Source organism: Thalassobacillus cyri (genome assembly GCF_900107755.1).
Taxonomy (GTDB): Bacteria; Bacillota; Bacilli; order Bacillales; family Halobacillaceae; genus Thalassobacillus; species Thalassobacillus cyri.
This window is the reverse complement of the sequence record NZ_FNQR01000003.1, coordinates 115,344-172,665: the sequence shown is the minus strand read 5'-3', so window position 1 is coordinate 172,665 and position 57,322 is coordinate 115,344. Positions and strand designations below refer to the sequence as shown.

60 protein-coding genes, 1 pseudogene and 2 riboswitches (2 of these 63 only partly in view) are annotated in these 57,322 nt (G+C 43.8%); of the genes and pseudogenes, 46 read left to right on the top strand and 15 right to left on the bottom strand.

The window, feature by feature from the left end:
* Positions 1–982, top strand: the 3' portion of a protein-coding gene (locus tag BLV00_RS05005; RefSeq protein ID WP_093043049.1) for a homoserine dehydrogenase. The gene continues 68 nt to the left of window position 1, outside the view; the window shows 982 of its 1,050 coding nt (coding positions 69–1,050); its start codon lies beyond the left edge, outside the window; the stop codon is at positions 980–982.
* Between the two features lie 16 nt (positions 983–998).
* Entirely contained in the window at positions 999–2,447 is a 1,449-nt protein-coding gene (locus BLV00_RS05000; protein ID WP_093043047.1) for an aldehyde dehydrogenase family protein, read from the top strand.
* A 62-nt stretch (positions 2,448–2,509) separates the two neighbouring features.
* Here the strand turns inward: BLV00_RS05000 and BLV00_RS04995 are convergent, their stop codons facing one another.
* Positions 2,510–2,764 (bottom strand): hypothetical protein, encoded by a 255-nt coding sequence (locus BLV00_RS04995; protein ID WP_093043045.1) that lies wholly within the window; start codon positions 2,762–2,764, stop codon positions 2,510–2,512.
* Positions 2,765–3,059: 295 nt separating this feature from the next.
* Between BLV00_RS04995 and BLV00_RS04990 the strand changes: the two genes are divergently transcribed.
* From BLV00_RS04990 to lhgO, 5 genes are all read left to right on the top strand, one after another.
* Positions 3,060–3,839, top strand: coding sequence for a glutamine ABC transporter substrate-binding protein (locus tag BLV00_RS04990; protein ID WP_093043043.1), 780 nt, complete (start codon positions 3,060–3,062; stop codon positions 3,837–3,839).
* 134 nt (positions 3,840–3,973) lie between these two features.
* Positions 3,974–4,630, top strand: a complete 657-nt coding sequence (locus BLV00_RS04985; RefSeq protein ID WP_093043041.1) for an amino acid ABC transporter permease — start codon at positions 3,974–3,976, stop codon at positions 4,628–4,630.
* Positions 4,630–5,352 carry an amino acid ABC transporter ATP-binding protein gene (locus BLV00_RS04980; RefSeq protein ID WP_093043410.1) on the top strand — a complete coding sequence of 241 codons (723 nt, stop codon included), beginning with the start codon at positions 4,630–4,632 and terminating at the stop codon, positions 5,350–5,352. Before BLV00_RS04985 ends, BLV00_RS04980 begins: the two co-directional genes overlap by 1 nt.
* Before the next feature lie 611 nt (positions 5,353–5,963).
* Positions 5,964–6,899: a glutarate dioxygenase GlaH gene (glaH, locus tag BLV00_RS04975; protein WP_093043039.1), complete on the top strand. Its 936-nt coding sequence runs from the start codon at positions 5,964–5,966 to the stop codon at positions 6,897–6,899.
* Positions 6,900–6,926: 27 nt separating this feature from the next.
* Positions 6,927–8,162, top strand: coding sequence for an L-2-hydroxyglutarate oxidase (lhgO, locus tag BLV00_RS04970; protein WP_093043037.1), 1,236 nt, complete (start codon positions 6,927–6,929; stop codon positions 8,160–8,162).
* Positions 8,163–8,320: 158 nt separating this feature from the next.
* Here lhgO and BLV00_RS21875 read toward each other — a convergent pair whose 3' ends face one another.
* The 3 genes from BLV00_RS21875 to BLV00_RS04960 form a co-directional block, all read right to left on the bottom strand.
* Positions 8,321–8,491: a hypothetical protein gene (locus tag BLV00_RS21875; protein WP_176791327.1), complete on the bottom strand. Its 171-nt coding sequence runs from the start codon at positions 8,489–8,491 to the stop codon at positions 8,321–8,323.
* Between the two features lie 249 nt (positions 8,492–8,740).
* Complete coding sequence (locus BLV00_RS04965; RefSeq protein WP_028784830.1) at positions 8,741–9,046, bottom strand: DUF3870 domain-containing protein; 306 nt, start codon at positions 9,044–9,046, stop codon at positions 8,741–8,743.
* A gap of 22 nt (positions 9,047–9,068) precedes the next feature.
* A complete protein-coding gene (locus tag BLV00_RS04960) occupies positions 9,069–10,157 on the bottom strand; it encodes a DctP family TRAP transporter solute-binding subunit (protein ID WP_245728830.1) in 1,089 nt (362 codons plus the stop codon).
* 64 nt (positions 10,158–10,221) lie between these two features.
* On the opposite strand from BLV00_RS04960, the gene BLV00_RS04955 reads away from it, so the two are divergent.
* From BLV00_RS04955 to BLV00_RS04910, 12 genes are all read left to right on the top strand, one after another.
* Entirely contained in the window at positions 10,222–11,823 is a 1,602-nt protein-coding gene (locus tag BLV00_RS04955) for an ATP-binding protein (RefSeq protein WP_093043035.1), read from the top strand.
* Positions 11,820–12,509, top strand: coding sequence for a response regulator (locus BLV00_RS04950; protein ID WP_093043033.1), 690 nt, complete (start codon positions 11,820–11,822; stop codon positions 12,507–12,509). The genes BLV00_RS04955 and BLV00_RS04950 overlap by 4 nt, the downstream gene beginning before the upstream one ends.
* A gap of 174 nt (positions 12,510–12,683) precedes the next feature.
* Entirely contained in the window at positions 12,684–13,685 is a 1,002-nt protein-coding gene (locus BLV00_RS04945; RefSeq protein ID WP_093043031.1) for a TAXI family TRAP transporter solute-binding subunit, read from the top strand.
* A gap of 44 nt (positions 13,686–13,729) precedes the next feature.
* Positions 13,730–14,215, top strand: a complete 486-nt coding sequence (locus tag BLV00_RS04940; protein WP_093043029.1) for a DUF1850 domain-containing protein — start codon at positions 13,730–13,732, stop codon at positions 14,213–14,215.
* Positions 14,216–14,219: 4 nt separating this feature from the next.
* Complete coding sequence (locus tag BLV00_RS04935; RefSeq protein WP_093043026.1) at positions 14,220–16,391, top strand: TRAP transporter permease; 2,172 nt, start codon at positions 14,220–14,222, stop codon at positions 16,389–16,391.
* Between the two features lie 13 nt (positions 16,392–16,404).
* Positions 16,405–16,560, top strand: a complete 156-nt coding sequence (locus BLV00_RS22645) for a hypothetical protein (protein WP_342722034.1) — start codon at positions 16,405–16,407, stop codon at positions 16,558–16,560.
* Positions 16,561–16,587: 27 nt separating this feature from the next.
* Entirely contained in the window at positions 16,588–16,713 is a 126-nt protein-coding gene (locus BLV00_RS22640; RefSeq protein WP_342722032.1) for a hypothetical protein, read from the top strand.
* Entirely contained in the window at positions 16,710–17,282 is a 573-nt protein-coding gene (locus tag BLV00_RS04930) for a fumarylacetoacetate hydrolase family protein (RefSeq protein WP_342722030.1), read from the top strand. The genes BLV00_RS22640 and BLV00_RS04930 overlap by 4 nt, the downstream gene beginning before the upstream one ends.
* Positions 17,283–17,296: 14 nt before the next feature.
* The gene (locus BLV00_RS04925; RefSeq protein WP_093043024.1) at positions 17,297–18,088 is read left to right on the top strand and encodes an SDR family oxidoreductase; all 792 of its coding nucleotides are present in this window, start codon (positions 17,297–17,299) and stop codon (positions 18,086–18,088) included.
* A 184-nt stretch (positions 18,089–18,272) separates the two neighbouring features.
* Entirely contained in the window at positions 18,273–19,769 is a 1,497-nt protein-coding gene (locus BLV00_RS04920) for an MMPL family transporter (protein ID WP_093043022.1), read from the top strand.
* Positions 19,759–21,159, top strand: coding sequence for an efflux RND transporter permease subunit (locus BLV00_RS04915; protein WP_093043020.1), 1,401 nt, complete (start codon positions 19,759–19,761; stop codon positions 21,157–21,159). The genes BLV00_RS04920 and BLV00_RS04915 overlap by 11 nt, the downstream gene beginning before the upstream one ends.
* Positions 21,156–21,719, top strand: coding sequence for a TetR/AcrR family transcriptional regulator (locus BLV00_RS04910; RefSeq protein WP_093043019.1), 564 nt, complete (start codon positions 21,156–21,158; stop codon positions 21,717–21,719). Before BLV00_RS04915 ends, BLV00_RS04910 begins: the two co-directional genes overlap by 4 nt.
* 106 nt (positions 21,720–21,825) lie before the next feature.
* On the opposite strand, the gene BLV00_RS04905 is transcribed toward BLV00_RS04910, so the two are convergent.
* The 5 genes and pseudogenes from BLV00_RS04905 to ectA all read right to left on the bottom strand — a co-directional run bounded on the left by BLV00_RS04905 (position 21,826) and on the right by ectA (position 26,059).
* Positions 21,826–22,656 carry an STAS domain-containing protein gene (locus BLV00_RS04905; RefSeq protein WP_245728828.1) on the bottom strand — a complete coding sequence of 277 codons (831 nt, stop codon included), beginning with the start codon at positions 22,654–22,656 and terminating at the stop codon, positions 21,826–21,828.
* A gap of 79 nt (positions 22,657–22,735) precedes the next feature.
* Positions 22,736–23,661: pseudogene (gene pepT / locus BLV00_RS04900) on the bottom strand (peptidase T).
* A 136-nt stretch (positions 23,662–23,797) separates the two neighbouring features.
* Entirely contained in the window at positions 23,798–24,184 is a 387-nt protein-coding gene (locus tag BLV00_RS04895; RefSeq protein WP_093043017.1) for an ectoine synthase, read from the bottom strand.
* Between the two features lie 28 nt (positions 24,185–24,212).
* Positions 24,213–25,490 carry a diaminobutyrate--2-oxoglutarate transaminase gene (gene ectB, locus BLV00_RS04890; RefSeq protein WP_093043015.1) on the bottom strand — a complete coding sequence of 426 codons (1,278 nt, stop codon included), beginning with the start codon at positions 25,488–25,490 and terminating at the stop codon, positions 24,213–24,215.
* A 50-nt stretch (positions 25,491–25,540) separates the two neighbouring features.
* Positions 25,541–26,059: a diaminobutyrate acetyltransferase gene (gene ectA, locus BLV00_RS04885; RefSeq protein ID WP_281242980.1), complete on the bottom strand. Its 519-nt coding sequence runs from the start codon at positions 26,057–26,059 to the stop codon at positions 25,541–25,543.
* Between the two features lie 440 nt (positions 26,060–26,499).
* Here ectA and BLV00_RS04880 point away from each other — a divergent pair, with 440 nt between their 5' ends.
* The 5 genes from BLV00_RS04880 (at position 26,500) to BLV00_RS04860 (ending at position 30,472) form a co-directional block, all read left to right on the top strand.
* Positions 26,500–27,840, top strand: a complete 1,341-nt coding sequence (locus BLV00_RS04880) for an MATE family efflux transporter (protein ID WP_093043011.1) — start codon at positions 26,500–26,502, stop codon at positions 27,838–27,840.
* Between the two features lie 213 nt (positions 27,841–28,053).
* Positions 28,054–28,455, top strand: coding sequence for a DsrE/DsrF/DrsH-like family protein (locus tag BLV00_RS04875; RefSeq protein WP_176791324.1), 402 nt, complete (start codon positions 28,054–28,056; stop codon positions 28,453–28,455).
* Between the two features lie 15 nt (positions 28,456–28,470).
* Entirely contained in the window at positions 28,471–28,710 is a 240-nt protein-coding gene (locus BLV00_RS04870; RefSeq protein ID WP_093043007.1) for a sulfurtransferase TusA family protein, read from the top strand.
* A gap of 49 nt (positions 28,711–28,759) precedes the next feature.
* Positions 28,760–29,899 (top strand): NAD(P)/FAD-dependent oxidoreductase, encoded by a 1,140-nt coding sequence (locus BLV00_RS04865; protein WP_093043005.1) that lies wholly within the window; start codon positions 28,760–28,762, stop codon positions 29,897–29,899.
* Positions 29,900–29,911: 12 nt separating this feature from the next.
* On the top strand, positions 29,912–30,472 hold the full coding sequence (locus BLV00_RS04860; protein WP_093043003.1) for a helical membrane plugin domain-containing protein: 561 nt from the start codon (positions 29,912–29,914) through the stop codon (positions 30,470–30,472).
* A 330-nt stretch (positions 30,473–30,802) separates the two neighbouring features.
* On the opposite strand, the gene BLV00_RS04855 is transcribed toward BLV00_RS04860, so the two are convergent.
* Positions 30,803–31,861, bottom strand: a complete 1,059-nt coding sequence (locus BLV00_RS04855; protein WP_093043001.1) for a sulfite oxidase — start codon at positions 31,859–31,861, stop codon at positions 30,803–30,805.
* 135 nt (positions 31,862–31,996) lie between these two features.
* Between BLV00_RS04855 and BLV00_RS04850 the strand changes: the two genes are divergently transcribed.
* Complete coding sequence (locus BLV00_RS04850) at positions 31,997–32,734, top strand: Cof-type HAD-IIB family hydrolase (protein ID WP_093042999.1); 738 nt, start codon at positions 31,997–31,999, stop codon at positions 32,732–32,734.
* Positions 32,735–32,804: 70 nt separating this feature from the next.
* Positions 32,805–33,230, top strand: coding sequence for a universal stress protein (locus BLV00_RS04845; protein WP_093042997.1), 426 nt, complete (start codon positions 32,805–32,807; stop codon positions 33,228–33,230).
* An 80-nt stretch (positions 33,231–33,310) separates the two neighbouring features.
* Here BLV00_RS04845 and BLV00_RS04840 read toward each other — a convergent pair whose 3' ends face one another.
* On the bottom strand, positions 33,311–33,793 hold the full coding sequence (locus tag BLV00_RS04840) for a DinB family protein (protein ID WP_093042995.1): 483 nt from the start codon (positions 33,791–33,793) through the stop codon (positions 33,311–33,313).
* Between the two features lie 128 nt (positions 33,794–33,921).
* Here BLV00_RS04840 and BLV00_RS04835 point away from each other — a divergent pair, with 128 nt between their 5' ends.
* Positions 33,922–34,980 carry a C45 family autoproteolytic acyltransferase/hydrolase gene (locus BLV00_RS04835; protein WP_093042993.1) on the top strand — a complete coding sequence of 353 codons (1,059 nt, stop codon included), beginning with the start codon at positions 33,922–33,924 and terminating at the stop codon, positions 34,978–34,980.
* A gap of 146 nt (positions 34,981–35,126) precedes the next feature.
* Complete coding sequence (locus tag BLV00_RS04830) at positions 35,127–36,461, top strand: lysine N(6)-hydroxylase/L-ornithine N(5)-oxygenase family protein (RefSeq protein ID WP_093042991.1); 1,335 nt, start codon at positions 35,127–35,129, stop codon at positions 36,459–36,461.
* 123 nt (positions 36,462–36,584) lie between these two features.
* Here the strand turns inward: BLV00_RS04830 and BLV00_RS04825 are convergent, their stop codons facing one another.
* Positions 36,585–37,994 carry a Na+/H+ antiporter NhaC family protein gene (locus tag BLV00_RS04825; protein ID WP_093042989.1) on the bottom strand — a complete coding sequence of 470 codons (1,410 nt, stop codon included), beginning with the start codon at positions 37,992–37,994 and terminating at the stop codon, positions 36,585–36,587.
* 144 nt (positions 37,995–38,138) lie between these two features.
* A riboswitch (SAM riboswitch) is annotated at positions 38,139–38,253 on the top strand.
* Between the two features lie 215 nt (positions 38,254–38,468).
* Here BLV00_RS04825 and msrA point away from each other — a divergent pair.
* From msrA to BLV00_RS04805, 4 genes are all read left to right on the top strand, one after another.
* Positions 38,469–38,942, top strand: a complete 474-nt coding sequence (gene msrA / locus BLV00_RS04820) for a peptide-methionine (S)-S-oxide reductase MsrA (protein ID WP_093042987.1) — start codon at positions 38,469–38,471, stop codon at positions 38,940–38,942.
* 190 nt (positions 38,943–39,132) lie between these two features.
* Positions 39,133–39,561, top strand: a complete 429-nt coding sequence (locus tag BLV00_RS04815) for a hypothetical protein (protein WP_093042985.1) — start codon at positions 39,133–39,135, stop codon at positions 39,559–39,561.
* A 27-nt stretch (positions 39,562–39,588) separates the two neighbouring features.
* Positions 39,589–40,497: an HD-GYP domain-containing protein gene (locus BLV00_RS04810; RefSeq protein ID WP_093042983.1), complete on the top strand. Its 909-nt coding sequence runs from the start codon at positions 39,589–39,591 to the stop codon at positions 40,495–40,497.
* 396 nt (positions 40,498–40,893) lie between these two features.
* Positions 40,894–42,303: a hypothetical protein gene (locus BLV00_RS04805; protein WP_093042981.1), complete on the top strand. Its 1,410-nt coding sequence runs from the start codon at positions 40,894–40,896 to the stop codon at positions 42,301–42,303.
* A gap of 695 nt (positions 42,304–42,998) precedes the next feature.
* Here BLV00_RS04805 and BLV00_RS04795 read toward each other — a convergent pair.
* Together BLV00_RS04795 and BLV00_RS04790 are read right to left on the bottom strand one after the other, a co-directional pair.
* Positions 42,999–44,111, bottom strand: a complete 1,113-nt coding sequence (locus BLV00_RS04795) for a methionine biosynthesis PLP-dependent protein (protein ID WP_093042977.1) — start codon at positions 44,109–44,111, stop codon at positions 42,999–43,001.
* A 79-nt stretch (positions 44,112–44,190) separates the two neighbouring features.
* A riboswitch (SAM riboswitch) is annotated at positions 44,191–44,300 on the bottom strand.
* Between the two features lie 114 nt (positions 44,301–44,414).
* Positions 44,415–44,927, bottom strand: a complete 513-nt coding sequence (locus BLV00_RS04790) for a DUF3231 family protein (protein WP_093042975.1) — start codon at positions 44,925–44,927, stop codon at positions 44,415–44,417.
* 144 nt (positions 44,928–45,071) lie between these two features.
* Between BLV00_RS04790 and BLV00_RS04785 the strand changes: the two genes are divergently transcribed.
* Positions 45,072–45,542, top strand: a complete 471-nt coding sequence (locus BLV00_RS04785) for a DUF2188 domain-containing protein (protein ID WP_093042973.1) — start codon at positions 45,072–45,074, stop codon at positions 45,540–45,542.
* A 198-nt stretch (positions 45,543–45,740) separates the two neighbouring features.
* A complete protein-coding gene (locus BLV00_RS04780) occupies positions 45,741–46,784 on the top strand; it encodes a M14 family metallopeptidase (RefSeq protein ID WP_093042971.1) in 1,044 nt (347 codons plus the stop codon).
* A gap of 46 nt (positions 46,785–46,830) precedes the next feature.
* On the opposite strand, the gene BLV00_RS04775 is transcribed toward BLV00_RS04780, so the two are convergent.
* Entirely contained in the window at positions 46,831–47,817 is a 987-nt protein-coding gene (locus BLV00_RS04775; protein ID WP_093042969.1) for an acrylyl-CoA reductase family protein, read from the bottom strand.
* Between the two features lie 300 nt (positions 47,818–48,117).
* On the opposite strand from BLV00_RS04775, the gene BLV00_RS04770 reads away from it, so the two are divergent.
* The 12 genes in view from BLV00_RS04770 to BLV00_RS04715 are tightly spaced (at most 57 nt apart) and all read left to right on the top strand, a layout consistent with a single transcriptional unit that may run on beyond the window.
* Positions 48,118–48,369, top strand: a complete 252-nt coding sequence (locus tag BLV00_RS04770) for a hydrogenase maturation nickel metallochaperone HypA (RefSeq protein ID WP_093042967.1) — start codon at positions 48,118–48,120, stop codon at positions 48,367–48,369.
* Entirely contained in the window at positions 48,362–49,045 is a 684-nt protein-coding gene (hypB, locus tag BLV00_RS04765) for a hydrogenase nickel incorporation protein HypB (RefSeq protein WP_245728826.1), read from the top strand. Before BLV00_RS04770 ends, hypB begins: the two co-directional genes overlap by 8 nt.
* Entirely contained in the window at positions 48,988–51,330 is a 2,343-nt protein-coding gene (gene hypF / locus BLV00_RS04760) for a carbamoyltransferase HypF (RefSeq protein WP_093042965.1), read from the top strand. Before hypB ends, hypF begins: the two co-directional genes overlap by 58 nt.
* Complete coding sequence (locus BLV00_RS04755; protein WP_093042963.1) at positions 51,299–51,517, top strand: HypC/HybG/HupF family hydrogenase formation chaperone; 219 nt, start codon at positions 51,299–51,301, stop codon at positions 51,515–51,517. The genes hypF and BLV00_RS04755 overlap by 32 nt, the downstream gene beginning before the upstream one ends.
* On the top strand, positions 51,514–52,632 hold the full coding sequence (hypD, locus tag BLV00_RS04750; protein ID WP_093042961.1) for a hydrogenase formation protein HypD: 1,119 nt from the start codon (positions 51,514–51,516) through the stop codon (positions 52,630–52,632). The genes BLV00_RS04755 and hypD overlap by 4 nt, the downstream gene beginning before the upstream one ends.
* A 13-nt stretch (positions 52,633–52,645) precedes the next feature.
* Positions 52,646–53,647, top strand: coding sequence for a hydrogenase expression/formation protein HypE (hypE, locus tag BLV00_RS04745; protein WP_093042959.1), 1,002 nt, complete (start codon positions 52,646–52,648; stop codon positions 53,645–53,647).
* 22 nt (positions 53,648–53,669) lie between these two features.
* Complete coding sequence (locus BLV00_RS04740; protein ID WP_093042957.1) at positions 53,670–53,924, top strand: hypothetical protein; 255 nt, start codon at positions 53,670–53,672, stop codon at positions 53,922–53,924.
* Between the two features lie 48 nt (positions 53,925–53,972).
* Positions 53,973–54,470: a cytochrome b5 domain-containing protein gene (locus BLV00_RS22310; protein ID WP_245728824.1), complete on the top strand. Its 498-nt coding sequence runs from the start codon at positions 53,973–53,975 to the stop codon at positions 54,468–54,470.
* A complete protein-coding gene (locus BLV00_RS04730; RefSeq protein WP_218131884.1) occupies positions 54,467–55,363 on the top strand; it encodes a hydrogenase small subunit in 897 nt (298 codons plus the stop codon). Before BLV00_RS22310 ends, BLV00_RS04730 begins: the two co-directional genes overlap by 4 nt.
* Positions 55,364–55,368: 5 nt before the next feature.
* The gene (locus BLV00_RS04725) at positions 55,369–56,778 is read left to right on the top strand and encodes a nickel-dependent hydrogenase large subunit (RefSeq protein ID WP_093042953.1); all 1,410 of its coding nucleotides are present in this window, start codon (positions 55,369–55,371) and stop codon (positions 56,776–56,778) included.
* Positions 56,778–57,224, top strand: coding sequence for a hydrogenase maturation protease (locus tag BLV00_RS04720; protein ID WP_176791323.1), 447 nt, complete (start codon positions 56,778–56,780; stop codon positions 57,222–57,224). The genes BLV00_RS04725 and BLV00_RS04720 overlap by 1 nt, the downstream gene beginning before the upstream one ends.
* A gap of 57 nt (positions 57,225–57,281) precedes the next feature.
* A protein-coding gene (locus tag BLV00_RS04715; protein WP_093042949.1) for a ferritin-like domain-containing protein crosses the window boundary here: on the top strand, positions 57,282–57,322 show its 5' portion. Its footprint extends 409 nt past the window's final position; the window shows 41 of its 450 coding nt (coding positions 1–41); it begins with the start codon at positions 57,282–57,284; the stop codon falls past the right edge of the window.

The window sequence follows — 57,322 nt, the reverse complement described above, 5'->3', positions numbered from 1 at the left end:
CAAGGTACATCTCGAGAGTTCTTATGGACTTGAAGCGGAAGTAGTAGCTGTCTCGGATATGATGAAAGGTGCGGTTTATCAGCCGGATGGGTTGGATATTGAGCAGTTATTGGAAGCAGTACGGGAGACCGGTAATGTGGAAAATTATCCGGACGGACCAGGTGTGACAAAGGGGCTTGACAGTATGGCAACCATCCAGCAGAGCAATGCAGATATGATTGTCGAAGTGACCTTTACAGACGTTGAAACAGGGCAGCCCGCTATCGATCATTGCCGGGCCGCTTTTGAGAAAGGGAAAAGTGTTGTCACGACTAACAAAGGACCGGTAGCCCTCGCTTACGAAGAACTAAGTAAACTGGCAGAAAAAAATGGCGCTTATTGGGGGTTTGAAGGCACAGTAATGAGCGGAACTCCGGCGTTAAGGATGCCTGTCGCTACCCTGGCTGGCAATGAAATTAAGGAAATCAAAGGGATTTTGAACGGTACGACTAATTATATTTTGACAGAAATGGAAAAAGGAAATTCCTATGAAACTGCTTTACAAAAAGCGAAGGAATTAGGCTATGCCGAAGCGGATCCGACGAATGATGTCGAAGGATATGATGCTCGTTATAAAGCAGCCATCCTATCCGGATACCTGATGGGTACACCAATTTCATCAAAAGATATTCCTTGCAAGGGTATCAGTGATATGACACTTGAAATGGTCAATGACGCCCTTGAGCAAAATAAAAAGTGGCGCTTGTTAGCACAGGTGAAAAAAGAGAATGGCACCGTCACAGCTTCCGTAGAGCCGCAGCTATTGGACACTGATGACCCACTTGCAGGAGTCACAGGCGCAACCAACGCGATTTTGTATGAATGCGATCTGGCAGGACCGATCATGCTGACGGGAGCAGGTGCCGGGCTTAAGGAAACGGGTTTCTCCTTATTGATCGATTTGATTGACTATCAGCGCCAAAAGACGATGGAAAAAATTTAAGGAAGGTGGTGTTTTCATGCATACCAAAGTGAAAGCAGTGAAGATGTTGATCGGAGGGGAATGGGTCCATTCTAATCAAACATTTGATGTAGTCGATCCCCAGAATGACCGTCCAATCGCTTCCGTACCATCAGCAAGCAGTAAAGATATGCTCGCAGCCATCGAAAAAGCGGAAGAGGCTTATACGAAAACGGTAGTCTGGCCGACGCATGAACGGATCCGTGTTTTATCTGAAGCAGCAGCTTATATGAAAGAAAATGCTGAGGATTTTGCCAGGACATTGGCTTCGGAAGGCAGTAAGACAATCAATGAAGCACGCGGGGAAGTGAAGCGGGCGATCCAAACCATACAGATTAGTGCGGAAGAAGCACGCCGGATCAATGGAGAAACCATCAACTTTGATCAGAATGAAGGCAGCGAAAACCGTGTCGGTTATCATTACCGTTTTCCGGTTGGGGTCGTTGGTGCAATCACCCCATTCAATGATCCATTGAACCTTGTGGCGCATAAAGTCGGACCTGCGATAGCTGCGGGTAACGCGATAGTCGTCAAACCGGCTTCTGTAACGCCGTTAAGTGCACTTAAATTAGCAGAAGCGTTCGTGCATGCAGGCTTACCGGATGGTTTCTTGTCCGTGGTAACTGGATCTGGCCGTGAAATTGGTGAAACTCTCGTGACTCACCCAGCGGTCAAGGTGCTGTCGTTCACCGGCGGTCCGGATGCCGGGAAAAAGATATCCGAACAAGCGGGTCCTAAAAAAGTGAGCATGGAGCTGGGTTCCAATTCTCCGGTAATTGTGTTGAACGATGCTAACTTGAATGATGCGGTTCAATCCTGTGTTTCCGGCGCTTTCTCTGCCGTCGGTCAAAATTGTATCGGCGTCCAGCGAATCTACGTGGAAAAAGATAGTTATTCCCGCTTCCTTGATACCTTCATCAGTCGTACGGGGGAGTTGAAGGTCGGCGATAAAATGGATGAACTGACGGATGTCGGGCCAATGATCAATGAAAGGGAAGCAAAGCGTGTCGATAGCTGGGTCAATGAAGCATTAATGAAAGGAGCAAAACTCCACATCGGCGGAAAACGCGAAGGAAGTTTTTATTATCCAACCGTTCTAAGTGATGTACCGAAAACGGCTAAAATCGCTTACGAAGAAATTTTCGGTCCTGTCGTGTTGATTATGCCGGTGGAAAACCTCCATGATGCAGTCGAGCGTTCCAATGATGTGGATTACGGCCTGCAGGCAGGTATTTTTACATCCGATATCAATAACGCTTTTCACGCAATTAAAGGCTTGGACGTCGGCGGTATCATGATTAACGACAGCAGCGACTACCGAATCGATGCGATGCCATTCGGCGGGACGAAAGGTTCCGGAATCGGACGTGAGGGTGTACGTTACGCAATTGAATCGATGACCGAACAGAAAGTAGTCTGCTTCCGACTGCAGGAAAATCTATTATAATGATGAAACCACCTGGACGGCCAGGTGGTTTTTCTATTCTTTCATTCCTGACAAACCATCAGTTATTTACTATGAATGGCCTGCAAAGCTTTATGCTCGTCTTCCTTTTTGACATAAAACTTATATTCACTGCCGTAGTCATTTTTTGTCACTCCGGTATGGTAGGACATATGAGCGTTCGAAGCGACCCGGTATTTGATGGTTGCCGACTTAAGTTTAGACACAATCCTGTAGTATTCTTTCAAGCTGTAGGTTGAGTAAATGAATGTTCTTTTTGAAGAAATCAAGTAATCGATTAAGTTGACGAGGAAGTTCATAAAGCTCCTCCTTTAATTTTTGTATGAGTACTTAGTTCTATGAACAGGATTAATTATCCTAGTTATTTCCTAAAAAAGATTATAGGAAAAGTAGATTGCCACCAGGTCAAGTTGTAAATGTTTCGTAATAAACAGGAAATAGGATTAATTAGTCGTAATTATTAGCAATGCGATAAATACCTAATAAAAATCATGGAATATGAATAAATATGACAAAATACATATAATTCAGAAAATTTTAATTAATAACGAATTTTGAGATAATTAATTACGCACATAAAAAGGGGGAAGAAACATGGTAAAAAGAAAAGGGTACTTATTTATTCTTGTAATTGCACTATCAGCTCTTCTGTTAGCTGGCTGTAATTCCGGTGATGCAGCAGAAGAGTACACGGTTGCTACAGATAACAACTTCGTTCCATTCGAATTCTTGAACGAAGACACAGGTGAGATGGAAGGTTTCGATATCGATTTGATCAAAGCAGTTGCTGATGAAGCAGGTTTCAAGGTCAACATCGAGTCGATGAAATTTGATGGTGTTGTAAGTGGCATGCAGTCCGGTCGTTTCGATATCGGGATTGCAGGGATGACGATTACAGAAGAACGTAAAGAAACTATTGATTTTTCTGATCCATATTATGATGCTGGTCTGATGATCGCTGTTAATAAAGATAATAATGAAATCAAATCAGAAGATGACCTTGCTGGCAAAAAAGTAGGGACACGTTCTGGTACTACTAGTGAAGCTTACATTAAAGAAAACCATCCAGATGCCGAGCTGGTAACATTCCCGGGTATCGTTGAAGCATATATGGACTTGGAGTCCGGTCGACTTGATGCGGTTATGTATGACGTGCCAAACGTCCAGTATTATGTATCCAATGATTCTGCTAAATTGAAAACAGTCGGGGATATTCTTCAAGGGGAGAAGTATGGTATCGCATTCCCGAAAGATTCCGACCTGGTTGAAGATGTAAACAAGGCACTGGAAACTTTAAAAGAAAACGGTACGTATGATGACATTTATGAAAAATGGTTCGGTGAGCGTAAATACGGTACAGAATCATCTGAATAACGTTTAATGACACCAAGAGAAGAGGTATAGCTGATCGGTAAAAGCGTAGCAAGTGATTAGCTTGTTACGCTTTTATATTGAAAAAATCCACTTCATTTATCGCACAATTCGTAGAATAAGGAGCGAAAACACATATGGACTTTATAACAGAATCCCATTATTACCGAGTCATGCCCATGCTGTTTGAAGGACTGGTATGGACGTTATTGATTACTGGTGTCGGGTTGATCTTCGGTTTTATCCTCGGGGCTATCTTCGGCTTTGCCCGTCTTTCCAAAAATAAACTCATTTACGGTCTTGCCACGGTGTATGTAGAGGTTGTCCGTGGTACACCGATTCTTGCCCAAATCTTATTCATTTATTTTGGTCTATCTGATTTGATGGGAGTCAATATCGATAAAATCACTGCGTCTATCATAGCGATTGCGATCAACGCAGGGGCTTATATTGCTGAAATCGTCCGCGGAGCCGTTTACTCGATCGATAAAGGCCAAGATGAAGCAGGCCGTTCGATCGGTCTTACACGCAACCAGACGATGAGGTATATCATCTGGCCGCAGGCATTCAGACGAATGATTCCACCGCTCGGTAACCAGTTTGTCATCAGCCTGAAAGACACCTCTCTTTTCTCTGTTATCGCTGTTGGAGAATTACTTTACATGGGGCAGCAATATTATGGTGCTACCTTTGCTGCGTTTGAGGCATTGACGATGGTTTGTATCATGTATCTCGTCATTACAGTACCGACAGCCGTTTACTTGAGAAGAGTGGAAAGGAGACTTGACGTATGATGATCAGCGTGAGAGATTTGCATAAATCATTCGGTTCCGTTGAGGTATTGAAAGGAATAGATGCTGAAATCAAAGAGCAGGAAGTAGTTTGTGTCATCGGCCCTTCAGGGTCAGGAAAAAGTACATTTTTGCGTTGTTTGAATTTGCTTGAAGAAGTAACCTCCGGGGAGGTTTATATTGAAGGAGATAACCTGACCGATCCCAAGATCAATATCAATGAAGTACGCTCACGAGTCGGAATGGTGTTCCAGCATTTCAACTTGTTTCCTCATAGAACCGTACTCGAAAATATTACCCTGGGTCCGATCAAAGTAAAGGGAATAAAGAAAAAAGATGCAGAAGAAGCAGCTTTGCCATTATTGGAAAAAGTTGGACTAAGCGATAAAGCGGATGTCTACCCGGAAAGTTTGTCCGGCGGGCAAAAGCAGCGTGTCGCCATTGCTCGTTCACTTGCGATGGAGCCAAGAATCATGTTGTTTGATGAGCCGACATCAGCGCTCGATCCGGAACTTGTCGGGGACGTGCTTGAGGTCATGAAAGACCTTGCCAAAGAAGGCATGACAATGGTCGTTGTCACCCATGAAATGGGCTTTGCCCGTGAAGTAGGGGACCGAGTCCTGTTCATGGATGAGGGCGTCATCATGGAAGAAGATGTCCCAGAGAATCTGTTCGGTAATCCACAGAATCCGAGAACACAGGAATTCTTGAGTAAAGTATTATAAAAATAAAGATTGTGTTTACCAGATAAGCGTGGTATAGTAATTGAGCTATGAGCTAACTTGTGTAAGACGAATGGATATGCTTTTATAAGCTCAACGACGAATGTGGTCGTCGGTCCTTCGCCACAAAGCATAGAAAGCCTTCCCTGAAACACGGGAAGGCTTTTTTACGTTCCAGAATCTATGGCTCACCTAGCCCGCATATCCACAGGAATCTGCTATTATCACCATATAAAAGTTAAAAACATTGTTGACAGAAAATTTCGATTGTTATATGATAGATATCAGAAAGCAACCTTTAGAAAGGCACCCCCCTTTCAAAGCCGGTTTGCTAGATTATTAGAAATTCATTTGAATATATGACTGTCAAGACTGCTATAACTCTGAACGCCAGAGCACCCACGCAGTTTAGAAGCCAGTATTTTTCCTTTTAATCAAGGGATAATACTGGCTTTTTTTAATACTTTAAGAGTTTAACTTTGTTAAAGGATTAAAGTATAAGAAAATTAAGGCTTTCGCTATAAATACCCGGCGGTAAGCCGAGGTTTTCTAATCGCTGAAAGGGCCCGTCAGCAACCAAACAACTAACTAAAAAACTCGGGAGGTTTTTAATAATGTGTGCGATGGATCTAAAAAAAGGTAAATTAGAGCTTCAAACTGGAAAAGGGTACAAGGTGGAACAGCATCCGAAGCATCATCGTCTTTATCATATCGAATTTGAAAATGAAGTAATTGACAAGTTTATTGAGGATTTAAAGGATGTCAGTGATGAGCAGTTGGAATATGTACCATATATGCGGTTGATGGCAGCTGATAAACTAGTAGAATTAGTGGGAGAAGAGTTCATTCAAACGATTCGCGGCATTCTCCATGATCGGCAGACAGGAGGATTCACAGTAGGATTGCAAGGACGTACGAAAGACGATCAGGATTATGTGAAGTTCTCAACGGCTCTTACTCATCTTGTCGGTACACCGAACTTCGATGCCATGTCAGGGAAATACTACGCACGCTTTTCTGTTAAGCATACGGATGACAGTGATTCCTACCTGCGCCAGGCGTATCGTACATTCACACTTCACACCGATGGAACGTATGTCGATGAGCCGACAGACTGGCTGTTGATGATGAAGTTTGAGGAAGAAAATGCGGTAGGTGGACGTTCCCGTATCCTGCATTTAGATGATTGGGAAGACATGGATTATTTTTATAACCACCCTTTAGCAAAATACAAGTTTACCTACAAAGCTCCAGCTAGTAAAAATGTTTCGGAAGATATTCTTCGCCAAACATTCTATGAGCATAACAACGGTCCTTGTATCTGCTTTATTGACCAGTTTGTGTATCCGGAAACGATCGATCAAGCGAAGTATCTGAAGGATTTGTCCCATTCGATGGAAAATTCGCCAGCTACCTTCGGTTTGGATCTGCCGGAAGGTGACTTGATTATGCTTAACAACCGTTTCTGGCTTCATGGCAGAGAAGCTTTTGAAAAAAATACCGAACTTCATAGAGAGTTGTTACGTCAACGAGGCCGTTTCGCCGAGTAATTGTTGGATGAGGAGGGAGTAGTCAGCATGTATGATTTTACCATCATCGGTGGAGGGATAGTCGGTTTATCGACCGCCTATTCCCTTATCAAAAAATATCCAGCCGCAAAGATCGCGGTCATTGAAAAAGAGAAATCCTGGGCCAGTCATCAGACCGGCCGCAATAGCGGGGTCATTCACTCCGGTGTCTATTATAAGCCCGGCAGCTTGAAGGCGAAACTTGCAAAACAAGGTGCCGCTTCCATGGTCGAATTTTGTAAAGAACATGGGGTCGATCATGAAGTTTGCGGTAAAGTCCTGGTCGCAACAGACAATGAAGAAATTCCAAGAATGGAAAAGCTTCATCAAAATGCCCATAAAAATGGACTGAATGTGACGAAGCTGAATCGCGAAGAGCTGCTTGAAATAGAGCCCCACGTCAATGGGATAGCTGGTCTGAAGGTATCGACGACCGGGATTGTCGACTATAAGCAGGTGACCGAGACCCTTGCCCGGCTGGTAGAGGAAGCCGGTGTCGATCTGCTGCTTGGTACGAAAGTGATGAATATCGATGAGTCCTCACGTGAAGTGTTCATTGATACGGACAAGAAAACGATCATGTCCCGCTTTCTGATTAACTGTGCCGGTCTTCATAGTGACCGTCTGGTAAAGATGGCGAAGATCCAAACGGATGTCAAGATCGTTCCTTTCCGGGGAGAATATTTTACCCTCACAGAGGAAAAACGTCACCTGGTAAAAGGATTGATTTATCCGATCCCGAACCCCGATTTTCCATTCCTGGGCGTTCATCTTACCAGGATGATTGATGGGAGTATCCATGCCGGTCCGAATGCTGTGCTGAGCTTCAAGCGTGAAGGTTATCACAAGACTGCTTTCCATCTTAAAGATACGCTGGATACGATCTCGTTCCCTGGGTTCTGGAGAATGGCGGGAAGCAATCTTCAGGAAGGCATGAAAGAAATGGTTCGCTCTTTCCATAAGCAGACGTTTGTGAAAAGCTTACAGCGTCTTGTACCAGAGATCCAGGTGGATGATGTCGTTCCAACTCATGCCGGGGTCCGGGCGCAAGCGATGCTGCGGGATGGGCGTCTGGTCGATGATTTTTATATCATTCCTGGGCGAAAATCTATTCATGTTTGCAACGCGCCGTCACCAGCGGCGACCGCATCCCTGGAAATCGGAAAAGAGATTGTACACCGTATCCCTCCTCAGGACCATCTGAAGGCGACGGATGATCTCAAGCCAAGCCTTGTCACTAATTAACTTTTCATGGAGCCACTTCATCCTGGAGTTGGCTCCATTTTTTGTGGGAAAATCACGGTGAGATGTAATAGGTCCGGCCTGTATAGTCGAAGACACGATTCCGAAAGGAGGAGGCGTTGGGGAACGACTCCCTTTCCGCGGCCATGCGCTGATCCTCCTCAGACTTCGTCTTCCGGGGTCTCACCTGTCATTTTCATCCTGCAGGAGTCCCGTCGTTCCCCGACGCCCCTTGCCTTAAAAGTTTGTTTTGAATCGACTTTCTCTAATTCTATCCAGGAAGTTAAAAATAGCAGATACCCATGGTAGCGCCTTTTGCATAATGCTTCCATTATAAGTATGAAAAGGTGGTTTCATTACTCCATTCATGGTAATGGGGGCTTGGAAATGGTAAGACTCCTGCTGGAAAGGATTGCCTTCTTCCCCGCGGAAAACGAGCTATTTTCAAGACCCCATTTTCTTTAAGTAAATGTAACGAAACCGATGTTCAACAAATGGGAGTATTAACTGTAAAATTAATACTTAGATTTAACAGAGCCAATATTAAAAAAAACAGCCGCGGTTCAAAGCGGCTGTCCTGATTAATCATGCATTTGATATTGTTTGTAAGAGTCCTTCAAAGCTGCCGCAATAGCATTGCCTGCTTTTCCACGGTAGCCGTCTTCCAGTTGTTTTAAAGGTTCATCTAATCCTTCTTTTAAACTGTAGCCCTTCAATAGGTTTTTTACATATTCTCTACCGTGATCGGTAGCAAGTGTACAAGAGGCGTCAACGATTACCCCATACTTTTTATCGATTTCAAGTGTCAATGTCAGAGATTCGGATATATGGTTGGCGGCAATCCCTGTCGGCAGTTTAGAATGTCCAGCTACAAATATCGTGTTCATGTTTTCTCCTCCTAACAGCTAATTAGTTGCCATATTTATCTTGCAAATCATAGATTTCACGCATCAAATTTTCCCCGACGACCGCTTCGACATCGTCATAGATAGATGTTAATCTTCGTTTCCATGCTTCCCGTTGTGCTTGTGTCAGATAATCGATCTGTAAGTTTTCCTGTTGCCTTAATCTCCTGGTATGTTCGTCGTTCAACTCGATAGCATGACGGCGAATCCAGCTGGTTGTTTCTGCCATCGATGACTCGATGATTTGTTTATGTTCTTTTGAAAGGCTGTCCCAAAATTCTTGATTGATCAGCACAGCATAACCAAGATAGCCATGATTGCTGATCGTCATGTAGGACTGATCCTGGTATAATTTTTTTGAATAAATATTGGACGCAGTATTTTCCTGGCCATTAACAAATCCTACTTCCAGGTTACGGTAGGTTTTATTAAAAGGAAGGACACTGGTGCTTGCACCTAATTGTTCGAACTGGGCTTCGATAACAGGGCTTGGCATGATCCGGAAATGAAGACGGTCGAAATCGTTCGGATATATAATCGGCCGGCTGTTATTGGTGACTTGTTTGTAACCATTATACCAAAATGTCAAACCCTTGATGCCCTCCTGCTCCAGATCCTGGAGCAATGTCTCTCCGATGGCACCTTCATATACTTCCTCGACAGCCTGGTGGCTCGGAAAGGCGAAGGGAAGGTCAAGCACTTGCCATTTCGGAAAGCGTTCAGTCAAATTAGAGGTAGCAGGCGCAATCATTTCCACGCGGCCTTCTTTTAACGCCTGGTATTCTTGCTGGTCATTATAGAGGGTGCCATTGGAATGGACTTGTACTTTGATTTCTCCATCCGTACGTGATTCTACTAGAGAGGCGAACCTTCTTGCTGCCATGCCTTTTGGAGTGTTTTCGGCAACCACGTGACTGAATTGGATGATGAGCTCGTCCTGGATGCCTTCCTGCTCATCATCATATTCCAGCGTTCTGGATGCTTCACTCAAATCAAAACCGAAAAATAAGGCAGTGAAAATGCCGGTAATGATGAAAAGCGTAATCGTGATGACTGTACGCAATGCTTTCACCTCTCCCGTAATCGTTTTCAACAGTGTAACACAATAAAGAATAAATGGTACACTAGGGTTAGCCTGATGGGAAGGAAGATTTCTCATGAAACTCAAGCACATGCCGATCCGTTGGAAAATTACAATCTTATCGTTTGGCGTCGTTTTATTCTCTATTGTCATCGGTGGTATTATTGTCATCGGCAATACGATCGAATCGAAAGAGGATGCGCTGGGAAAACAAGCGATGATTACAGGGCGTACGGTAGCGAACCTTCCGGATATCAAGGAAAACTTAATGGAGCCTGGCGGATGGACAAAAATTAATCCCATCGTAGAGAGAATTCGTACCGTCAACGACGCTGACTATATCGTTATACTTAATATGAACCGGATACGTTACTCCCATCCTGTATCGGAACAGCTTGGAAAGGTTTCTTCTGGAAAAGATGAAGGACCGGCTTTTGCTGAGCATAGTTATACGGCAAAAGCGCAAGGGGAGATGGGAACAGCAATCCGTGCATTCGTACCGATCATGAATAATGAACATGAACAGATTGGCATAGCTATCGTGGGAAATATCCTTCCATCTGTTGGTGAAATTCTGTTTGATATTAAAAATGAAATCCTGTTCATACTATTTCTGACAGCATTGTTCGGTGTTACCGGCTCCTGGCTGCTGGCCCGCCATCTGAAGCAGCAGACTTTCCGGCTGGAGCCTCATGAAATCGTGCAGTTGCTGGTAGAACGGACAGCAACCTTCCAGGCGATGAATGAAGGTATTATTGCCATTGATAAGGAAGGAAAGGTCACTATTTTAAATGATAAAGCTAAGCAGATATTAGGAATTGAAGGGGATTGGGTAGGCCAGCCAATTGAAGCTGTCATCCGTGAGACAAAGTTATTGAAGGTACTGCGTGAGGGCATTCCTGTCTATCATGAAGAAATGAGAATTGGGGACAAGCTGATCATGAGTACACGGGTGCCAATTCGGGTTGAAAATGAAATCGTAGGTGCTGTTGCGGTTTTCCAGGACAGAACAGAAGCAACCAAGCTCGCTGAAGAATTGACTGGTGTCAAAGCTTTTGTTGATGCACTTCGTGTCCAGAATCATGAACATTTGAACAAATTACATACGATTGCAGGGCTGATCCAGTTGGATAAAAAAGAACAGGCGTTGCAATTTGTGTTTGATGCTTCTGAAAAGCAAGAAGAATTATCACGCTTTTTAATTACAAAAATGAAAGATTACAGTATTTCTGGATTGTTACTTAGTAAAGTCAGCCGTGGCCGGGAGATAGGCGTCGATGTTTCCATTGACGAGGCAAGTGAGCTGAAAGCTTATCCTCCACTTTTGGATAAGCATGATTTTGTGCTTGTTTTAGGCAACTTGATTGAAAATGCATTCCATTCCTTTCAGGGTGTCAAACGGGATCAGAAGTGGGTGGACATTTCCATCAGTCAGGACGACCATGTTTGTACAATAGCAGTGGAGGACAACGGTAGAGGGATTCCCAAACAGCAAATCGACCATATTTTTAAAAAAGGTTATACAACCAAAGGAGAAGAAGGCTCAGGATTTGGATTGTATCTCGTCAATAACGTAGTTGAAAAAGGGCTTGGAGAGGTAGAAGTCGTTTCTCAGGAAGGTGAAGGGACAAGCATATTATTGACATTCCCAATGAGTTTGGAGGAGGAATCCACATGACGCAGCCGGTGATTGAGGTATTGTTGATTGAAGATGATCCCATGGTTCAGGAAGTGAACCGGCAGTTCATCGAACAGGTCGCTGGCTTCCAGGTAGCAGCGATTGCATCGGATGGAGAGGAGGGGCTGGCACTTGCAAGGGAGTTAACCCCCGATCTTATTCTATTAGATATCTATATGCCAGAAAAAGACGGGGTGGAAACTTTAGAGTATCTCCGGGGTGAACAACTGGATATTGATGTCATTGTCATTACGGCCGCCAACGATAAAGGTACCATAAAGAAAATGCTGCAGCATGGAGCTGCTGACTATATCGTCAAGCCATTCAAATTCGATAGGCTGGAGCAGGCATTGACCCGCTACCGGGAACTTCATGTGCGTTTCTCCGGAGAAGGGGAGCTTGGCCAGCAGCAGATTGACGATATCATCCAGACACCTAAACAAAGATCGTTTGAACCAAAGGATTTGCCAAAGGGGCTCAATGAACAAACGCTTCACCAGATTACGCTTTTTTTGAAAGAGCAGCAAGAAGCACTATCTGCAGAACAAGTTGCTGACGGTATTGGTATTGCCCGTGTGACCGCAAGAAGGTACCTGGATTACTTGAAGAATACCGGCGATGTCGTTCTTGATATCCAGTATGGGGGAGTAGGACGGCCGGTGAATCGTTATAAAATCTCTCAGTAAAAAGATTGTCTCGAATGCAAAGAGACAATCTTTTTTACTATTTAATACTAGTGTTAATGGTTCAATTTTTATGACCAAAATGACCAAAATGTCCAATATGGTCATAATATTCAAAAAATATCATGTAAGCGATAACATAGAGATAGTTCTAAATTCGAAATGGGGGTTAATTATATGATAAAGAAATTATCTTTTATTCTTGCTTTGACTTTTGTCATGCTGCTGGCTGCTTGTGGCGGTGGCGGCGGAGAGTCTGAAGGTTCTGGCGGAGGAGAATCCGGCGATGGTGCTCAGTCTCTAGTATTTGGTACAGGTGGTACTTCTGGAACCTATTATCCGATCGGTGGTGCACTGAAGCCGATTTTTGAAGAAAGCGATCAAGTAGGAAATGTAACGGTTGAATCTACTGGTGCTTCTGTGGCGAACATCCAGAATATTCAGGATGGACTGAACCAGATGGCTATCATCATGAGTGATGTCGGCTTTGACGCAATTGAAGGTAAGGGTCAATTTGAAGGCAATGCTGTCGATGTCCAGGCGGTTGCCGGAATGTACCAGAACGTCGTACAAGTTGTCGCCTTGAAAGACAGCGGAATTGAATCAATCGAAGATCTGAAAGGTAAAAAAGTAGGCGTTGGTAAGGTTGGTTCGGGGGTAGAACAAAGTGCGAAGAAAGTGCTAGAAGCTGTCGACCTTACTTATGAGGACCTTGGGAAAGTTACACATACAGGCTATGCGGACAGTGTGCAGGAAATGAAAAACGGCAACCTTGATGCTGCTTTCTTCACATCTGGAGTACCAAACAGCAACATCACTGATTTGATGCAGCAGACAGATATTAATTTTGTTGAAATCAAAGGGGATGTAGCTTCCAAGCTAATGGAAAAATACCCTTTCTATAAAGAATATACCATTGAGGCAGGTAATGAAGCTCAATACAATCTGGAAAACAAAGTAGTAACAGTAGGTATTCAAAACATGATTATCGTATCTCCTGATTTAAGTGAAGACCTGGTTTACGATATCACAAAACGTTATTACGAGTACCTGGGTACAGAAGAAGTAGCTGTTGGCGCACTTAAGCAGCTGGATCGGGATGAAATTGCCAAAGGCTTGATTGCACCGCTTCATCCTGGGGCGAAAAAATTCTATGAAGAACAAGGAATTTTGGAGTAATCAAAAAAGGGCATCGACTTTGGTGCCCTTTTTAAAATAATTCTATGAAACGACTATTGCTGCTTCTAGCTGCTATCATTCTCCTCCTGCTGCCGCTGCTTTTCATCAAACTAACAGTACTCACCGTCTCTGTTAATAACGATCTGGAGAGAGCCCTTTTTATTCAAAAGAAGAAATCTTTTTCCATTCGTTGGATCCATTCGGTGGAGAAAGAAGAATGGGAAGAAATGTTTGTAGTCGAAGATGGACAGATCGTCTTAGATTCTACCAGGTTCAAGACGTTTGGTGCCGGGGTGCCAAATGATGCAGGTGAGGATACTTTCATAAAAGACGGCTGGGTATACATGACAGAAATCTATCAGCCGATCGGCAGTCAGCTGGTCACAAGAACCGGAAAAACGACAGAGCACCGTTTCATTACAGGGGATGAGGTTTTTAAATTAGAACCCGCCAAATCTTATCGTGTGACTGTTGAAAAAATAAACTTATTGCATGCCATCGGCTATTTTATTGCTACTAGAATGAGGTGAGAGTATGGGGAAGAATCAACAAAAATCCGCAGAAGATTATGACCGCGAAAGTACTGTGCGGACGGGAATTGCCAAACCAGTTGCGTTAGTGATTTCCGTCCTGGCGATTTCCCTGTCGCTATTTCATTTATATACTTCTTACGCTGGATCGCTTGTCGACATCAAACAACGGAGCATTCATTTATACACGTTAATGACGCTTGGATTCCTATTGTATCCATTCATAAGAAAAAAGGGAAAAGGGGCAAAGTCAGTACCTTTCTATGATTACATTACTGCCGCTTTATCGCTTGGTGTAGGAATATACATGTTCATGACCGCGGAACGGATTATCGAATCTGGTGGACGGATCAATGACACCGATTTCTATGTCGGTATTTTGATCATTTTCCTATTGTTTGATATTACTCGCAGGGTCACTGGATGGGGGCTTGCTTTATTAGGCCTTGGCTTCTTGATCTATGGTTTCTATGTAAAACTATCCATATATCCAGAGTTGACAACTCCGGTAGTCACTAGTGTTTCCAAACAAATTATTGCTCAACTTGTTTTTATCACGGAAGGGGTTCTGGGTACCGCCATCGGGGTCTCGGCAAGTTATATTATTCTATTTATCCTGTTCGGGGCATTCCTGGGTCGCTCAGGGATGGGCCAATTGTTCAATGATCTTGCTCTTGCAGTAGCTGGTCATACGAAAGGTGGTCCGGCAAAAGTTGCGGTCATCTCGAGTGGATTTCTTGGCTCTATCAACGGATCTGCAATTGCTAACGTTGTAACCACAGGTGCATTTACGATTCCATTGATGAAAAAGATCGGGTATAAGAAAAACTTTGCAGGGGCCGTTGAATCAGCAGCCAGTGTTGGTGGACAAATATTGCCACCGATCATGGGTGCAGCTGCGTTCATCATGGCTGAAAATTTAAATCTCGCTTACACAAAAATCATTCTTGCTGGTATCATTCCCGCTTTGCTATTTTATGTTGGCATTTTGCTTCAAGTTCACTTCCGTGCCTCCAAACGAGGACTGCAGGGGATGCCTAAAAGTGAACTGCCAAAGCTGAGAGATGTTATCGCGAAGCGTGGCCATTTGATTATTCCAATGTTGATCCTGTTGTATTTATTATTTTCTGGTAAGACGCCGTTTTACGCGGCATTCTGGTCCATCATCGCTACAGTAGTAATTGCAGGTTCGAAGCAGATGATGCCAGTCATTACAGGAATTGCGTTGTTCCTTATCTTCCAGCCACAGCTCACTGCGTTACTCAGCGGCCGTGCCATCCCGAATGTACGGGGAGACTGGTGGGAACTGTTATTGATTATTGCCATTCCATTGGCAATCAATCTATGGAGAAAGTGGTTGAAGCTTGAAGCGGATGAAGTCGGGGTGAAAGATGCCCTTAACGCTTTAGAAGATGGGGCGAGGACCACCGTTCCGGTTGCGATTGCCTGTGGTGCAGTCGGCATCGTTGTGGGTATCGCCTCGTTAACCGGGGTAGCGCTTGAAATAGCTAACAGTATCGTTAATATCGGAAGTGCGGTCAACAGTCCATTGATCCAGTTGATCATTACGTTGTTCTTGACCATGATCACTTCGATTATCCTTGGTATGGGTCTGCCGAGCATTCCAACCTATATTATCACAAGTACAATGGCAGCTCCGATTTTGCTGCAGCTCCCCTTGTACAGGGAGCTGGCTGGTTCTACAGAAACAGCTACGTTTGTAGCGCACATGTTCGTATTCTATTTCGGGATTTTTGCCAATATTACACCCCCGGTTGCCCTGGCAGCTTTCGCCGGTGCCGGTATAGCGGGAGGAAACCCGAACCAGACCGGATTTCAGGCGATGAAGCTTGCAATCGCAGGATTCATTGTACCGTTTATGTTCGTTTTCTCTCATGAAATGCTGATGATTGATGCTAATTTCATGAATATCCTCATTATTACCATCACTTCACTGATCGGTGTCTTCTTATTATCCGTCATGACGGAAGGGTATGTGATGAAAGAGGTCCCTGGCTGGTTGAGGGCGGTATCCGGACTAGCAGCATTGTTGTTGATTTATCCAGGTATCTGGACAGATGTTATCGGATTGGTCGTATTCGCTTACGTGTTGTTCACCAATTTTAAAAATAAGCCTGACTTACGATCGAACCAACCGATAGAAGCAAGGAATTAGGGGGAAGTAGCAGATGAGGCTTGCAACGATTGAAAAAGATAGAACGGAGATGGCAGCAATAGTAGATGGGGAGCGTCTGCTTCCCATCGCATCTATTAATGAAGTACTTAAAATGGACTGGCCGATCAGCCTGTTTGATTTGATTGATACTGGGAAGGTATCTCATTAGCTGAATGGTATAGTGATCAACCAGCTGATGAGAAAAATCGGCTTGATTCTCACTTTCTTGCAAGTGATGAAGGGTTATATCGTCCGCTTTATCGTGAGCCAAGAAAAATTTGGGGAATCGGACTCAATTACATCGATCATGCTTCCGATTTGAACGAGAAAGCCCCAAGCACTGAGCCAGCGAGTTTTATGAAACCATCCACCACTATAATCGGCAATGGGGATACCATTAAGGTACCAGTCCAGTCGGAGCGGACCACGGGTGAAGCAGAATTAGGGGTGGTCATCGGGAAGACGTGTAAAAATATTTCCGAATCAGAGGCAGCAGATGTCATTGCTGGCTATACGACTGTCATCGATATGACCGCAGAAGATATCCTGCAGCGCAATCCCCGTTATTTGACGAGGTCGAAAAGTTTTGACACCTTTTTCAGCTTTGGTCCCCAGCTGGTTACACCGGATGAAGTGGACAATGTGTTCCAATTGAATGTGTCTACCATTATCAACGGGAAATCCCACCGTAAGAATGTAGTAAGCAATATGACATTTGATCCCTATTATCTCATCGCATTCCATTCCGAGGTGATGACATTACAGCCGGGAGATATTATTTCGACAGGGACTCCTGGCGCCATCGTCATTCGTGACGGAGATGTGATTGAATGTCAGATAGATGGATTTCCACCACTAAAAAATAATGTAGTAGATTTGAAGAAACGATAGAAAGGATGAATATTTTGGACTTTCAATTGCAAGGAAAATCGGTAATTGTAACAGCATCTAGTAAAGGTCTTGGAAAAGCAACAGCCCTGGAGTTTGCAAAAGAGGGTGCCCATGTCTTGATTTCAAGCCGGAATGAGGAAGAGCTTCAGGCAGCAAAAAAAGAGATTCAAGAAGTGAGCGGCAACCGTCATGTGGATTATGCCATATGTGATGTTACCAATTCAGACCAAATCAAGCAGCTGGTTCAGAAAGCGATGGACTGGAATGGTACTGTAGACGTATTGATCAATAATGCCGGCGGGCCTCCTGCTGGTACATTTGATAAATTCACAGATGAAGATTGGGAGAATGCGTTCGAATTAAATCTGCTCAGTTTTGTCCGGACCGTCAGGGAAGTATTACCTTCTATGCGTAAGCAGCAGAGCGGAAGGATCATCAATATCGCTTCGTCTTCGATCAAGCAGACCCTGGATAATCTGATTTTATCCAATACGTTCCGGGCCGGCATCGTCGGTTTATCAAAATCCCTTTCTCAGGAGCTTGCCGGTGATAATATTTTGATTAACACCGTTGGGCCTGGCCGGATAGCTACTGACAGAGTAGCTCAGCTTGATGAAAAAAGAGCAGAAAAGCTGGGAACTACCGCAGAGGAAGTAAAAAAACAAACCGAACAATCGATTCCAATCGGGCGATATGGAGAGCCGGACGAATTTGCCAGAGCGGTAGTATTTCTCGCTTCGGGCGCCAATACTTATTTGACAGGCCAGGCACTTGTCGTTGATGGTGGATTGGTAAAAGCACTATAATTATTAAGAAAGTCCAGTCGATGACAGAGAAAGCTGGATTTTCTTATCTTTACAAACAAGAAAAGGTTGTATATAATGAATGTTAGTGACAACTAACATATTAATATCTTCAACTGAAATAGTTGAAGTTTTTTTTAATCTTAACGTTAGTTATCACTAACATTCTTTTAAGGGGAGGACAAACATGAAGTTTTTACAGAAGTTATCCAAGCTATTAATCAATCATCCGATGCGTATTATATTCATAGCTTTACTGGTCATATTATTGCTCGGAGTGGGAGCGCGTAATGTGAATATGGCCACTGGTAACGAAACATTGGTAAGTACGGATACAGATGTATATCAGGATAATAAAAAATTGGAAGAAGAATTTGGTGGAGAGTCCATCACCGTATTGTATGAAGGGGAGGATTTACTTACCCCGGATAACTTGAATCATATGAAAGGGCTAGAGGATCAACTTGAACAAAATAATGCTATTTTCAGCATTTTTAGCCCGGTTACGTTAGTAGAAAATATGTCAACAAAGCAGCAGGAAAACTACCAGGAAGGGTTAATAGATATTATAGATGGTTTAGACGAAATGGGTACTAAGTTAAAAGAATCCGGAGAAAAACTAACCGAAAATTCTCGTGATGACAGCCAGACCAAGCTTCCGGACATAGAGAGTAAAATGGCTGAGTTAGATGAAGCTTTTGCAAAGATGACCTCTGGTCAGGAAAAGCTGAAATCGGGAACAGGACAGCTGAAAACAGGGTTAGCCGAATATGGAAAGCAGACACAGGAAGTCGGGGAAAATCTGCATAAGATGTCCCAGGAAATGAATGCAGCACAAAACCCACAAGCCCGACAATTAGAACAACTAGGTGAGCAGTTGATGCAGTTATCCCAGAAAATGATGCAGACTTCAGAAAAATCTGCTTCCCTGACTCAAATACCTGATCGTACCATTAATGGACTGAACAATATGGAACAAGGACTGAACCAGCAAATCGGCGAGCTCCAGAATTTCCAAGCAGAACAGGAGCAGCAGCTGGAAGAGCTGGCCAAGCTAGGTGATGGCTTGACAGAAATGGGGGATAACCTTATTTACATCAGTAAGAACATGGAAGAGATGATAGCTTATTCTGATACGATGAAGGCTGGGCTGCCGGAAAAACAATCGACCCTTGACCATATGATTTATAATGATGACAATCAGCTTAGAAGCTCTTTTGAAGAAATTGTCATTGATGATAAGTATATGTTAATGATTATTAAGTTTGAGGGAAATGTTGACGATGTCACTAAGAGTGGTACCGTAGCAGCGATCAATAACTATATGAAAGAAAACCCGAACGATCATGCAGAAATAATGGTGTCTGGAAAGCCTGTCTTGGATGATTCAATCCGTACCTCCATGAAAGAAAGCATGCAGAAAATGATGATGCTCTCTGTGGCATTCATGATCATTGTCCTTTCTGTGGTCTTTAAGGTAAGTTGGCGCTTACTACCATTAGTTGTGATTCTAGTTGCTGTTGTAGGAACAGTCGGTTTAATGGGGTGGCTCAATATCCCGATTACAATGGTATCCATGGCCGTATTCCCGATTTTGATTGGATTAGGTATTGACTATGCTATCCAGTTCCATAGCCGTTACACCGAAGAATTGCGTGAAGGAGAGGATTCTTATGAAGAATAAATTTTTTACAAGCCAGTCAGGAAAAAGTGTGTTGCGTACCGTTACAAAGATGGTTCCAGCGGTCATGACCGCTTTGATAGCAACAGCATTAGGTTTCATATCTCTCTATACCTCGCCGGTTCCTATGATACAGGATTTCGGTAAAATGTTGACATTAGGGATGATTGTAAGTTTTTTTGTCGGGTTATTTTTGCTGATTCCTATCTTATATACACGAGATCATTTTTTTGGAAGCAAGAGGAAAAAGGAATCCAAGAGTAAAAAGGAAGGAAAGGCTGATCGATATCTTGATAAATTAACGAAAATATTAATTAAATTAAGGTGGCTTATCATTACCCTGGCTATTATAACTGCAGCGTTAGGGATTTGGGTCGACACAGACGCCGGCGTGGAAACCGATGTTGAAAACTTCATGCCCCAGGATGACCCGGCGCTTGCAGATATTCATAAGCTCAGAGATATCATTGGTACGACTGATCAGGTGTCACTCGTTTATAAAGGCGAGGACGTAGTAAACCCTGAAATTATGCGATGGGTGGACGATGTCAGTGAATCGTTGGATGAGGAATTTGCAGAAGTCGTAGATACGAAGTCAATCACAACTGCTGTCAAGCAGATGAATGATGGGGAGCTCCCTGAAAATGGGGAATGGTTAACGCATTTGGAAGATATGCCAGAGGAACAGGCCAAGCTGCTGATCAATGAAGAGCATACCCAGGGTGTGATCAATATAGGAATCAAGCATATGGAATCCGAACCTCTGCAAGCGTTCCTAAATGATTTAGAAGTTTATTTAGAAAAAAACGAGGCTGCAGATGTAGAAACTACGATTACGGGAAAATCCGTTCTTGATGTTGAGATGATTTCTGCATTGACTTCAGGAAGGTACCAAATGACCTTGCTCGGAATGGGGCTTGTCTTCTTAGGACTCCTTCTTATCTATCGCCACCCGGTAAAAGCGTTCATTCCCTTGATTCCGATCATCCTGATTGTCGGTTGGTCCGGGGCAGCGATGTACTTTTTGGGTATTGATTATACACCGTTGACGGCTACTTTAGGAGCGCTGATCATTGGTATTGGCACAGAATTTACAGTCCTTATCATGGAGCGTTATTATGAAGAACGAAAAAAAGGCAACGATAGTGAAGCGGCAATCAGGATCTCCAACCAGAAAATCGGAAAGGCGATTTTCACTTCGGCATTGACCACCATTGGCGGTTTCAGTGCCTTGCTGATATCTGACTTTGTGATTTTAAGTAATTTTGGCTTGATGACCTTGATCAATATCTCGTTGGCACTGTTCAGTACTGTCATTGTCATGCCTGCTATCTTGATTATTCTGGACCGTTTTGTGAAAATAAAGGTTAAGAAGGAAGTACAAGTGGGGTGAAGGGCTTGAGAGATAAAACAGATCAGATATTAAAGGCGGCTGTCACAGTTTTTGTTAAGAAAGGGCTGCAGGCGACCACACAGGAAATAGCTAAGGAAGCGGATGTAGCTGAAGTGACGTTGTATCGTAAATTTGCTACCAAGCAAAATCTATTCATCACTGTCATTAAGCATGTGCTGGAAAATCAGTTCAATTCCCACGTCATGAAGCTGGCAAACGAAGGGAATACCGAGTATTTCTTTAAATCAATCATTGAAAACCGGTTAGAGGTGCTTTCGAAAAACACCCCATTGGTAAAGATGTTGATTTCAGAAAGCCTGATGGGAAATCTCACAGAAGAGATCGACCTTCCGAATATTATATTCACGAGTTTGAAACATGGCCTGGACCATCACTTTGACGAAGAAGATGTTAATACAGAACTATGTGCGCGGCAGTTAGGCGGGATATTCCTAAGCCACATAGTACTTCCGAATCAGCACCCTTTCCATACGTTGGATAGAATGGAAAAGGATAAACTTGTGGAAAAGTACGCCAAATCATTGAAGGTCCTAATATGAAATAAAAAGTCAGTGTGCTTAGGCATACTGACTTTTTTGCGGCGTTATTATTGTATAACATGGGTTTAGTTTTACGCCCTGCCTAGCAGGTACTTATGCTTTCCATTTATTTGTGCCCCATCGCATTTGCTAATGATGATTTAATGGAAACATCATCGAAAGCGATACCAAGTTGAATAGCTGTCTGGGCGATTTCTGGGCGCATACCGGAGATCGTCGGTTTGATACCCAGCAGTTGCAGGGACTGGATCAAGTTTGAGATTTGATGGGCGACCAGGGTATCAATCGTTGCCACGCCAGATAAGTCGATATATAATTGACCGATTCCCAGCTTCGAACATTGGTTAAGGGTGTTCTCAAGAATTACTCCGGCACGCTCACTATCGATTTCACCGATAAGCGGAAGCAATGCCCGTTTGTCATCGAGAGCAATGACGGGAGCGCTCAACTGCTGAATAATATCTTCTTTCGCTTTTAAAAGTTCTTTGGAGTTTTTATTTGCACCTTCGACAAATTGAAGGATAGCGTTATCAAAACCACGGATAATCAGTTCATTCCAATTATTGATCTCCTGTTGAGTGATTTCTCCTTCATATTCCTGGATGAATTTTTTCAAATAAGTAATGTACTGCATGCGTACCCGCATGAACTCGCGGATGACATAGTGGCTTGGTGTAGTCAAGTGGTTTTCATCGCTTGATATGTCTGATGCCCACTCTTGAAATGTTTCTTTCCATTTTTCTTCATCCAGGATAAAAATCTGAGTGAAAAAAGGATGGAACTGATTATTTTGTTCTTTCAACTTTTCAGCGACTTCAGGCGTTCTTACAGCATAGATAGAAGCTGGATCGTTTTCTTCTAATGTTTCATACCATTCGTCAGTCATTTGCTGCGCATGGTCAAGAAAATATGCACGTAATGCTTCATTTTTTGTCAATTTGCACTCCCCCAAAAATCAATAATCTCCCTTTTGGTATTACCCGTTAGAGGTTGGTTTCACACATGAATTTTATACCTCATGCCTGCTTTTCAAATAATCTGGCGATTTCCACAAGGACTTGTGTCGCTTTTTCCATATTTTCTACAGAAATGTATTCGTATTTCCCATGGAAATTTTCCCCGCCTGTAAAAATATTAGGTGTCGGCAGACCCATATAGGAGAGCTGGGAGCCATCTGTACCTCCCCGGATCGGTTTGACGAGCGTTCATTGAATTCCATCGCCAATTTAGTGGAATTGACCATTTTTCCTTTTGCTGTACCGGGGTGGACGCTGTTTCCTTTAAAAGTGAGACGGGCTCCTGCCGCATTGAAGCTTTCATATTGGAGTTCACCGAGGGGCCCTCCATCTACCGTATAAGCGAATACCGCATGGAACCGATCGACATCGAACTTGTGGGGACCACGGCCGATTTCTTCATCAGGAGTAAAAGCGATCCGGATATCCCCGTGTTTGATTTCAGGATGATTAAGCAGAAAATCCATCGCTGTCATAATTTCAGTGACGCCGGCTTTATTATCAGCGCCAAGCAGTGTAGTACCGTCCGTGGTTATAAGCGTATGACCTATATATCCAGCGAGTTCCGGAAATTCGTCCGGTGACAAAATGGTTTTATGTATAGAATTCAAGATTATATCTTTACCATTATAATTTTCTATAACCTGAGGGTTGACGTTTTTTCCTGTGAAATCAGTAGCTGTATCCATATGGGCAAGGAATCCGGTAGCTGGTACCTGTTTATCAGTGTTTGAAGGCAACAAGGCCATCACATAACCGTGTTCATCGATAGATACTTCGTGCATACCTATTTCTTTCAACTCATTGACAAGCATATTAGCAAGGGTAAGCTGGCCTGGAGTAGAAGGGCACTGCGGATTGTTTTCATCAGACTGGGTATCTATTTTGACATATCTCGTAAAACGATCGATCAATATATCTTTCATTATAGTGAGCCTCCAATGCTTTTTCATCCATTATATAGCATGAAAGTAATAGATAGCCAGACAGAGCTTAAGACTGTCGAGAGTATAAAATGAAAAAAGCTCCCAATCTGGATTGGGAGCTTTGGCTTTCAAACAATTAATCTTCTACTAATGGGTAAACACCATTTTCGTCATGAGTTTCTTGTCCTGTAATCGGAGGGTTGAAGACGCATACCATGCGCATATCTGTTTTGGCGCGCAGGTAATGTTCGTCATTTTGATCCAACACATAGATAGTATCCTTTTCGATTGGCCATACTTTTCCGTCTTTTACTGTTTCTACTTCGCCTTCGCCTTCGATGCAGTAGACAGATTCTAAATGGTTCTGGTACCAAATGTGTGTTTCTGTACCAGCTTTGATGATTGTATCGTGGACAGAATAGCCCATGTTGTCTTTTTTCAAAACCAGACGTCTGCTTTCCCAAGTGTCTGCTTTTACGTGATTTTCTGAATCGATTACGTCTTGTAGTTTTACTGTTTTCATGTCTGATTCCTCCTGGCTAGTTGGTAGTTTAGTTAGTTACTGGTTCGCTTACTAGTGCTTTCACACTTTCTTCTATGATGTCAAAGCCTTTTTGAAGACCTTCGTCATCAATATTCAATGGCGGGAACAATTTGAATACTTCGCTTTTTGGTCCGGATGTTTCCATGATCAAGCCACGATCAAAGGCTTCCGCTGCGACTTCATCGGCAAGACCTTCCTTACCACATTCAATTCCGACCATCAGTCCACGGCCACAGAAAGTACCTTGAAGTTCAGGATATTTCTCTGTGATATTTTCAAGGAAATCTTTTACCTTGGCAGCTTTTTGCTTGATGTTCTTCTCAAATTGTTCATCTTTCCAATAGTCTAATGCAGCAGATGCTGTAATGAACGCATGATTAAAACCGCGGAATGTTCCGTTGTGTTCACCTGGAGCCCAGATATCAAGGTCTGGACGGAATAACGTGATTGCAAATGGCAGTCCGTAACCGCTCAATGATTTAGACATACATACGATGTCAGGTTTGATGCCTGCTGGTTCGAAACTGAAGAAGGTTCCTGTACGTCCAACTCCTGCTTGCACATCGTCGATGATCAACAGGATGTCCCAGCGCTTACAGATTTCGTCGACTCTTTTCAGCCATTCCATACGTGCAGCATTGATGCCGCCTTCGCCCTGGACAGTTTCTAGAATCATTGCAGCAGGTAAGTCGACACCACTGCCATTGTCTTCCAGGAAGCGCTCTAAATAGTCCAGTGTATCCATGCTTTCGTCAACAAAGTTGTCGTACGGCATAGTCACGGTGTTATTCAATGGGATTCCGGCACCTTTACGCTTCATTGCATTGCCCGTAACGGATAGAGAACCGATTGTCATACCATGGAAGCCGTTCGTAAAGCTGATCACATCTGTACGGCCAGTTACTTTACGAGCAAGCTTCAATGCACTTTCTACCGTGTTAGTTCCGGTTGGGCCAGGGAACATGATTTTGTAATCCAGGTCGCGTGGTTTCAAAATGACATCATTGAATTTTTGCAGGAAGTTCGCTTTTTCAGTCGTAGCCATATCTAACGTATGGGTAGGACCGTCACTTTTGATATAATCCACGAGCTTATCCTGCATATGGTCATCATTATGTCCGTAGTTTAACGCCCCGGCTCCTGAGAAGAAGTCGATATATTCTTTTCCGTTTTCATCCCACATTTTATAACCTTTCGCTTTAGAAAAGACAGTAGGGAAGCCGCGGCAATAGCTGCGTACCTCAGATTCATATTTTTCAAAGATATTCATATCAGTTTTAGTCATTGTTTTCCTCCTTGTTTTATCATCGGTTTACTTGATATTTATTTTGAAATTTACCGTTTAAATGGTCCAATTCGGAAATTCAATTCTTCTTCGTGATCGTCACCCGGGAACATTTCTTCGGTGAAACGCTCCGTCACTTTGCATTCGGTGTCGTGATCACGTGCTAGTCTTCGGAATAATGATTGAGATGCTTCATTCGATGGGGTGACTGTCGCTTCAAGGTAGCGGACTTCCCGGCATGCTTCTCGTGATACAAGTTCATTGAGAAGTTTGGATGCGACTCCTTTGCCGCGCTGGGAGGAATCGACGCCAATCTGCCAGACAAACACCACATCAGGATGTTCAGGGGGGATAAACGCGGTAACAAATCCAACTAACTTTTCATCTTCTTTGGCTATTACACAAGTATCAGAAAAAAACTCACTCATCATGAGATATTTATAAGCTGAATTTTGATCAAGACTGGAATTATCTACTAATTCCCACATTGCTTTTCCATCATCCAAGTTTGGTTCGCTGAATGTTAATGTTGCGGTTGAGACTGCTCGTTCTTTGGTCGTTTGAGTGATGGTGGATTCTCCTTTCCATTTTTTATAATGGTGACCTTACATACTTGATAATATTAAATCGAGCTTATTTTTTTATCAAACTAGCTTAATCATGCTGAATGAGGTTTATTGTCGCTGAGTTATACTGAGTGACACTTAAGCCTTAATTCTTTAAAAAATGCTTTAGTATCCTATAATTTTCTAAAAGTTTTAAAAAAAGAGAAAGTTAAACCCTTGATATGATAAGGTTTTCAAAAGTGGGATAAAATTACTTTTTATTTAGCTGTTTTTTAGTCATCAACCTCCTTGTGTGTAAATAACCTCATTTGATAATGCTTATTTTTAGGCTGCTCATAGAACGATGAACACTGTCATAGCAGCGTTCAACCTTTAAATACCCAGCGGGAAAAATTATAAACAGCAATTGTTCAGTGATAAAGTATAGGTGAAAGGAGTTAGTTATGAAAAATCAGCATAATTTTACGAGTGGAAATATAGGGAGACAGCTGGTTGCCTTTTCTGGGCCGATCCTGTTGACCAATCTGCTGCAGGTATCCTATCAATTTATCGACAGCATGTGGGTCGGAAACCTCCTTGGCGGAAATGCATTGGGCGCTGTTGCTGTTGCAAGTACCGTAATATTTACTCTGCTTTCCTTCATCATAGGGCTGAACAACGCGACATTGACGGTTTTATCCCAACAGAAGGGGATGGATGACACAGAGGGGCTGAAGCGATATTTAAATGCTTTTGTGGTGGTTTTATTATTTATATCCACCGTCCTTGGTTTGCTTGGATTTGTTATGGCTGAACGGGTGTTATTGCTGCTTGGAACCCCAGAAGCAATGCTCCCTGGGGCGAAAGCCTATTTACAGATCAATTCTATCGGTATCCTTTTCTTAATGGGATATAACTTCATAGGAACAGTCATGCGTGCAATAGGAGACAGCAAAACCCCGCTCAGGTTTGTCATAGTGGCCGTTCTATTGAATACTATTCTTGACCCTATCTTCATTTTTGTTTTCAACCTTGGTATTGAAGGAGCGGCTTATGCAACTGTTGTTTCACAGGGAATATCTTTCCTATACGGGGTTTACATAGTTCTTAAACACCATTTGGCTCCATTCACTATTCCAACCATTCCAAATAAACAGGAAGTAGCGGTAATCCTGCAATTAGGGATTCCTTCCGGGCTTCAGATGGCCGTTATATCAGCAGGAGTGGCTGCCATCATGAGTGTAGTTACAGCTTTTGGAGAGGATGTAGTAGCAGGTTTCAGCGCAGCCCAGCGTTTGGATAGTGTATTGATGCTGCCGCCGATGGCTTTAGCCACAGCTGTTAACAGTATGGCAGGACAGAATATCGGTGTACAAAATTGGGATAGGGTACATAAAATCGCTCGTTTTGGATTGTTATATACTTTGATTATTATGATGGTTGTGGCTCTTGCGTTAGTGATGTTCGGAGAGTATGGAATCAAATTATTTGTACAGGACGAGGCTCCTGTTGATTTCGGTGGTGAGTACCTCCGCATTGTAGCCTTCTTTTACCCATTCTTAGGCATAAACTTTATTTTGAATGGCATCGTCCGGGCGTCAGGTGCGATGTATCAGGTATTAGTGCTGAATATCATCTCTTTCTGGGTTCTCCGTTACCCTTTGACCGCACTATTTTCAAATCGGTTTGGAGAGTCGGGAATTGCACTAGGCATGGGGGTGAGTTTTATCATTAGCAGTGTGGTAGCCACCCTTTATTATCTCTACGGAAATTGGGGCAGTAAGCAGTTATTTGAGCAACAATGAGGTCATAATTTTGCATGGATGAATTCTTTCGAAAAGGAGAATTCATCCTTTTTCTTTTTCCTACCTTCGTATTGTTAACTTTTTGTCAATCACAGGCCTCTGTTTCACTGGCAGGTGTCGAAAATTGGTCATATTATTGCCAAACGAATGACACAGACATACAAATACCCCTGTGTGTATAATGAAGGCATCAAGTACAAGGGAGGAATAACAATGAGTGAGCAAATACCTTCATTGGCATTGATTTTGATGTCAGAGGATTTGGAAAAGCTCCATGCCGGGTCATTAGTGGGTTCGGTAGCTTCGATGTCAGGTATGAAAGTGAATGTTTTCGTTACGATGAACGCGTTAGCCCCTTTCCATAAGAAAAATTTTGACGAAGCGGATTTTAAGTACGGAGTAGTCGGCAAGGAAATTTTAGCGAAAAAGATTCCGTTGTTCGATCATTTGCTGCAAGAAGGAAAAGACTTCGGTGAAGTTAACGTTTATGGCTGCGCGCTGGCGATGGATCTGATGGAGTGGAAGAAAGAAGATATGATTGATGTCTTTGATGATGTCATCGGTGTCACTGCTTTTCTAGGCATGACCAACAATGCTCAAGTTATCACAATGTAAAGGGAGGAAATGATTATGAGTCAAGTAGAAATCACCAAACAATTGGATGCTAGAGGAACTTATTGCCCTGGGCCGTTGATGGAATTAGTAAAAGGAATCAAACGGGGACAAGTCGGAGATGTAATCGAGTTAATATCCGATGATAAAGGGTCCCGTGTCGATATTCCAGAGTGGGTCAATAAAATGGGGCATGAAATTGCAAATGAACGACTCGAGGGAGAAGACTACTACATTGCTGTCCGTAAAGTGAAATGATCAATTGCTGCCATGCTTTTCCTGGCGGTAGATAAAAGGAGCGTTTCTTATGGCGAAAAAAATAGTGATTGTTGGCGGGGGCAGCGGTGGGATGATGGTTGCCAATCGACTTGCCCGGCAATTGCAGGAGGAAATCAAGAAAAGTGAAGTAGAAATTACATTATTAAGCAATACGGAAAAACATATTTATCAACCTGGCTATCTATTCATAGCTTTCAATGAGCAACAGCCGGAACACTTTATCCGAAAGCAGGAAAGGCTGGCCCACAGACTGGTAAACCTGGTTTATGACGATATCCAGAAAATCGATCCAGGATCCAAACGACTGGATGGGGAAAAGGCTTCATACAGCTATGATTACCTGGTCATTGCCACTGGTTCCCATCCTGATATGAATAGCATTCCGGGCCTGGCAAAGGGAGCAGATAACTTTTATACATTAGATGGAGCTGAAAAGCTGCGTGATAAGCTGGCAGACTTCAAGGAAGGCAAAATTCTGATTACGATTGATGTCCCGCATAAATGTCCGGCAGCCCCGTTAGAGGTCACATTAATGCTGGATGATTATTTTCGGAAAAAAGGTGTCCGCGACCAGGTAGATATCAAGTATACGTATCCAATCGGCCGAATTCACTCGCTCCAGCCCGTAGCTGATTGGGGACTGCCGGAATTCGAAAAACGGAACATTGAATATGAGACCTTTTTTAATCTTGAAGAAGTAGACCCGGAAAAGAAAGCTGCGATTACGATGGATGGAGAAGAACACCCATATGACATCCTCATCTCGATCCCGGCACATACAGGGGCAAAGGCAATTATCGATTCTGGACTTGGCGATGAGGATGGCTTTATTCCAACCAATCGCTATAGTTTGAAAATGGAAGGGTCTGATGACGTCTATGTGGTAGGTGATGCTACTAATCTCCCAATCAGCAAGGCAGGGTCGACTGCTCACTATCAGTCAGAAACATTGGTGCATAATCTTGTCAGCCGTGTGAAAGGCAGACCTGAAACCGCTCGTTATAGTGGCAAAGTCGCCTGCTTTTTAGAAAATAGTCTCGAGGATGCCAGTATGATTACGTTCGACTATCAGCACCCGCCTAAACCGGCAACGACTTCCGACATGCTCCATTGGTTTAAATCGGTCTACAATGAGTTGTATTGGTTGAATGCCAGAGGTATCTTGTGAGGAGGGGTTAGGATGACTACGACAGTGACAGAGCCTCGGGCGGAAACAAAAGTGAAACTGGAGTCTTTTACCGAAGCAGCCATGCAGGCTGTTACTGCTGAAATGGTGACAGGGATAGCAGAAAAAGTAGTGGAAATGATTGAAGTTGCCGATGATGTCCTTCAGCCCGAAACCATTGATTTACTTAGAGTCCTGCCTCAGGTTAGCGGGAATTTACAACAGACGTTGATGGAGGTGAAAAAACTTGAAGAAAGCGGTACGCTGAAGACTTTGGTTGAAGCGGCCGAGCTTGTTCAAAGTATGAAGTCCGCTGTGACTGGACCTATGATTTCCGACATGATGGACAAAGCGATCAAAGGAATCGAACTTGGAGATGAATTGGTACAAAAAGGAGCTGTAGAGCTTGCTGATGGTATGGTCGGTGCTTTTGATCGTGCGGTACAGGAGCAAGCTGATGAGGAACCCCCTTCCATGGTGCAGTTGATTCGGATGATGAACGATAAAGAGACACGGAAAGGTCTCAGTCTAATGCTATCGTTTGTAAAGAAACTGCCAAATGAACTTTATAAATGACAAAGCAGCCCATAACAGGGCTGCTTTTTTTGTTGTCTAAGAAGTTATAAAATTTAATGATTGGGGATAACATTTTGAAGTGGGCTGAATCCAGCTCCAGCTCCTACCCCCTCGAGGTCTTAAATCAATCCTCTCTGTGATTAGGAAAACTCGGCTTATCGCCAATGGTTTATAGCGAAAGCCTTCGTTTTACTTATACTTTAAACCTTCATTAAACTTAATTAGAATGAAAGTACAAAAAACGTCACGACGAGGCTTGGCTTAAGCTTGTCGGGGGGTGAGCAAGGCGCTTGCGCTTTTGTTCTATTAATGATTTATGGATTCTTACCATTACACAATTTTGACATGGATGGTGGACACGGCATTGTAGCCATACCCTTTGCGATTCCAGAAAGGGACGAGTGGTTGTGTGCGCCCCTTTGAATCTTTGGCCTTAGCCAAGATAGTATACTCCCCGGTTTCCTGTACATGCCATGTATAGCTCCATACCTTCCAGGAATATTTCCCGGAAGGTTTGTTTTTAAGTTTAGCAGTATGCCAGCTTTTCCCTTCATCCAGACTGATGCTGACTTCATTAATCGTTCCTTCTCCAGTCCAGGCAATACCACTGATTGTATGTGTACCAGTATCCAGCTGTGTATAATCAAGCGGTTGTTGGATCGTTGAATTCACGTGCAGGGTTGTTACCGGACGCTTACCATTGTCATTTTCTTTATGAGGGTAGTATACATAGTCTGTGGTTTGGAAAGGGCCTTGGAAATTGTGGTCGATGACTGTAATAGTTTGGAGCCATTTTACGGAAGCCATGGCATACCAATTTGGCACAATTAGCCGGAAAGGCCAGCCATGTTTATAAGGAATAGGATTACCATTATATTGAAATGCTATAATAATATCTGGATGAAGTGCCTTCTTCAATGGCAGGCTTCTTTGAAAGAATACTTCCTTATCCATATCCTCCCGTTTCCCATGGTCCGTTCCTGTGAATACAATTTCTACTGCGTTTTGGCTGACTCCCGCATAGTCGAGCAGCGTCCGTAGTGGTACTCCTGTCCAAACCCCTCTGCTAATGGCACCCGATTCCCATTGCTCCCCAAATACTTTTGGCTCAAAGTGAGCCCGCTTATTACCAGCGCATTCCAAAGTGACATCCAAGTCGACAGGGTCCATTTGAAGCAGGTAGTGATAAGGGATTCTAAGCGGTCGATTTACTAGCCCATTGATGAATAATTCACTTGATGGGAGTTCTTTTTCCGGGTAGGGGAAGTGATTTCTTCGATATAAAAATCTTGGAGGAATCACGACAGGTTTTAAAAAGTGGATAGGGGATTCCTGATTTTCTGGTGCCAGGTTTCTCGTAATTAAATAAGGTCTGTTCCTTTGAGTCATTTCTTCACTCCTTCCAACTCACTGTTATAGTAAGAAGATATTCGAAGGTGAATGTAACATTCCTTTTCTGTTATTCTGTAAAAAGTTATGATGTTATATTAAAATGAGGTCAGCAAATGAGAGGACGTGTTAGCTATGAATATAAAATTAATCGCACTAGATATGGATGGAACCCTTGTTAATAACGAAGGACACGTATCAAAAGAGAATGAACAAGCAATTCAAAGAGCTAAGGAAAAAGGCATTCATGTAGTATTGAGCACTGGCCGTTCGCTGCCGAACTGTCGTGACATTGCTGAAGAACTTGGCCGTTCTTCCTATATTGTCACAGTTAATGGCGGAGAGATTTATGATCACCATTTTAACTTGGTTGATCGTCAGCCCCTTGATGCCACTCTGGTCAAACGGCTATGGGAACTGAAAGAGCAGCACGATACTATTTTTTGGTCAACCACCTCTGAAGGGATGTTCAATTCAGGACAGCCATTCGATAGAGACATCGAAAGTTATGAATGGCTCAAATTCGGTTTTGATATAGAAGACGATGAAGTGCGGCAAGTGATTTTTGACGAATTAGTAAAGAATGAGGCACTGGAAGTTACTAATTCCAGCCTGACCAACATCGAGGTCAATGCTTCTGGTGTCAATAAAGCTGCTGCATTGAGGAAAGTAAGCAAATGGCTTGACCTATCCATGAATCAAATGATGGCGGTTGGTGACAGCTTGAATGATATCGCAATGATCCGCGAGGCGGGTATAGGGGTAGCGATGGGTAATGCCCAGGATATCGTTAAAAAAGAAGCGGACTGGGTGACTTTGTCGAATACCGATCACGGAGTTGCGCATGCAATTGAACGAATTTTGAACGGTTGACCAGAAAGTCCGCTAATAGGTAAAAATATGGTATAATATAGGTAGATTCCTAGAGAAGGGAAGGGATAATATGGTCAAGAAATACGTCGTTCCGGTAGACGGTTCAGAGCACTCCCTGCGCGCCCTTGATTATGCAGCTAAGCTGGCCAGGGAAAATGGAAATCGTATCCTTCTCGTCAATGTACAACCCTTATTCGACACGTATAATACCCATCGTGTTTTTACTAATGAAGAAATTGAAGCCCAGCAGGAAAAAGCTGCTAACGAAGCGATTGCTTTGGCAGATGAACATCTGAAGAGCGTTCCTGTCTCGGTAGAAACGAGAAAGATGGTTGGGAAAATAGCTCCAGCTATATGTGAAGTAGCGGATGAGGACGACATCGAAGGAGTCATTATGGGATCACGTGGAAGAGGCGCATTGAGAGGTGCGATTCTAGGCAGCATAAGCTACAGCGTGCTTCATTCAGCAAAAGTTCCAGTAACTATTGTGCCATAACTAAATCTTAGAAGCTTAAGCCAGCCCAACTTGAAGGCTGGCTTTTTTTGGTGCTAGTCACACTATGATAGCAGAAGCCACTATAGAGCGTTTTTCACTTCTTTCATTTGTTCAAGATGGCGGAGCTCATGAAAGCCGATGAACTCGACCCATTGCTCTAGATTCATTTTTCCAAAAGCAGGATGCGGGAGGGCTCTTTTTTGAAGTTGTTCCTGGTCATAGTTTCTAATGAGAAATAATAACGAATCTCTTGTTTTGGCAAGACTGTCAGTGGCTTCCTCGATAGAGTCGAACTGGCCTTTCGGGCGCAGAGAATCTGGGACATCCATTTTATGAGAGCGATCTACGGTACGTCCAACCGGCTTTTCCCTGACTTCTTGAACTTCTTCTTTCGCTAAAGCCTCTTTTAATTGTTGCGTGACCCAACCTTCAATCAAGTACAAATGTTCAAGCGTTTCGAGGATCGACCATGTATGTTCATCAGGTTTTGTACGTGCATCTTCATCATGTAAACCATTAACAAAGTCCAGGACTTGCTGGCGCTTCTCTTCTATTTGATACAATGGATTCACCCTTTCGTTTGGAATGAATTACTTCTTCTATCATAAAATAATTCCATTCATTTGAAAAATGATGACGATTATAGGTAGGATTATGACATTACATACTTTGACAAAAAAGAGGGATCATCTTGAAGGAAATACATAGTGACATACTACAATTCAGAGGCACGCATTATGATTTTGGCTATAAGCAGGGAGAGTTATTACGAGACTCTTTGACGGTGATGAATCGTGAAAAACAATGGAAGGTGCGGATACCACGTTTCACGGTCGAAGAAGCTGAAGTAAAAGCGGCCATTACAAAATTCGCTCCGGGAGTCTGGGCTGAGCTGGAAGGGCTGCGGGATTCACTTGATTGGCCGATGGAGCGGGTCATGAAGGAATTTGGCGGCTATCGGGTTAATTATCAAAAGTCTGGTTGCTCCATTTTGACAGGAACCAATTATTTTGTACGTAATTATGATTACCAGCCGAAAACGTATGAAGGCCGATATGTATTTTTTCAGCCGAAGGACCAGGGCTACGCAATTGCGGGTCCCTCTCAGCGGATTACAGGACGCATGGACGGAATGAATGAAAAAGGACTCGTGATGGGATACAATTTTATGCATCGCAAAAAGCCGGGCTTAGGTTTTATCTGCTGTATGATCGGACGCCTCGTGTTAGAGAGCTGTGCTGACGTGGCAGAAGCGATAGCGATGTTAAAAGAAATTCCTCATCGTCATTCATTCAGCTATATTGTTTATGACCGAAGTGAAGAGGCCTATGTTATCGAGGCTTCTCCACGGGGAGTAGAGGTAAGGAAATCGGCGATGTGTACCAACCATTTTGAAATTATGAAGCATGAAAACCGTAACCACCTTGTCGACTCCTATAAGCGGATGACCGCAATGGAGCAGGGCGAGACAGAAGAAGCTTATGATGCTTTCCGGTTAATGAATGATACCGATAAAGGGGTATTTTCGAAGAAATATAAAAGCTGGGCTGGCACCATCCATACGTCTGCTTACTTTCCTCATGATGGGAAAGCCTGGTTTGCATTGGGCGGAGACCAGGAGCCGGTCGAACTGGATTTCGGTCAATGGCTGAAAGGCGAAGACATACCAATGAATCAAATAACGGGAGAAGTCGATACAGCCATCCCATTTGTTCATAGCGAGGATGGGGCGCACTTCAGTTCTAAATAGAATAGATTAGCCCGAAATGGAGGACTATAAGCTTAACTGCTTATGGTTTTCTTTTTGTGATGAAAAAGTGCTTACATAATTATATGGTACGATAGAAGGCAGGTAAGACTAACCGAGAAACTCAACGGACAGGGGAAGTGAAGAATTTGGACACAGATAAACTATACGATTTAGTCGGAGTCGGCGTAGGACCGTTCAACTTGAGCCTTGCCGCATTGCTGGATGATCAACCTGAGGTAGAGGCGCTTTTTTTCGAACAGAAAGAAAAATTTGAATGGCATCCTGGAATGTTGATTGAAGGAACGAAACTGCAAGTCCCGTTCCTGGCTGATTTGGTTACGATGGCCGACCCACGCAGCAAGTACACTTTTTTGAACTATATCAATGAACATGAACGTATGTATCAATTTTATTTTTTACAGCGCCTTGATATTCCGCGGCGGGAATATAATGATTATTGCCAGTGGGTAGCCCAACAGCTGGAAAGCTGCCAGTTTGGACATAGGGTAACAAATCTGCGGCATGTAAAAGATAATGAAAGTTATTTCGAAGTAGAAATCCTGAATCTGAGTACGAATGAAAAAGGTGCTTTCCGCACTAAAAATTTGGTGTTAGGAACAGGGAGTGTGCCTGCAGTACCATCCTCCTTCCAAGGCCTGCCTGAAGAAGATGTTTTTCATACGGCGGACTTCTTGAAACATCAAGACCGTTGCAAACAAGCAAAGTCGGTTACCGTCATTGGATCCGGCCAAAGTGCTGCCGAAGCTTTCCGTGAATTATTAAAAGAACAAAAGAGATACGGCTACAGACTCGATTGGATAACACGATCTCCTGGTTTTGATTCGATGGAAGAGTCAAAACTGAGTCTAGAGCATTTTTCCCCGGATTACGTCAATTATTTTTACCAGCTGCCACAGGAGAAAAAGGATGAAATTTTCCCGACCCAGGGACTTTACTATAAAGGGATCAGCAATCATACGGTGACTGACATCTACAATCTGCTATATGAACATTCGGTAGGCCAGGAAGAATTGGATGTCGGGCTTCAAGTATTGTCAGAAGTAGAGAATATTGAAGCAAAGGCAAATGGGAATGAATATCGAATCAATTGTAAACAGACGGAAACGGGGGAAACATTCATCCATGAGAGTGAAGTGGTAATTACAGCCACAGGTTATAAGCCGCTTGTTCCTGAATTCATTGATAGTCTTAAATCGATCATCGAATGGGACGAAAAGGGACGATATAAGGTTGAAGGGGACTACCGTTTGAAAACAACAGAAGATGCGAATGAAATTTATGTTCACAGCGGGATTTCTCATACTCATGGCGTCGGGTCTACCAATCTTGGTCTGGCCATTCATCGAAATAAAGTGATTATCAATCATTTACTCAACCGCCAAATATATAAGCTCCCGAAGAAAAACGTATTTCAAAATTTCAGCGCACACAATAAGGGAACGGCCAGCTCTTCTAACTAAGAAGAGCTGGCCGTTTATGGATCGGAAATTTTTAAAAGCGAACAAAAAAATGATTTGAGACAAAAAAGGTTCATTTGCGAACGGATTTATTATTTACGATAAACACCCAGATAATACGAGCGTTCACATGACAAAGGACAATGCAAAGTATATGGCAGCAGCCACACCGGCAGCAATCAGAGCGGGCTTAAGCTTGAATTTTGCGTATTTTACAGGATTCAACTTCAATATTCCGGCCGTAGTGTTTGTGTCATCGCTTAAAGGAGAAGCAAAGGCACCAAATGTGCCACTTGCGAACACAGCTCCGATAACGATAGGCAGGGAGCTGCCTGCAGTCACGGCAATGGACAAGCCGACTGGCATGAGTATCCCCCATGTTCCCCATGAAGAGCCGATGAAATAGGACAACCCGCAGCCTACTACAAATAATACAACGGCGACGTAACCGGGCGGTATCCATTCAAACGATGAAGAAACCGTATCAGCAAACTTCAATTCTTCTGATCCTTTACTCAGCCCCCACACCATGGCGAGCAGGACAATGACCCCCATCATTTCGTTCCCTTCATTGATCACCGTGTTCATCATCTGCCTTAGGGGCTGGTTGACGATTTTTAGATATACCATCAAGAATACAATGGTCAATACTACTGCCAATACCATCGCATCGAGGACGTTGGCATTGATTAACGCCTTGAGTCCTTCTTTATCTTTTTTCAATCCTAATACATACATAAGTAAGAAAGTCAGAATGATGACGCTGAAAAGAGGCAGTATTAGTGTCCAGGGACGGGAGGGTAAATCTTTAGCAACAGCAGGGTGGCAGTCTTCCCACTGATCATCATCGTCAGCGGTTTCATTTGTGCCATCTTGCGCGTCGGTTGCTGATTTTTTATTACGATGAAAAAAACTTAGATAAAAGCCGATGACAAGCATAGCGAAGGCGAAAAAATTAAACGGGATGCTCTGTAAATAAAGCATATAAGGATCTCCTTCTGTACCTGCCTGATGCAGTGACATTTCAATGACCGAGCTCATATAGCCTACAAAAGCAGTAGCTACAGGAATTAGGACCACCAGAGGAGAAGCGGTCGTTTCAATGACGAATCCCAGCTCCTGCTTGGTCATCGGCAGTTTTTTTCTCATCGCTTTCATGACAGGTGCTATCGTTACGATACGGAAGCTGGGTGCACTGAAAGTACCGAGAGAAGATAACCATGTGAGCATAAATGCGCCACGTTTGGTATTGACTTTTTCTGTTGCAGCTCGGACGAACCCTTTGATGCCGCCAGCAAATTTGATTAAACCGATCAACGACGAGAAAGCATAGAGAAAGATGATGATTTTTAAATTGTTTTCATCCTGTAAGCCTTTGATGATAAATCCCAAAGAAGTAGTCATCCCGCCAAGCCAGTCAGGCTCTGCCAGGTAACCAGCAACGACTACAGCCAACAATAGACTGGGCACTACTTGTTTCGTCCAAATAGCAGCAATGACAACAGCGATAAATGGTATTACCGACAACCAACCCATATGTACACCTCTTTCCCTGAACATGCTCCATATAGGTTGTGGAAAATGAAAGTAAAGTATTCGAAAAAAATGGTTTTTATCTCTTTACTTCGGCATAGAGTTTATTGTAAGATAAGAATTACAAATTTAAATACTATCGTTAACTTCTTATCCAGAGAGGCGGAGGGACTGGCCCTTTGATGCCCGGCAACCATCGAATTTTTTTAATAATTCGAACGGTGCCAATTCCTGCAGGATGAATGATCCTGAAAGATGAGAGGACGTATGCATAAACGTACGGATCCCTTTCTTTTGGATAAGAGAGGGATCTTTTTGTACTTTAAGAAAATTTAACGTTAGTTAAAGGATTAAAGTATAAGAAATACTTAGGCTTTTGCCATAAGACTTGGCGAGAAGCCAAGTTTTTCTAAACGTATAAAGCCTCGTCAATCTCTTGCGAAAGAAGTTACGTGAGTGGAAAGGAAGCGATGAGTGATGGCAACAGCAGTATTTGCAGCAGGATGTTTTTGGGGAGTAGAAGCATGGTTTGAAAGAATAAATGGAGTAGAACAGACAAGAGTAGGATACAGTGGGGGTAACGTCGAAAGCCCTTCTTATGAATTAGTGAAAACAGGTAAAACCGGCCATGCAGAATCAGTGAAGGTCGATTTCGATCCTGAAAAAATATCTTATGAGGCACTTATTGATGCATTTTTTGAATGTCATAACCCGACGACACGTAATCGTCAGGGAGAAGACATCGGTTCTCAATATCGTTCTATCATTTTTTATACTAATGAAAGGCAACTGCAGGCAGCCCAGCAAAAGTTGATCGAATGGAACCAAAAGGGTGTTTTCAAAACGGAGATTGTTACAGAAATTGAAGCAGCAGGCCCTTTTTATGACGCTGAAGAGTATCACCAAAAATACTTACAAAAGAATGGAACTGCTTCTTGCGGAATCGTGTGAGTCAATCACACGATTTTTTTATCGCTATTTTTTGACTGTGATAGAGTTTTTTTGCGATTTTTGTCATAAATTCCAAGATAATGTTAAGTTTACAAGAAATTTTCCGATATAAAAGCTGATTGGTTCAAGGTACCGAGTGACAACTTAGATGATATAAAAGCAGAAAACAAATTAACAGGAGGTTTGACAAATGATGAAAAAGTTAGTTGGAATGATGCTTTTATCTATTGTTTTGGCATTATCCACGGGGGTTAATGTATTCGCTGCAGATTCAGAAGACGAAAAAACGGAAACAGCATTAAAGCTTGTGGACGCAACCAACAGCCAAATTGAATGGTTGATTGAAAAAGCCCAAGAGGCAGGAGACGTACTTCAAAAAGATTACTTAGCGGATATGGAAACAATTGAAGATGAAGAGGAAGCGGCTGCACGTACAGAAAAATATAATCAAGACCTGGATTTACTGATTGATGTCCTGGATCATACAACACGAACATTGACACAAACCACGATTGCCACTGTCGGTGAACTCGGAGTAACCGCTGAGTGTGAATGGGTACTTGTCGAAATCGCAGACAGGCAGGTATGGATTGATCCTGTGCGAGTAGTAGGCGTATGATTTTACGGTTTGTAAGGAGGAGTGAATGTGGAAGGCATCAAAATAGCTAAAAGCGGCTCATACCTAGATAAATATAAAGTAAGCTCCCATGAACTCAGCCTGTTAGAGCATGGTGATGGAGTAGAAATCATGCTTCAAACCGTATATGAAAATAATATATTTTATATTTATCCAAGCGAAAATAAAGAGGTAATGGAGTTTTTCTATATTTTAAACGGAGAGCTTCAAGGTGAAGTGGAAGGACGTAAGATTAATCTTAAGGCTAATGATTATTTTTCTGCAAAAAAACTTTCCTCACCTGTACATTTTACAGCAAACAGTGACACCAGATATTTATGGGTGATAACAGAGCCTACATTTAAAAATGTAAGTGACTATATAAAGAAGCTGAAAGATATCGTCTACACAGTAGAAAGAAAAGATCGATATACTTACATGCATAGTAAAAGGGTCGCTCATTATACAGTAAAAGTAGCTCAAAAGCTTAATTTGAATAAACAGCAATTAGAAGATGCGCATTTAGCTGCTGAACTGCATGATGTAGGAAAGATAAGTATTCCTGAAGAAATTCTGAATAAGCCTGGTAAACTCACTACGAGAGAATTCGACCTTATTAAAAAGCATCCTGGTGAAGGTGCGGATATGGTAGGAAAAACTTATTATAAAGACCTCGCGCCTATCATCATCCAGCACCATGAACGCCTGGATGGTTCTGGGTACCCGTATGGTCTGACCGGGGAAGAGATTAGTCTTGAAGCAAAAATCATTGCTGTTTGTGATACATTTGATGCGATGACGGAAGATCGTACATATCGCAAAGCTTTCCCAGCAGAATACGCAATTGAAGAAATTAAAAGTCTTGTAGGCATCCATTATGAGCCTGAGATCGTATCTGTATTTGAAGAGGTATTGAAAGAAGAAGGAAAATTAATATAAATAAAAAGCATCCCGAATCCGGGGTGCTTTTTATTGTGTAGTAAAATTTAATGATATTGTGGATAACATTTTGTAGTGGGCTGAATCCAGCTCCAGCGCCTATCCCCTCGAGGTCTTAAGTCAATCCTCTCTGTGATTAGGAAAACTCGGCTTATCGCCAATGGTTTATTGCGAAAGCCTTCGTTTTACTTATACTTTAAACCTTTATAAAACTTAATTGGAATGAAAGTACAAAAAACGTCACGACGAGGCTTGGCTTAAGCTTGTCGGGGGTGAGCAAGGCGCTTGCGGTTTTGTTCTTGGCTCCAGCGAAAATTGGGAGGGCACACACGCTTATAGGCATATGCACATATGATACTCCAAAATCGGGTTATTGACTCGAAAGGAGACATCAAGATGGTATTGACTGCAGCTCATTGGGTTTATGCAATTGTGACGCTCGCTGTCATTTTTACCATGATATTCAGAAAGGGAGTTGTTCTACCGACATTACTCGGTACTTTTCTGGTCGCATGGGTGTATAATGGCAGTCTCGTCAGTGGGTTCACGTCTGTATTTAATGCAAACTTGACCGCTGCAAAAGAGTTATTCAGTATTTTCCTCATCATTACATTCATGGTCGCTTTACTGCATGCATTAAAAGATTTAGGTGCCGATCGTCAAATGATTGCACCCATTCAAAAAGTGATGACAAATGGCCATATCGCCTTTGTCATGCTGATTATTGTAACGTTTGTCATCTCGTTATTTTTCTGGCCGACACCGGCTGTACCTTTGATATGTGCGCTGCTTGTGCCCGCAGCCGTAAGGGCAGGACTTCCAGTAATGGGAGCGGCGATGATTGTCGCTTTATCCGGGCAAGGCATGGCCTTGTCTTCTGACTATGTCATCCAGGTGGCTCCAATGCTCAGTGCCAAATCGGCTGGTATAGAAACAGCGGCAGTCGCTGATAAAGCACTGCTTCTATCGGTAATTACGGGTGCTGTTGCAATTGGCATCGCATATATGATGATTCGAAAACAAATACGTAAGCCGAATGATCCACAGAATGAAGAGGCATTGAATACTCTTCCCGGTGGCCATACAAAAGCAGCTGCTTCCTCTTCCCGGGGAAAAGTATTTGCTATTGTTGTGCCGCTTTCTATGCTCTTTGTTATGTTGTATATGGCTTACACGAAATTCAGTGGCGGCAGGATGGGTGGTTTTGAAGGAGGGGATGGTGCTGCTTTCATTGGCGGTGTGGCCGTATTATTGCTATCTTTCGCCACTCTTGCTTTTGGAAAAAGTAAAGCGCTGGACCGTATTTCCGAGCATATTACAGACGGTTTTGTTTTTGCATTTAAGGCGATGGGTCCCGTTATTCCGATAGCAGGTTTTTTCTTCCTTGGAAGCGGAGATTTTGCCGGAAGCATTATGTCATTAGGAGAAGAGGCTAGTCCGGCATTTTTGTTCGACCTTGTGCAGGCAGGACAAAATGTGATTCCTGAAAATATGGTCCTTTCCGCCTTCGGTATTTTGATTATTGGAATGATTACCGGGCTGGATGGTTCTGGTTTTTCAGGGCTGCCCTTGACAGGTGCGTTATCCGGAGCACTTGCTTCAGGCAATGTCGATCCTGCCACACTGGCAGCAATCGGGCAGATGGGTTCGATTTGGGTTGGTGGAGGTACATTGATTGCATGGTCATCCCTGGTAGCTGTTGCCGGTTTCTGTGGCGTTTCGGTAATGGAACTGGTCCGCAAAAACTTCTTCCCAGTAATCATGGGGCTAATCATATCCACCACCCTCGCCTTGTTCATATGGTGAATTAATATAAAGAAGAACAGCATTTCGTTGCTGTTCTTTTTTATATTAGTGTCGTTCTTACAGTTAAGCTCCCTTTAATTGAAGGCTCAATTTCAAGACTTTAGGTTGCAATGATGGTGGCTGGAAAAACGGATCGCTTTCCGTAGGTATGAGGTGAGCTTCCTCAGGCTTCACCTTACGGGATCTCACCGCTCATGTTCATCCCACAGGACTTTGAATTTGCATCTTAAATAATCACCGCACGAAGAAAACGCATAGCATTTTCGAGGATTCTCGCCGTTTTCCCAGCCACTATGCAAGGATTATAATCTCGAGACTCCTCTAAAAAAATGATGTGTATTTGAAGCAGAAAATACAATCAATTCGGCATTAGAGCAGGGAATCTTCTCGAAATTAAATAGTACATTCAAGGTGATTTCGATATGCTTATTCGGCAAGGGGCGTGGGGGAAGGGTGAGACTCCTGCGGGAAAGGATAGACTGGCAAGACCCCGCAGAGCTTTAGCTGGAGGAGGCCTTGCCGTCTTCCCCGCGGAAAGCGAATCCTTCCCCAACGCCCCTAACCTCCCCAAACAATATCTCGAAATCAAGTCTTCGACTTTACGGCTCTTTAATTGAATAAGCCTTATATGAAAAATCAACAACAACGTTTAACAGAGCCATATCAATTCGTAAAAATGGGCGATCCACTTAAATTCAGGCTTGCTGGTGGGAAGCTTCTAATGCCTGTTGTAAATCCTGTAATAGGTCTTCTATATTTTCAATACCTACAGACATACGAAGCAGCCGGTTACAGACTCCGTAACTGCTGCGGACTTCTTCTGGAATATCGTAATGGGTCTGGGTAGCTGGATAGGTTATGAATGTCTCTGTACCGCCCAGGCTTTCCGCGAAAGTGATGAGCTTCAATTGCTCAAGAAGATGGGGGACAGAACTTTCTTTTTTTACGCGAAAAGAAACCATGCCTCCCTGCCCGGGATAAAGGACACCATGGATAAAAGCACTGCGTTCGAGAAATTCGACCATTCGTTTAGCGTTTTCCTCGTGTTGACGCATACGCAGGCCTAAAGTTTTAAGGCCTCTCATCAATAACCAGCTGTCAAAAGGAGATAGCACCGCTCCGGAAGAATTTTGCTCCAGACGAAGCTCTTCTAAATATTTCTCATCCTTGGCAACGACTAGCCCTGCCAGGACATCATTATGACCGCCTAAATATTTGGTTCCACTGTGAATGACAATATCTGCTCCTTGTTCAAGAGGCCTCTGCAAATATGGGGTGTAAAACGTATTGTCCACAATTAATACAATCCCATTTCGTTGGGCAATCTGAGCAAGTGATTCAATATTAACCTGGGTCATCAACGGATTGGTCGGTGTTTCGATAAATAATCCTTTGGTGCGTTCGGTAATAGCTTGTTCAAAATCTGCTGGATCCGAGCTATTTACATAACAGAATTGCAAGCCGAATTTTTTAAAATGAGTTTCAAAAATACGATAGGAGCCTCCGTAAACATCTTTTGTAACGATGAATTCATCTCCCGGTTCAAAAATGGAGAAAGTAGCCTGGATGGCGGCCATCCCCGAGCTGAAAGCAAGACCTCCAGACCCGTTTTCTAAATCAGCGATAGCCTGTTCTAATAAGTCCCTGGTAGGATTCCCGGTTCGCGAATAATCGTATCCGGTTGATTTTCCTATACCTTCATGGCGATAAGCAGTAGAAAAATATACGGGAGGGTTCACCGCTCCTGTTGTAGTTTCGCTGCGGTTTCCTGTTTGTGCTAATGTCGTATCAAGATGATATGTCCCCATGATTCCGTCTCCTTTATCGTAAAATAAAAAAATCAGCTCTCGAGAAGAAGAGCTGATTTATCCGTAAATTAGCCACTTCTTCTTATTTTTCAAACGGCTTAGCCGTTCGCTGGATGTAGCACCTCACCGTAATTCGGCAGGTTGCTGAAGCTTCGTCGGTCCAGTTCCCTCAGCTTCTCTTCATAAGAATAGTGAATATTCAATTGATTTAATTTCCAACATACAGGAATTTTGAATATTATGCAATCATTTTTTGAAAAAAATTAGGCAGACCATTTATCTTAAGTGGTCTGCCTTTGCTGGTTAAACAGGTTCTGGTACTTTGGTGTGCATTGGCGGTGTCACTAACCAGCCTTTTTCTTTATTGAGTCGAAGTGCTTTTGCAGCTGCCTGGGCTTTATTCATGTGGAACTGTCCAAACATCATAGCGACATCTTCCCTTGTGCACTGTCCCATGACGGTACTGCATGAAACCAGTCCTGCTGCTAAATCGGCTGAAACTTGGGCGCTGATTTCGGGGTCATTGAACCGGGCACCTACAGGGATATCCTCAAGTGTCGCATTTGAGCGTTCTGGAGCTGATGGAGGCAATGCGATTCCATTGGTTTTTAAAATTTCCTCAATGCTTTCTGATTCATGCTTGATGCCTTCGATTAGCTCCTCAAGCAACTTCATCAATTCTTTATCACCAGTATGGTTCATAAACGTTTGATAACGTGTGTAATTACCTTTTGCAACTGTCAAATAGGACCACATTCCAAACACTTCCCCGTAATGAAGGGGCTGTTCTTTAGGATCGCCTGTTAATATACCCATTGGAAACACTCCTTTTAAATTTGTGGTACACAAGTAGTATTCATATGTTGTAATAAACGTATACCTTCCTAAAACAGGCAGCGATGTTTATAAATGCAGCCAACGCGGAACATAATAAACAAATATGACGTGGAGGTGAGCATAATGCCTTGGGATAAGAAGGATTATCCAAGCTCATTAAAAAACTTGAACACTGCTGTGAGGAATAAAGCAATTGATATTGCGAATGCTATGGTAGATGAAGGTTATGATGAAAACCGTGCGATCCCTATTGCTACCAGTCAGGCGAAGGAATGGTATGATAATGCTTCCAAAAAAGAAATCAACGAAATGAAGGACGCCGACGATAAAGAGTTGAAGGAACGTGACGAAGAAGATAAACAATATGACAATCGGCCTGAATTATTGAACCGTGGCGAGCATGTTGTCGCACATGATGACGGCTGGGCTGTCCAGGCGAAAGGCGCCAAAAAGCCAGACCAGGTATTCGATAATAAAGACGAAGCGATCAAGCGCGCTAAAGAAATTGCTGAAAATAAAGGAACAAAAGCAGTCATCCATAAGAAAAACGGTGACGTCCAGAACGAACACAGTTATGAGAATAGCAATAAATAAGGTAAGCAGACCTTCACATGAGGGTCTGTTTTCTTATTGAATAGTATTTTTGGGAGTTGTATGTAAAACGTATAGGTCCAAGGCATCTTTTTGTTAGGGCGATGTTCCTGACTTTAGTTTTTTTGACAGGATTCCCCGAAAACCGTCTAGAAAGGTCACAAGGAACCCCGAATAAAATGACGAAAGGATGGATGGATCTTGAAAAGAAAAGCATTGAATATCGCATTATCTGGAGTACTGCTCAGTTCTGGAGTAGTGTTAGGAACAGGTGTAAACTCTGTAAGTGCGGATGGACCGAACTACAATGGTAATGAAACGATTCAGAATGAACGGTTGCATTCCTATAGCGAAATGGTAAAGCTTCTTGAAAGGGTCGATCAACAGTCCGAAAACCTGACTTTAGAAGTATATGGGCAGTCCGTAAAAGATAGGGACTTGTATCTTGCAAAATTTGGGGAAAATGAAGAAAATCCAACGATTTTGTTTTTGACCCAGCAGCATGGGAACGAAACATTGACCACAGAAGCTGCCTTGAAAATGATCCAATACTTAAGCACAAATAGCAAGGAAGTCCAAAATATCCTTGAGAATGTCAATGTTTTGATAGCACCGCGGCTGAATGTCGATGGGGCAGAAGGAGATGTTAACTTCCCACTCGATGATTATGTCTCCGGTACACATACCCGCTACAACGCAAATGGTGTAGATCTGAACCGTGATCATGTTGACCGTGAGCAGCCGGAAACAAAAGCTTTGCATGAAAATGTCCTGCAAAAATACAGCCCGGACTACATGATCGACCTTCATCATCAAGGAACACAGGTGACCAAAGGTGAAGACGGACCACTAGTTTCAGGCTCCATTCTTTACCCAACCAATGAAACGGTCGATTCTGAGGTTTTGGAAGGCTCTAAGAAGCTTGGTGCAGTTGTCTATGATGCGGTAGAATCGAAAGGATATGGTACATTATCCAAGTATCCTGGCGGAACTGCCAACACCATCAGTCGAAATGGGCTGGCGAATGAGTATGGTATTTCTACTTTGTTATTTGAAATGCGAGGGATGGCCGATCATTATCGTGAAGACTATGTATTAGGCCAAAAAAGTAACGGCTACCTGATCCAGCAGGGCGTAGTAACGATGAAGGCGGCTTTGAAAGCGATCGCTGATGACTCGATTGAAGATGCCGATACATCTTTCTGGGATACGTTAACACAAAGCTATTATCATGGAGAAGAATAATTAAAGAGAGCGCCTGCATTAATTGCAGGCGCTCTGATTTTATTGGTTATAACTTTACGATGTTCCTTCCACGGGCTTTTCCTTCCAGGAGAGTATGGATCGTTTCTGGCAACTCTTCTAAGGTTACTTCATTTTTCATTTGCTCAAATAGTCCTTCTGGTTTCAAATCAGTCGCCATACGGTTCCAGATTTGCCTGCGAATCGTCATTGGGCATTGGACGGAATCGACGCCAAGCAGGCTGACCCCACGTAAGATGAACGGGAAGACAGTTGTCGGTACGTCCGTTCCAGCTGTCAGGCCGCTGACAGCAACTGCACCGCTGTATTGGAGCTTACTTAAGATGGCAGCCAGGTTATTGCCACCGGTGGCATCGACTGCTCCGGCCCAAAGCTGTTTGTCCAATGGCTTGATTTTGCCACTATAGACAGCTTCCCGGGAGATGACCTCTTTTGCCCCTAGTTCTTTTAAATAACTATGTTCGCTTTCTTTTCCGGTACTGGCCACCACGCAATAACCGAGTTTAGCCAGCATCGCGATAGCCATACTGCCAACCCCGCCGGTCGCACCAGTGACAAGTATGGCGCCATCCTCCGGCCTGATTCCCGCTTCCTCCAGTCGGTGGACGGATAACGCAGCCGTGAACCCTGCTGTGCCGTAGATCATCGATTCCTCAAGCGTCAGCCCTTCTGGCAGTTCAACAATCCATTCTGATGGAATTCGGGCGTATTCACTGTAGCCGCCATCCTTGGCAACTCCGATGTCATAACTGGTTGCAATCACTTTGTCCCCTTCACGGAATTGTTCTGAATGGGACTCGACTACCTCACCGGAAAGGTCGATTCCTGGCGTCAACGGATATTTCTGTGCAATTTTACTATTTTTCACACTCGCCATTGCATCCTTATAGTTGACACTAGAATAATGAACTTTGATTACTACGTCGCCTTCAGATAAATCCTCCAGTTCCAGTTCTTCTATGCCTGATGAAAATTCTTCTTCTTGCTGGTTGACTCGAAAAGCTTTGAATGTCATTTATAACTCCCCTTTCCTTATCTATCAGTCTAGCATTTGTTTACCCTGCTTACAGTTCTCGCACACTGCACCTTAAGTAGGATTTAATCTAGGTACACCAGCCTTAACCGCCTCCCATAGAATAGCTTTACAAGCATAAAATAAGTGGATATTGTTCGTCGTCCGGTAAACCGTAATATCCATTCCAGAAGTTTAGAAGCCAGTAAACGTGCTTGCCTTTTTTATTTGCAGGAATGTATGCAAGTGATAATATTTTTTAATTTTACATACGATGTACTATGGATGAAATAGGTGAGCGCAATGCATGAAGTTAGTCTGATCTATGAAGTGTTAGTACATGTGGAACAAGCATCAAGACAGGAAGGAATGGATAAGGTTACGACGATCAAATTAACGATTGGTAACCAGATGATGGTCATGCCTGAGGCGCTGCAGTTTGCCTTTGATACGCTGCGGAAGGAACCGGCAGCTGAAGCAGAGCTGAAATGGGAGATTGTCGAAGGAAATGATTTTTATATCGATTATATTGAAGGAGAGGAAGCAAGTGACTAAACATATCCCCATGAAACAGGATGTGCTCCAAACCAATAAGACATATGCAGAGCAGAATCGTACCCGTTTTTATGATGAAAATATCTTCACGATTAATTTGATCAGCAGCCCAGGTTCAGGGAAAACCTCTGTCCTGGAAAAAACAATCGAGCATTTGAAAACTTTCATGAATATCGGAGTGATTGAAGGGGATGTGGCAACTGACTTAGATGCGGCCCGTATTGCGAAACACAATGTAAAGGCGGTGCAGATCAATACGCACGGAGCCTGCCACCTGGATGCCAAAATGGTAGCAGGGGTGCTTTCTCGGTTTCCATTGAATGAGATTGATCTGATGGTGATCGAGAATGTCGGCAACCTTGTCTGTCCAGCAGCGTTCGATTTAGGCGAGCATGTGGATGTCGCGCTGCTAAGCACCACAGAAGGTGTCGATAAGGTGGTTAAATATCCAACTGTTTTTGAAAAAGCTGATGTCATTCTTCTGAATAAAATAGATTTACTGCCTTATGTAGGATTTGATTTGAAGCAATTCAGAGATGATGTCCAACAGCTCAATCCAGATGCCCCGATTTTTGAATTATCCGCACACAATGGAGAAGGGATCGGGAGGTGGACTAAGTGGCTAAAGGAAAGCTGGGTGGCGCAAACACAGGTAAAAGACTTCGACTGGACGTGACAGGTGTCGTTCAGGGGGTAGGTTTTCGTCCCTACATTTATCGGCTGGCTCAGAAGAACCACCTGACTGGATTTGTCCTTAACAATGCTGGAAAAGTATCCATTGAAGTGGAAGGAAGAAAAGGAGACATTGATGCTTTCTACCATGCTTTGAAAACAGAGACAGCTGCGCCGGCCCGGATCGATGCTCTCAAAGGTAAAGTGCTGTTTCCTTCGGGAGATGAAAATTTCTCAATCAAGCAAAGTGAAAAGAATGATAAAGCTGCCACCGCTTTTCCGGCCGACCTAGCTGTTTGTGAGGAATGTCTCGCAGAAATTCACGATGAGACAAGCCGTTATTATCAGTATCCGTTCACCAGCTGTACGTACTGCGGTCCAAGGTATACGGTGATTGAGAAACTTCCCTATGACCGGAAAACTACCTCCATGAGCACGTTTGTATTATGTGAAGATTGCCAGCAAGTATATGAAGACCCGAATAATAGGCGTTTTCATGCCCAGACGATCGCTTGTCCTGTCTGTGGGCCGCAGATGAAGTTTGTCAATGAAAATGGAAAAGAGCAGGAGAATGATTGGCTGCGGAGAGCTGCCGATGTCCTGGGCACTAATGGCACGCTTGCAGTAAAAGGAATCGGCGGTTTCCATTTGATGTGCAACGCCTTGAGCAAACAAGCTATTGAACGCTTGCGAAAACGAAAGAATCGTCCGAGCAAGCCGCTTGCTTTAATGGCAGGGGACATCAACGTAATCGAACAGTATTTTAATCTCGATGAAACGGAACGCAAAGCGTTGAAATCCCCACAGGCTCCAATCGTCTTGCTTACTCCTAAACAAAAAGCGAAGGAAGCCCTGCCTTTGGATGCAATTGCCCCTGGCTTGTACAGAATTGGAGTGATGATGGCTTATACCCCGCTCCACCACTTGCTATTCACCCAAGGTCCTGAGTTGATCATAGCAACGAGTGGCAACCGAAGCGGTCTTCCTATTGCCAAAACAAATGATGAGGCCCTGACCCAGTTGAAGGGGATGGTTGAAGGCTTTTTGATACATGACCGCGCTATTGTCACTCGTATTGATGATTCGGTGGGCCAAAGCATGAACGGGCAATTTTCTCTGATCAGAAGAGCGAGAGGGTTCGTCCCTGACTCGATCTCCATTCCCACAAGTGGGGAAGCACCTGCTGTTCTGGGGGCAGGGGCAGAAATGAAGAACACTTTTTGCGTTTTAGACAACGATAAAGCATTGCTCAGTCAGCACATCGGAGATATCGATAGTTTAGAAAGTCTAGCAAGCTATCAGGAGCGGCTGGATCATGTGCTGTCCCTGTCGGAAAAAAATCCGGAAGTGATCGCTTACGATCCCCATCCTGCTTATATGATTTCAAAGGAGCTAACCGCTGGCCTGGAAAATCCCTTACCTGTCTATCACCATCATGCCCATATGGCTGCTTGCATGGCTGAACACCAGCTGGAAACCCCTGTCATTGGTTGCATTCTTGATGGGACCGGATATGGAACAGACGGCACGATGTGGGGATTTGAAATACTCACCGGAGACTATAGCAATTTCGAGCGCAATGTCCATCTGCAACCCGTTAGTCTTCCAGGTGGAGAAGCAGCAATCCGTCATCCATGGATGATGGCAGTTTCACTGATTTACGAAGCTGTAGAGGATAAAGAAATGGCGAGTAAAACTGCAGCGGAACTTTTTACGGAATATCAGGTCCCTCTTGTAGCTGCTCAATTACAAGGAAGTCAGGGGATTCGGGTGAGCAGCGCGGGAAGATTGTTTGACGCGGTAGCTGCGATGCTTGGTTTATGTAAAAAAAGTTCGTATGAAGGGGAAGCCGCTGTTCTGTTGAGTGAAATGATGGAGAAGCAATCCTTAGAACCCGAGACTTCAGACATTTATGAGTTTACGATCGCTCAAGGAGAATGGAAGATTGATGGAATGATCCAGGGAATTCTGGCAGATATCCATCACGGTATAGCAAAAGAGACGATTGCAGCAAAGTTTCATCATACGATTGCTGAAATGGTTTGCGCGGGAGTTTGTATCGCTGCAGGGGAAACGAGTAAACTTCCGGTTGTACTAAGTGGCGGAGTGTGGCAGAACCGATATCTCGTAAAAGTTACGAAGCATCTGCTCGAACAGCATGGATATTCCGAATTCACTCATCGGCAGGTGCCAGCAGGAGATGGCAACATCGCTTTGGGGCAAGCGGCTGTAGCAAAATGGAGGTGTAGCAAAAATAATGTGTCTATCAATGCCGGCAAGGGTCGTTGAAATTGGGGAGAAAAAATGTACCGCTATTGTTGATTATTTAGGAAGCAGGATCATGGTGGGCGTGGAATTACTTGAGGCGGTGGAAACCGGACAGTATGTGCTGGTGCATGCAGGAGAAGCAATCCAGGTCATTGACGAAGAACAGGCCATACAATCATTAGATTTTTGGAAGGAGCTGTTGGAATGAACCTGTTGGCTTATCGTAATGGTCCATTGTTCAAGCGACTTTTCCGCAAGGCAGCACCTCTGTTAAAAGAACAACACGAACGCGTGGGGAGAAAGCTCAATTTCATGGAAGTGTGCGGTACTCATACGGTCGCTTTTTCAAAAACCGGAGTAAGAGATTTGCTGGCTCCTTATGTCAATCTGATCAGCGGTCCCGGTTGCCCTGTCTGTGTTACGGATCAAAGCGATATTGATCAAATGATTGCCTATGCGAAATGTGAGGACGTCATCGTAACGACTTTCGGAGATATGATGAAGGTGCCGGGGACAAAGTCGAACTTATACCAGGAGCGGGCGAATGGGGCGGATATCCGCATCGTACATGCTCCGTCACAAGCGTTAGAAATCGCAAAAGATAATCCCGGTAAGCGGGTCGTTTTTTTAGGAGTAGGATTTGAAACGACTGCCCCCAGTATTGCGCTGACGTTGAAAAAAGCCAAAGACCAGGAAGTAGATAACTATTATGTCTATGCCGCCCATAAGCTGACACCTCCTGCTGTGGAATCTCTGCTTCAAGATAGTGACCATAAAATTGACGGCTTTGTACTGCCTGGTCACGTGTCAGTGATTATCGGCCGTGATGGCTGGCGAGGCCTGGAAAAGTACAATGTTCCGGCTGTCATCAGTGGATTTGAACCGATTGATTTATTGACATCGGTCGTATTATTGCTGAAGGAAATGGAGAAGCCGATGCGTGTCATCCAAAATAATTATCAACGAAATGTAAGGGAATTCGGTAATGAACGCGCTAAGCATTTACTTGGTGAAGTGTTTAAAGTCCATTCTCCCTCCTGGCGGGGATTTGGCAAGCTTCCGGAAAGTGGGCTGACCATTCATTCTGATTATGAGAAGTTTGATGCCAGGAAAAACATTCTCGCTGTCAAGCCGAAGTCGAGGGTGGTGAAAGGGTGCCGTTGCGGAGAAATTGTGAAAGGGAAAGAGGGGCCGTTTGATTGCAAGCTGTTCGCCACAGCCTGTACGCCGGATAATCCTCTCGGACCATGCATGGTATCTTCCGAGGGCACCTGCTCGACCTACTATCAATATGAACGGCAAAAGCATTCGTTGTCCAAATGAAGGAGCGGTTAGGATGAAGAAAATTTTATTGTCCCACGGAGATGGTGGGAGCCAGACGCATCAGTTGATAAGTGAAGTTTTTCAAGCTGCATTCGGTGATGCTGAATTGGAACAGGAACATGATGCGGCAGTTCTGCCATTTCAGAGCGGGGATCTGGTGGTCAGCACGGATTCATTTGTCATCAATCCGGTAGAATTCCCAGGCGGGGATATCGGGAAGCTTGCAGTGACCGGTACAATCAATGATCTGGCTGTCAGTGGTGCCCGGCCTGCTTACATGTCTGTTGGGTTTATATTAGAAGAAGGACTGGAAATGAAGCTTTTAAAGAAAATTGTCCAGTCGTTTGCTGCGACAGCAAAGGAAGCAGGAATCCGGATTGTAACAGGTGATACCAAGGTAGTGGAAAGAGGTAAGTGCGACCAGCTGTATATTAATACCACAGGCATCGGGTATCGTGAGCAGGGCGTCCAACTAGCTTATCATCATATTCAGCCAGGAGATCGAGTAATTATAAATGGAGGGATAGGCGAGCATGCCGCAGCCGTATTAGGGGAACGGATGGGAATTCCTTTTACAGCTCCGATTACGAGTGACTGCCAGCTGCTTCATGCGGTGATAAAAAAGATTACGGAGGAATTTAAAACGGTACGTTTCATGCGTGATCCGACGAGAGGAGGAATTGCAACAACCTTAAAAGAAATCGCCTTGAAAACAACCTTGAATATTGTACTTGAAGAAGAACGGATACCGGTCAAGCCAGAGGTGAGGGGCACCCTGGAATTGATGGGGCTGGATGCAGCCTACATGGCGAATGAGGGAAAAGTGCTGTTGATTGCAGGTCCGCAAGAAGCGGAAGCACTTGTCCAATTTTTGCAGGATATCCCGGGTCATGAAATGGCTGCAGCGATAGGGGAAGTGACAGAGGGCAGTGGTCAGTTGCTATTGAAAACCGAGTTTGGAGGTACACGCGTATTAGATATGTTGTCCGGAGAACCCTTGCCCCGGATTTGTTAACACAAGGAGAAGGAGTGGTTGGATGTGCCAGGGAAAATTGAACCGTCAGGAGGCGCAGCTGGCATTCAGACAGCTGCAGGAATCGATTGCAAACGTTCATACGTATATTGGCTGCTGGAAACAGCTTGTGGCAGATAAAGAGGGGACAAAGTGCCGTCTGGATTTTGAAGAAACGGAACGTTCCACCGAGCAATTGATCGGCCAGCTGCGGCAAATCGAACTGAACTACCTTTCCGGAGGTCAGACGGAGAAGGAAGTTACCATAACGGAATATTGACAGGGCAAGACAGCATGAACCTCATCTTTGGAAAGGAAGGTGCCCTGAATGGCAGATATGGTAACGATACAAAGGCAGATGGACTTGACGTTTGCTGAAATCAACTATTTGATTCGCTTAATGTATGCAACAGAGGATGAACATACGAAAAACCTTACATTGAATCAGATGTGGAATAAGATTGCCCACCTGCAATTCTTGAACCAGCTGCTTGTTGCGGCGAGTTTCCAACAGGGGCAAGCAGCCATACCATTACAAAACTCTCCACAAACCATGCTTCCCGATTCTACAAACGCTCCTACTGCCAATAACCAAATGGAGTTCACTCGTGAACAGCTGGCTCAATTCACTGGTATGAATGGTCAGCCTGCCTATGTGGCGGTAAATGGCGTCGTTTATGATGTTACCAATAATGCCGCCTGGTCGGTTGCTACTCATTTCGGTTTGTCAGCAGGCAGGGATTTGACTCAGGAATTCGCTTCCTGCCACACCGGCCAGCAATGGATTCTCGACACACTTGTACCGGTAGGGAGGCTGATAGCGTGAGTGAGCATCCTGTATTGCCCCCAGAGTCTACAGATAACGAATCAGTGGCAGCAAGATTGGCAAGGGAAGCGAAACGGCAAGTGGCCCAAGGCAATTTGAAAAAAAAGAAATTAGTCTATCTGGAGCTGAACGGCTGTTCTGGCAATATCATCTCTCTTCTGAACGGATCGAATCCGGATTTCGAATATATGATTACCTCGATGGTGGATCTCTTGTACAGCAACAGTCTGATGGCAGCCGAAGGAGAACAGGCGGTGCAGCGGCTGTTTGATCTTGCCGCTGGTGATGAAGAATTTATCCTGGCTGTCGAGGGGGCTGTGGCTTTAAAGAATAACGGCATGTATCATCTGGTCGGAAAAATTGGGGATAGACCTGTTACGGGGCTTGAAATGGCTGAACTGCTTGGAAAAAAGGCGACTCATGTCATCTCTGTCGGCGCGTGTTCTGTCGATGGCGGGCCTTCTGCTGCACGTCCGAACCTTTCACAGTCGGTTGGACTGCAAGGAGTGCTGGATCGGCATATTATCAAGCTGCCAGGCTGTCCGGTCAATCCAGACTGGTTTCTTGGGACACTTGCTCACCTGTTAATGTTCGGGGAACCGAAGCTTGATGATATGAACAGACCGCTGATGTTTTACAGCACACTTATCCATGACCGCTGTCCAAGAAGGCCATTTTTTGACCAGGGAATTTTTGCAGAAAAGTTGGGGGAGCCATATTGTTTGTTCAAGGTCGGATGCCGTGGTCCGGTGACACGTACGGATTGCCCTACCAGGAAGTGGAACGATCATGTCAACTGGCCAATCGGAGCCAGCACCTGCATCGGCTGTGCGCAATTCGGATTTCCGGACCGGATGGCCCCATTCATTTCGTATGACACAACAAAGGAGTAATTCGTATGGCACGAAAAATCATCATCAACCCAGTGACCAGAATTAGCGGATTTTTGGAACTGGATGTCACGGTAGAAAATGGAGTAGTAAGCGAAGCACGAACGAAAGGTATGATGTTCCGTGGTTTTGAACAAATGATGAAAGGGAGGAAACCGTTTGACGCCATCTATTTGACCCAGCGGATTTGCGGGATTTGTTCGACTGCCCATTCGGTAGGCTCATCCCTTGCTTTGGAAGATGCGTTGAATGTGACCATGGAGGAGCAGGGACGCTATTTGAGAGACATCATCCACGGCTGTGAATTTTTACAGAATCATATCCGCCACTTCTACCAGTACTCCGTTCCAGACTACGTAAAAATGCCTCCCGAACATCCACTTTTCACTTCTTACGAAGGAACGGCAAGGCTGCCGGAACGAGAAAATGCTGCCATCGTGGAACACTATTTTGAATCGCTTGCCATCAGCCGGCTCGCCCATCAACTGTTAGCGCTATTTGGCGGGAAAGCCCCGCATAATCATGGGGTTTATGTAGGCGGCTACACGACGCCTGCGACCGCAGTGAAAATCATTGAAGCCAAGTCGATGCTGCAGAAAATAAGAAACTTCATCGTTGATAAGATGATTCCCGATACGTATACCATCAGCCGCTATTATCCAGAGTTATTCCAGATGGGAAAAGGACCGGGAAACCTCATGTCTTGTGGCGCTTTCAACGGGTATGAGGCGCTCGGCACTTTGTACACAGAACCCCTTGTTTTTAATGGCAAGACAAATGAAACTTCCCGTTTTAATGCGGATTTGATTATGGAGAATATCAATTATTCCTGGTATCAAGGGAAAAAGACATATAAGCCATTTGAAACAATGCCGGAACCCGACATGGAAAAAGAAGACGCTTATACCTGGGTCAAGGCCCCCCGCTATGACGGGATGGCGGTAGAGGTGGGCCCTTTGGCAAGGCTATGGTTGAGCGGTGATTACCGCAATGGTATATCCGCCATGGACCGGACAATAGCCAGATCACTGGAAGCAGGGAAGGTTGTTGGTATTATATCGACGTTACTCGATCAAGTCGTCCCTGATTACATGGTCCAGAAAGAGTGGGAGCTCCCTTCATCGGCTCAGGGAGCCGGCTTAGTGGAAACCACTCGTGGCACCTTGGGTCATTGGATGAAAATAGAAGATGGAGTGATTTCCTTTTATCAAATCATTACACCATCTGCCTGGGATTATTCTGCTTCGGACGAGAATAGCCTGGGGACTGCTGAGCAGGCTGTTATGGGTACAACTATCACTGATCCGGAACAGCCGGTAGAGCTTGGACGGATACTCCGCTCCTTTGACCCCTGTATGTCATGCGCCACCCATGTCTCAAGTCCCGGTCAAGAAACGAAAACGATCCAGGTGTTTTAATGAAAATAGTAGTGCTTGGAATCGGAAATATATTAATGAGGGACGATGGAATAGGTGTATATGTGGTGGAAAGTTTAAAAGGATTGGGACAGCTGGATGTCACGTATATTATCGGGGAGACAGACCTGGATTATTGTCTCGACGCGGCTGAGGGCTCCTCATTTCTGTTTGTGATTGACGCTATTACGACCGGAAAACCACCAGGGACGATCAGCCGGTTTGAACTGAGGCAAATGCCGGTAATGGAGTTAGGAATATCCGCTCATAACCTTCATCTTTTCCATATGCTTCATGACAGCAAAGTTAAAGGGCAATTGATCGGCATCGAGGCTGCCACCATTGATTTTCACTTGGGATTAAGCGATATATTGGAGCGGAAGTTTTTGAAGATAGTAGAGCATGTGAGGCGGACCATGGAAGACGAGATTGAAATATTAGGAAAATAGTGTGAACAGTCACCATATAGATAAGATGGAGAGGGAAATATAGGGAGGGGGTTTTATATGTATTATCCATATTATTATCCGTATTATCAGCCGATGAA

Excerpts from the sequence above, each read along its gene's own strand:
- BLV00_RS05000 (WP_093043047.1), top strand. The coding sequence starts at position 999 with ATGCATACCAAAGTGAAAGCAGTGAAGATGTTGATCGGAGGGGAATGG.
- BLV00_RS04995 (WP_093043045.1), bottom strand. The coding sequence starts at position 2,764 with ATGAACTTCCTCGTCAACTTAATCGATTACTTGATTTCTTCAAAAAGA.
- BLV00_RS04990 (WP_093043043.1), top strand. The coding sequence starts at position 3,060 with ATGGTAAAAAGAAAAGGGTACTTATTTATTCTTGTAATTGCACTATCA.
- BLV00_RS04985 (WP_093043041.1), top strand. The coding sequence starts at position 3,974 with ATGGACTTTATAACAGAATCCCATTATTACCGAGTCATGCCCATGCTG.
- BLV00_RS04980 (WP_093043410.1), top strand. The coding sequence starts at position 4,630 with ATGATCAGCGTGAGAGATTTGCATAAATCATTCGGTTCCGTTGAGGTA.
- glaH (WP_093043039.1), top strand. The coding sequence starts at position 5,964 with ATGTGTGCGATGGATCTAAAAAAAGGTAAATTAGAGCTTCAAACTGGA.
- lhgO (WP_093043037.1), top strand. The coding sequence starts at position 6,927 with ATGTATGATTTTACCATCATCGGTGGAGGGATAGTCGGTTTATCGACC.
- BLV00_RS21875 (WP_176791327.1), bottom strand. The coding sequence starts at position 8,491 with ATGGAAGCATTATGCAAAAGGCGCTACCATGGGTATCTGCTATTTTTA.
- BLV00_RS04965 (WP_028784830.1), bottom strand. The coding sequence starts at position 9,046 with ATGAACACGATATTTGTAGCTGGACATTCTAAACTGCCGACAGGGATT.
- BLV00_RS04955 (WP_093043035.1), top strand. The coding sequence starts at position 10,222 with ATGAAACTCAAGCACATGCCGATCCGTTGGAAAATTACAATCTTATCG.
- BLV00_RS04950 (WP_093043033.1), top strand. The coding sequence starts at position 11,820 with ATGACGCAGCCGGTGATTGAGGTATTGTTGATTGAAGATGATCCCATG.
- BLV00_RS04945 (WP_093043031.1), top strand. The coding sequence starts at position 12,684 with ATGATAAAGAAATTATCTTTTATTCTTGCTTTGACTTTTGTCATGCTG.
- BLV00_RS04940 (WP_093043029.1), top strand. The coding sequence starts at position 13,730 with ATGAAACGACTATTGCTGCTTCTAGCTGCTATCATTCTCCTCCTGCTG.
- BLV00_RS04935 (WP_093043026.1), top strand. The coding sequence starts at position 14,220 with ATGGGGAAGAATCAACAAAAATCCGCAGAAGATTATGACCGCGAAAGT.
- BLV00_RS22645 (WP_342722034.1), top strand. The coding sequence starts at position 16,405 with ATGAGGCTTGCAACGATTGAAAAAGATAGAACGGAGATGGCAGCAATA.
- BLV00_RS22640 (WP_342722032.1), top strand. The coding sequence starts at position 16,588 with ATGAGAAAAATCGGCTTGATTCTCACTTTCTTGCAAGTGATGAAGGGT.
- BLV00_RS04920 (WP_093043022.1), top strand. The coding sequence starts at position 18,273 with ATGAAGTTTTTACAGAAGTTATCCAAGCTATTAATCAATCATCCGATG.
- BLV00_RS04915 (WP_093043020.1), top strand. The coding sequence starts at position 19,759 with ATGAAGAATAAATTTTTTACAAGCCAGTCAGGAAAAAGTGTGTTGCGT.
- BLV00_RS04895 (WP_093043017.1), bottom strand. The coding sequence starts at position 24,184 with ATGAAAACAGTAAAACTACAAGACGTAATCGATTCAGAAAATCACGTA.
- ectB (WP_093043015.1), bottom strand. The coding sequence starts at position 25,490 with ATGACTAAAACTGATATGAATATCTTTGAAAAATATGAATCTGAGGTA.
- BLV00_RS04880 (WP_093043011.1), top strand. The coding sequence starts at position 26,500 with ATGAAAAATCAGCATAATTTTACGAGTGGAAATATAGGGAGACAGCTG.
- BLV00_RS04875 (WP_176791324.1), top strand. The coding sequence starts at position 28,054 with ATGAGTGAGCAAATACCTTCATTGGCATTGATTTTGATGTCAGAGGAT.
- BLV00_RS04870 (WP_093043007.1), top strand. The coding sequence starts at position 28,471 with ATGAGTCAAGTAGAAATCACCAAACAATTGGATGCTAGAGGAACTTAT.
- BLV00_RS04865 (WP_093043005.1), top strand. The coding sequence starts at position 28,760 with ATGGCGAAAAAAATAGTGATTGTTGGCGGGGGCAGCGGTGGGATGATG.
- BLV00_RS04860 (WP_093043003.1), top strand. The coding sequence starts at position 29,912 with ATGACTACGACAGTGACAGAGCCTCGGGCGGAAACAAAAGTGAAACTG.
- BLV00_RS04855 (WP_093043001.1), bottom strand. The coding sequence starts at position 31,861 with ATGACTCAAAGGAACAGACCTTATTTAATTACGAGAAACCTGGCACCA.
- BLV00_RS04850 (WP_093042999.1), top strand. The coding sequence starts at position 31,997 with ATGAATATAAAATTAATCGCACTAGATATGGATGGAACCCTTGTTAAT.
- BLV00_RS04845 (WP_093042997.1), top strand. The coding sequence starts at position 32,805 with ATGGTCAAGAAATACGTCGTTCCGGTAGACGGTTCAGAGCACTCCCTG.
- BLV00_RS04825 (WP_093042989.1), bottom strand. The coding sequence starts at position 37,994 with ATGGGTTGGTTGTCGGTAATACCATTTATCGCTGTTGTCATTGCTGCT.
- msrA (WP_093042987.1), top strand. The coding sequence starts at position 38,469 with ATGGCAACAGCAGTATTTGCAGCAGGATGTTTTTGGGGAGTAGAAGCA.
- BLV00_RS04815 (WP_093042985.1), top strand. The coding sequence starts at position 39,133 with ATGATGAAAAAGTTAGTTGGAATGATGCTTTTATCTATTGTTTTGGCA.
- BLV00_RS04805 (WP_093042981.1), top strand. The coding sequence starts at position 40,894 with ATGGTATTGACTGCAGCTCATTGGGTTTATGCAATTGTGACGCTCGCT.
- BLV00_RS04795 (WP_093042977.1), bottom strand. The coding sequence starts at position 44,111 with ATGGGGACATATCATCTTGATACGACATTAGCACAAACAGGAAACCGC.
- BLV00_RS04790 (WP_093042975.1), bottom strand. The coding sequence starts at position 44,927 with ATGGGTATATTAACAGGCGATCCTAAAGAACAGCCCCTTCATTACGGG.
- BLV00_RS04785 (WP_093042973.1), top strand. The coding sequence starts at position 45,072 with ATGCCTTGGGATAAGAAGGATTATCCAAGCTCATTAAAAAACTTGAAC.
- BLV00_RS04775 (WP_093042969.1), bottom strand. The coding sequence starts at position 47,817 with ATGACATTCAAAGCTTTTCGAGTCAACCAGCAAGAAGAAGAATTTTCA.
- BLV00_RS04770 (WP_093042967.1), top strand. The coding sequence starts at position 48,118 with ATGCATGAAGTTAGTCTGATCTATGAAGTGTTAGTACATGTGGAACAA.
- BLV00_RS04755 (WP_093042963.1), top strand. The coding sequence starts at position 51,299 with ATGTGTCTATCAATGCCGGCAAGGGTCGTTGAAATTGGGGAGAAAAAA.
- hypD (WP_093042961.1), top strand. The coding sequence starts at position 51,514 with ATGAACCTGTTGGCTTATCGTAATGGTCCATTGTTCAAGCGACTTTTC.
- hypE (WP_093042959.1), top strand. The coding sequence starts at position 52,646 with ATGAAGAAAATTTTATTGTCCCACGGAGATGGTGGGAGCCAGACGCAT.
- BLV00_RS04740 (WP_093042957.1), top strand. The coding sequence starts at position 53,670 with ATGTGCCAGGGAAAATTGAACCGTCAGGAGGCGCAGCTGGCATTCAGA.
- BLV00_RS22310 (WP_245728824.1), top strand. The coding sequence starts at position 53,973 with ATGGCAGATATGGTAACGATACAAAGGCAGATGGACTTGACGTTTGCT.
- BLV00_RS04725 (WP_093042953.1), top strand. The coding sequence starts at position 55,369 with ATGGCACGAAAAATCATCATCAACCCAGTGACCAGAATTAGCGGATTT.
- BLV00_RS04720 (WP_176791323.1), top strand. The coding sequence starts at position 56,778 with ATGAAAATAGTAGTGCTTGGAATCGGAAATATATTAATGAGGGACGAT.